This is a genomic window from Weissella viridescens, from assembly GCF_001437355.1.
In the GTDB taxonomy this organism is placed as follows: domain Bacteria; phylum Bacillota; class Bacilli; order Lactobacillales; family Lactobacillaceae; genus Weissella; species Weissella viridescens.
The window spans coordinates 5,901-50,461 of the sequence record NZ_JQBM01000006.1 but is presented as its reverse complement, the minus strand read 5'-3'; the positions used below and the strand labels follow the sequence as shown (position 1 = coordinate 50,461).

Sequence of the window (44,561 nt, the reverse complement as noted above, 5' to 3'; positions counted from 1 at the left end):
GTTGGAGGATCTCTTCCTGCGAGGATAGGACGTCGCAATGCAAACGAAAGTCGCCAGTAATGGCGGCTTTTTTGTTTATTTAGGAAACGAAATTTGATATTTTTTCATCATAGCCTTAAATTTATTGATATAATGAAGATTAGGCTTTATAAGATACTTACAATCTAAAAATAGAATAAAGGCAGCATACTCATTCGTATGCTGAAAGGTAAAGGATCAATGACAGAACCAAATACATTTTACATTACGACACCAATTTACTATCCATCTGGTAAGTTACATATTGGAAACACCTATACAACAGTGCTAGCCGATGCTGCAGCACGCTACCATCGTTTACTGGGTGATGATGTCTATTTCCTTACAGGGACCGATGAACACGGTTTGAAGATTGAACAAAAAGCAGAAAAGTTAAACATGACACCACAACAATATGTTGATGGTATGGCTGAAGATATTCAAAAGCTTTGGAAAGAATTAGACATCAGTAATGATGGCTTTATTCGCACAACCGATGAACAACATGAAAAGGCCATTCAAAAGATTTTCCAACAATTCCTTGATCAAGGGGATATTTATAAGGGAAATTATGAAGGTTGGTATTCAGTCGATGATGAAGAATACTTCACCGAGTCACAATTGGAAGAAGTTTATCGTGATGATGACGGCAAGGTGATTGGTGGAAAAGCACCATCTGGTCATGAAGTTGAACTCGTTAAGGAAGAATCTTACTTCTTCCGTATGAGCAAGTATTCAGACTGGTTGATGAACTACTATAAGGAGCACCCTGATTTTGTTGAGCCAAATTCTCGGATGAATGAGATGGTTAAAAACTTTATCGAACCAGGGTTGGAAGACCTTGCGGTAACACGTACTGCCTTTTCTTGGGGTGTTCCTATACCATCAGATCCAAAACACGTTGTTTATGTTTGGATTGATGCACTTTCAAACTATATTACGGCATTGGGCTACGGTAGTGACAACACAGAGTTGTTTGATAAGTTCTGGCCTGCAAACGTACAACTAGTTGGTAAGGAAATCGTGCGTTTCCACACAATTTACTGGCCAATTATGTTACATGCCTTAGGATTACCTGAACCAAAGAAAATTTTTGCACATGGCTGGTTAACAATGCGTGATGGAAAGATGTCAAAGTCTAAGGGAAATGTTGTGTATCCTGATACTTTGGCCGAGCGTTACGGCGTAGATGCTGTACGTTACTACCTATTACGTGCAATGCCATATGGAAACGATGGACTCTTCACTCCAGAAGACTTCGTTTCTAAGTTAAATTATGATTTGGCCAATGACCTTGGAAATCTTTTGAACCGTACGGTTGCCATGATTAACAAGTATGATGACGGAATCATTCCATCACTTGAAATTGGTTCAACTGCATTTGATGCTGACTTAGAAGAAACTGCTGCATCAGTTATTGAGAACTACAATAAGTACATGGGTGAACTTCACACATCTGATGCGCTTGCTGAAGTATGGAAGTTGATTTCACGCGCTAACAAGTACATTGATGAAACAACACCATGGACAATGGCTAAGGATCCAGAGCAAGCTAATAACTTGAGTGCAGTAATGGCACACTTGGCTGCGTCATTGCGTGTCGTTGCTATCTTGTTGCAACCTGTTTTGACAAATACGCCTAAGGCTATTTTTGAGCAACTTGGTTTGTCAGAATCTAACCTACAAATCGCAGACTTGAGTTTTGATGCCTTACCAACAGGTGGACGTGTTGTTGAAAAGGGTCAACCAATCTTCCCACGTGTTGATGTTGATGCTGAAGTAGCATACATTCGTGATGAAATGACTGGTGGTGCACCAAAGGCTGAAGCCGATGATCGCCCAGAAAAACTTGAAACAAAGCCAGAAATTGAATTTGATGATTTTGAAAAGGTCGATATTCGTGTTGGTAAGATTGAGGCGGTATCTGCAGTTGAAAAGTCAAACAAATTGTTGCGCTTCAAGCTAGATGACGGGTCAAAGAACGGACGCACCATCTTATCTGGTATGAAGAAGTTCTACCCTGAATTTGAGCAGTTAGTGGGTAAGAATGTCGCCTTTGTGGCCAACCTTAAGCCACGTAAGATGATGGGTGAACTTTCTGAAGGAATGATTCTATCTGCTGAGAAGGATGACGAAGTTACGCTAACATTCTTGCCAGATTCAATTAAGCCTGGAGCTGACTTAGGTTAATCTAATTAAATAGTTAACTAGCAGGGACTCAGACTTGAGTCCCTGTTCTACATAGAGCGTAACCCCCTTAGGAGGATCTTATGGATTTTCTATTTGTTATTTTGGTAATTATGGCTGCAATCATCATTGCCAATTTTCTCTCCCAATTAATGCCGAAAATCCCCCAAGCTTTTTGGCAAATATTGGCTGGAATTATATTAGCGCTAATTCCAGGAACACTACATCAGATTCATCTCGAACCGGATCTGTTCTTGATGTTAGTGATTGCGCCGTTGTTGTTTTATGAAGGGCAGCACACAAATGCTAGTGTGATTTCAAAAAATTTCTCAGCGATTATTCGTTTAGCAGGAATTTTAGCGATTGTCACTGTGGTTGTACTTGGCTTTACAGAACAGGCCATTATGCATTGGGTATTACCGCTGGCAGTTGCCTTGGCTGCGATTGTAACACCAACCGATGCCACAGCTTTGGATTCAGTTACCTCGACGGTCAAAATGCCGTCAGGAATTAAACGAGCGCTAAATTTGGAATCACTCTTCAATGATGCCAGTGGGCTAGTTGTTTTGGAATTGGCGTTATTGTGGTTAAATACGGGCCACTTTTCCTTCCTTGAAGGATTTAGAGAGTTTTTGATTTCAGCCTTCGGTGGTGCCGTTATTGGATTTATTTTAGGGATGTTGATTGTTTGGATGCGCCAAAATCTTTTGCGTTTTCAACTAGACGACAGCACTGCTCAAATCTTAATTCAAATTATTAGCCCGGTAGCCATTTATATTATTGCAGAACATTTCCATGTCTCAGGAATTATTGCTGTGGTTATTGCAGGTGCTGTTCATAATGAAGAACGTGCGCATATGCAGTTTATGTCTGCGCAGTTAAGTAACTTGAGTAATCAAGTCTGGGAAATGATGTCCCAGGTGTTAAATGGCATTGTGTTCGTCCTTTTGGGACTTGAACTTGTCCGTGTTGTTGAGACTTTTGTTAATACAACTGGCTATGGATGGGTACCAATGGTCGGAATGGGAATTTTGATTTATGTCATCATGGTTGTTGTCCGATTCTTATCGATGAGCTTTTCGCAAAAAGAAGATGTGGAGCGCTTTATCGATCATGGTCAACAAAAGAAAGATGCTTTTGTCTTCGCCATTGGTGGGGTCCATGGAGCCATGACTATGGCCATGGCCCTATCATTGCCATATGTCCTTAAGAATGGACAACCTTTCCCATATCGAGATAATATTTTATTGATTGCCTCAGTTGTGATTATTATTAGCTTGGTGATGCCTTTGATTGTATTGCCAAGGGTGTTGCCTGAAGTTGAGCCTGAATTTAAGACAGCTGATTTTGACAAGGCTCATCTGGAAATGGTGAGTCGCGGTATTGAAAATGTCGATCGCTCAGATGCTGATCCAAAAACAAAGCAAAATGTGACGCGTCAACTCCAAGGCCAGCTTGGTTATGGCGATGAGCAATTAGATCGCGACATCTGGCTACAAGCATCGAATCGCATTAATCGTGTAACCAATCAGGCGATTGAAGATGCGATGGATGCTGATCAATTGTCAGGTGATGCGGCTTTGTTCTACCAACGTTTATCACATAACTCACGAAACTCGGGTTGGCATGGTATTCAACATCGTGGTCGTGTTTTGTGGCACAGTATTGAACAAAGTTGGATGCACTTCGTTGACCGTCATGTTAATTCAAGTAAGCGTCAAGAACGACAAAAGCAACGAATTGAAAAGTACATCAAACGTGAGCAACGACATTTGAAGGATTTGCCGGATGATCAACGTAAATTGATGGAACAACGTATCGCAGATCAACGTAAAGTGTTGGATATGAACACGCCTGATAAACGCCAGAGTTTGCATAAGTTAAAGCAGAAACAACGTGATCGTTGGGCAGCTGCAACTAAGGAAATTCAAAATGTAACGGAACCAGCAGTCGAAGCTGATATTCGTTCACTGGAACAATCAGGTAAAAATCCCCGCTTAGCATTAGCCATGCGGAATGTGCAAGTACGTCAACAAAACGTGATGCAGAGTTCAGTTGATTCGACGGATGATGACCAAGAGGTCATGATGAATGCTCTGCAAGCTGAATTGCAGTACATCCATCAAGGTCGTGCCAAGAACACCTTAAGTTCTGGATTGGCAAAAGCGCTTTACGATGAAGTAAATGCGGCTCAAGCCCTAGTTTTGGCGATTGAAGAAGACGAATAACTTTGAAATTCAGTCGAATGTGTCATTCGGCTGTTTTTTATACATAGCATGATGACTGTTTTACGGTCAAAGCTTAAGCATGCCATCTTTTTTTGGTATGATAGTACTATTAAGATACGAGACAAAAATAAAATGAGGTAAATTATGGCGATTTATGATCCATCAAAGCGGCCAGAAGCTGCTTATGATTCACACACACATTTAAATGAAACAGAATTTAGTGAAGATGTTCCAGCCTATTGGGCGCGCGCGCGCGAATACCGCATTATGGAAATGAACGTGGTTGGTTACAATCACGTGGGAAATGCGCAAGCAATTGAAATTGCCCATGAATTGGAAGGGGTCCACGCAATTGTTGGATTCCAACCTGAAGATGTTAATGAAGTAAACGAAGCTGAGATGGCGATTTTACGTGACCAATTAAACGACGATACAGTTGTTGGGTTGGGCGAAATGGGATTGGATTACCACTGGGAAGATAACCCTGCGCCAGAAGTCCAAAAAGCAGCTTTTGCGGCACAATTGGACTTGGCCCGTGAAACACATCTGCCAGTAACTGTGCACGCGCGTGACGCATTTGATGACGTCTACGATATGTTGAAGGCGCACCACGTTGAAGAATTCGGCGGTGTCATGCATTCCTTTACTGGGGATGCCAAAGAAGTTCAACGTTTCTTAGACCTTGGGATGTACATTGGTTTCTCTGGGATGGTGACATTCAAAAAGTCCGAAGATATCAAAGCGGCCTTGCAGGTTGTGCCATTAGACCGCATTTTGGTTGAAACTGATGCGCCATTCTTAGCGCCAACACCAATGCGTGGTAAGATGAACGAACCAATGTTTACGCACTACACGCTTGAAAATATGGCTGAGCAATTGGGTATGACATATAATGAAATTGCTAAAATCACGACCGACAATGCGCATCGTTTGTGGTTGGATAAGTAATGACCAAGATTCAAGAAGTCATCGTAGTCGAAGGAAAAGCAGATACACAAGTTATCCAACAAGCAGTTGATGCTGATACTTTAGAAACAAATGGCTCAGCGCTCAATCCTGCGACATTAAAGGCAATTCAAGAAGCTGCGGAGCGACGAGGCATCATTGTCTTTACTGATCCTGATTTCAATGGAGAGCGCTTAAGGCAGCTCATTACGGATGCCGTGCCAACGGCCAAGCATGCGTTTTTAACGAAGGATGAAGCTGGTCGTCAGATTAAACATCATAGCTTGGGCATTGAGTATGCGGATGCAGTAACAATCCGGCACGCCTTAGACCAAGTTGTGACGGTGATGGAAACAGACCAACCACAGTCTGATGTCACACGCCAGGATTTGGTTCGTTTAAATTTACTGGCTGGACCACAGGCTGCCCAATTGCGCCAACAGGTCGCTGAAAAGCGCCAGTTAGGTTATGTGAACGGGAAACAATTTTTAAAGCGCTTGGGGATGTTTGGCATCACCAAGGCTGATTTAGAAGCAACGCTTCGAGAGATAAAAGAGGAAAATGCATGAATGATGTACCAGATATTGCTACGCCCGTCCGGACGCAGGCAATAATGAATCAATATGGTATTAATACCAAAAAGTCGTTGGGACAAAACTTCCTAACCGATATTAATATCTTAAAAAATATCGTCTCTGCCGGTGAAGTTAAGCCAACTGATAACGTGATTGAAATCGGGCCAGGAATTGGGGCATTGACGGAACAATTAGCACGTAATGCCAAGCAAGTGGTAGCATTTGAAATTGATGATCGCTTGATTCCAGTATTAGACCATACCATGGCCCCATACGATAATGTAAAAATTATCAATCAAGATATTCTAAGCGTTGATCTTGAAAAGACGATTCAAGAAGAATTTGATGATCCAAGTGCGCCATTGAAGTTGGTTGCAAACTTGCCATACTACATTACGACACCAATTTTGATGCAAGTTTTGCAATCAAACGTACAATTTGATGCGATTGTGGTCATGATGCAAAAGGAAGTGGCAGATCGTTTGTCAGCTGAACCAGGAACTAAGGATTATGGTTCATTAACCTTGGCTGTGACATATCGTATGAATGCAGCGCTTGCCTTCAATGTGTCAAGAACAGCATTCGTGCCAAACCCAAATGTGGATTCAGCGATTATTGTTTTGACACCTCGCGAACCGTTGACCACCGATCCAAAAGATGAAAAGAAACTCTTCCAATTGTTCAAAGTTGGATTTGCGATGCGCCGTAAGACGCTTTGGAATAATCTAATTACTGCTTTTGGTAAGACTGATGAGATGAAGGAACGTTTGACGGTAGCTTTGGATGCTGCTGACATTAGTCCGAAGATTCGAGCTGAGAAATTGACGCTTGATGACTTTATCCGTTTGCACAACGCGCTATTTGACGCCGGCGTCTATAACGGATAGAATGATAGATATATCGCTAAAATTTAGCTGATATAAATATATTGTCTATGTATGTAATTTAAATTTAAAATTCGAAAGAAGGTAGCACATGGATTCCGGTCCGTCTATAATTATTAATCTAGTTGTCATTATCGTGATTTTGGCACTTGCAGTATTGTTTACTTTAACTGAGTATTCTTTGGTTAAGGTTCGTCCCAGCGCTTTGAAGGCCTTGAAAGAGGAACAAAAAAAGCCATCAACAAAGATCGATCATGCGATTTACATGGTTGATCATTTGACTGAATATCTTTCAACGGCGCAAGTTGGGATTACATTGACTTCGCTAATTTTGGGTTGGTTAGGTGAAGGATTCATCGCCGGCTTGATTATTAGTAGTGGTCTCTTACCAGCTGAAATTGCGCATAGTTTTGCGTCAATTGCTGCCATCTTGATTTTCACCTTTATTCACGCGGTGTTTACAGATTTGGTGCCTAAAAATATTGCGATTGATGATCCAACAGGGGTTTTGCTTAAAATCGTGCGTCCAGTTATGTTCTTCCACGTGTTGTTCTACCCAATGATTTGGTTGTTCGACCGTACTGCAGCATGGGTGACAAAGATTTTGGGATATAATGCGCATCCTGATGAAGATATTTATTCACAAGCTGAAATTGTGTCACTTTCACGTGATGCTGCACAAGCTGGTGAAATTGATGAAGACGACTTGCGTTATATGCAACGTGCTTTTGAAATGAATGACAAGGTTGCTGCTGATATCATGATTGATCGGACGCAACTTGCAGTGATTGATGTAAACGCGACGATTCATGAAGCCTTAAATATGTACCTCGAGACGAAGTATTCACGAATTCCTGTTGTTGCAAACAACGACAAGGATAAGATTCTTGGTTATGTCTATTCATATGACTTGGTTCGTCAAGGACGTATTGATATGGAAGCACCAGTAAGTACCGTTTTGCGTAACTTACCAAATATTTCAGAAGATCAACCCATTACTGATATTTTGCAAGAAATGATTGATCACCGTGTCCCAATGGTCGTGGTTAAGGATGAATATGGTGGAACGTCTGGAATTGTTACCGATAAGGATATTTACGAAGAACTCTTTGGTACAGTTCGTGATGAAGTTGATGATACTATTGATAATTTAATTACCAAGTTGCGCTCCGATGATGATGGAAACATGCATTATCAAGTTTCAGGTAAGTTGAATCTAAATGACTTTGAACGTTACTTCCATGAAGATATTGGATCATTTGAGGATTCAGATAAGGTGACCTTGACTGGGTACATGTTGGATCGTTTCCCTGATCTTAGTGTAAATGAACCTAACCAAGTGGCTAATTTCGACATTACTGCTTTGGACTTCAAGGATGCTTACATTAACTATTTCGAAGTAGTGGTTTTGCCACTTACGGATGAAAATAGCTCTGATGTTCGCATTGAAGAAGAATAGTCACTTGCTACAAATGACCAATAAAGAAAGAAGGGATTTCTATTGAGTACTGCACAACTGTGGATTTCATTGATTATCATTATCATTGTGTTAATTTTTGCAGCAATCTTTGTTGCCGCTGAATTCGCCTTAGTTAAAGTTCGTCGAAGTACATTAGAAGAAATGCAAAACGAGCGTGAAAAGCCATCACGGAAAATCACGCGTACCATTAACATGGTTGATAACCTAAATGAATATCTGTCAACAACCCAAGTTGGAATTACTTTGGCTGGTTTGTTGTTAGGGTTCATGGGTGAATCAACCGTGGCCCACTTGCTTTTGAAGATGGGTATTATTCAAGAAATGACAGGCCCAAGCGCTGGTGTTATTGCCTCTGTTATCGCTTTGGTCTTGTTGACATATGTTGAAGTGGTCTTCACTGAACTTGTGCCAAAGAACGTGTCAATCGAGTTTCCGGTTAAGGTGGGACTAGCTGTATCAGGTCCTTTGAAATTCTTCCACGTGGTCTTCTACCCATTTGTCTGGTTACTCAACGTGTCAGCAAACGGGGTGACGCATTTGTTTGGTATGAAGACAGCGTCAGAAGATAGTGAAGTCTATTCTGAGGCTGAAATTTTGAGCTTGTCACGTAATGCGGCTCGTCAAGGACAGTTACAAGACGAAGATTATCTGTTGATGCAACGTGCGTTTGAAATGAACGACAAAAACGTTGTGGATATCATGATTGATCGTACTGAGATGGAAGTTGTTGATATTAACACAACCATTAAGGAAGCAGTTCAAGTGTACTTCAAGACGAAGTTCTCACGTTTGCCGGTTGTGGCCGACAACGATAAGGACAAGGTATTAGGCTACATCTTCAACTATGACTTGATGCGCCAAGCATATGCTGATGATACTGTCACAGTTCGTAAGATTCTGCGCCAAATGCCAACAGTTCCTGAAAGTATGCCTATTCAAGATGCCCTCCAAGTAATGATTTCTAAGCGTACACCAATGGTCGTTGTTAAGGATGAGTACGGTGGGACATCTGGAATTGTTACCGACAAAGATATCTACGAAGAGTTGTTTGGTACAGTTCGTGATGAAGTAGATGATGTCGCCGATGATCTTGTTGAAAAGCTTGGTTCAGACCAAGATGGAGTTATGCATTACCGTGTTTCTGGTAAGATGACTTTGTACGATTTTGAACGTTACTTTAAGACGAATTTGCGTGAGTTTGATCGTTCTGACATGGTAACGCTAACAGGTTACATGTTGGACGAAAATCCAAACGCTAGTGCTGGTAGTGAGATGCAAGTTGGTCCATTCCACTTCAAGGCCTTGCACTACAAGGATGCTTATATTAGCGACTTCGAAGTTACGAAGGAGCCTGAAGCTAAGGTTGAACCTGACGTTAAAAAATAAACAAAAAACGATACACACGACAAGCGTGTGCATCGTTTTTTTTTAGCTAATCTAGTGGTACATCGACTGCCCAGCCAGCTGGCCCAGGTTGATCTCCGAACTGAATCGCCATTAAGCGATCATAGAGCGCTTGTGTCTTTGGTCCTACTTCTGTTTCTGAATAGAAAACATGCTTCTTATCATTGTGTGTGATCGAACCAACAGGGGAGATAACGGCAGCAGTTCCCATGGCACCAGCCTCTTCAAATTGATCCAAATCGTAAATACTAATGGTTGTTTCTTCAGTTACCATACCCGCTTCTTCTGCCAACTCGAGCAGTGAATACTTGGTAATAGATGGCAAAATTGAAGGTGATTTAGGCGTGAGGAAGCGATTGTCTTTAGTGATGCCAAAGAAATTGGCTGAACCAAGTTCCTCAATATTTTCATGAAGGCGCGAATCCAAATAAACAACATCTGAATATCCTGCAGCATGCGCATTTTGTCCAGGGAGCATGGAAGCAGCATAGTTACCACCCACCTTAGCACGTCCCGTTCCGCCATGCGCGGCACGGTCGTAAGGGCTTGTCACATAGGCAGTAGGGGTTAAGCCACCTTTATAGTACGCACCAACAGGGGTTACATAAATGCTAAAGACATACTCGTCCGCTGGCTTAACGCCTACAACTGCACCTGTACCAACTAGGAAAGGGCGAATGTATAAAGTGGCGCCTGAACCATATGGTGGTACGAAATCTTGATTTGCTTTGACGACGACCTTGACTGCGTCCACAAAATCGTCTTCAGGGTATCCAGGCATGACTAAGCGTTCTGCTGATTGACGCATGCGTGCCGCATTACGGTCAGGACGGAAAATATTTACGCCGCCATCAGCACGACGATAGGCCTTCATACCTTCGAAGACTTGTTGACCGTAGTGCAGAGCTGCTGCCGCTTCGCTCATTTGAATTTGACTATCTTCAGTGATTTCACCAGGTTCCCATTGGCCGTTGCGGTAAACGGCGCGGAAACGATAGGGCAAGTCATGATAGGCGAAACCTAAATCAGACCAATCAAAATCAGCAGGAGTTGCTTTTGTCATGTGGAATACCAACTTTCTTATTTTAGATTGTTTAATTATTAGAATAAAATGATAAATTTGTCAAGAAAGGCCGCTTAATTCATAAGGCTAGATGAAAAAATCGTATTAATAAATGAGGATGCAAAAATAATTAACACAAAAAAGAACGCAAAAAAACCAGAACCAAATTTAAATTGGTTCTGGTTTTTAGTATAATAAAACAAAAGCAAATTGCTGGTGCTTAATTAAAATTAATTTCAATGTTTTCAGTTAAGACGTCAGTATAACTAAATGATGCACGATCAAATTCGTGGCCGTCTTGCTTTAAATCTAAAACAAAAACAGCAGGGAAAGTTTCACGTACAATTGCTTGATGTTCAATTGTACGATGACGACTTTCGTGGGTAATCAACGTTACCGTTTCACCAAGATGGTTATCAAGATTTTGTTTAATTTCTACTAATGATGCAGGCATAGAAACACTTCCTTTCGCGAGACAATCTCGCCTTCTCTCGACAAATGAGATCGAGACTACTTTAAGCCTGAATTTTATGTACGACAAGGCCTTTTTTTATTTTACCATAATTATGGTAAATATGAAAGGTGCTTTTTATTAAATGAATTTATTAATCTTTTTAATACAGCCTGACGCTGATTGACGGAAAAAGGTATTATTTAGAAATTTTTAGGAGCTATAAATTTGAAGACTAAAAAATCATGGTTGGGGTGTATGGAACGATTTTAATCTGGTCATGAATGCGGTATGATGGGAGTTAGAAATAAATTGAGGTGGAAAAAATGACTGAAAAGCGAATTGCCTGGCCAACCTATTTTATGTTGCAAGCAGTGATGTTAGCGTCACGTGGTACCTGTACCCGTTTACAAGTAGGAGCAGTTATTGTCAAAGACGGACGTATTATTGCCAGTGGGTATAATGGTTCAGTTTCAGGAACGCCACATTGTGATGAGGTCGGCGATTTAATGGTTGATGGTCATTGTATTCGTGCCGTTCATGCCGAACAAAATGCCTTGATGCAAATGGCTAAAATGGGGATTTCATCAGATGATGCCGAAATTTATGTCACAGATTTCCCGTGTGTATATTGTACAAAGCTACTATTACAAGCAGGGATAAAGAAAATTAATTACTTACGTAACTACCGCAACGATGATTTTGCGATGACGTTGATTGATGAAAAGCATGTTGCCTTAGAACAAGTGACGATTACAGCTGATGATATTGAAAAGTTACACTTTGAGAAATATATTGATTCAACACAAGGAGATACGGAATGAGCCAGAATGAACAAGCTTACTTGGATACCCTCCAAGATATTTTAGAAAATGGGGCTGTTAAGACAGATCGTACCGGCACTGGGACGCGTTCTGTTTTAGGGCGTCAAATGCGGTTTGATATGGCAGAAGGCTTTCCGCTTCTCACTACTAAGCGGGTACCATTTAAACTAATTAAGAGTGAGTTGTTGTGGTTCCTACAAGGAAATACCAATATTAAATTCTTGTTGGAAAATAATAATCATATTTGGGACGAATGGGCTTTTAAAAATTGGGTTGAGTCAGATAGTTATACTGGACCTGACATGTCTGATTTTGGACGTCGCTCTTTAGTCGATGAAGATTTTGCTGCCGAATATGATAAGCAACACGAGATTTTTGTCGATAAGATTTTATCGGATGATGCATTTGCGGCAGAATTTGGTGAACTTGGGGATGTGTATGGCGCACAATGGCGCCACTGGAAGAAAGTCCAGGGTGGTTTTATTGATCAAATGGCGGATGTCACCGAACAAATTAAGACGCACCCAGACTCACGTCGTCTGATTGTGACGGCATGGAATCCTGAAGCAGTGCCAACCCAAGCTTTGCCACCATGTCATGCGCTGTTCCAATTCTATGTAGCAGATGGAAAGATTAGTTTGCAATTGTACCAGCGATCAGCTGATATGTTTCTAGGGGTCCCATTTAACATTGCTTCATATTCATTGTTGTTACACATGGTAGCAGCTCAAACGGGTTATGAAGCGGGTGAATTTGTGCATACATTAGGGGATGCGCATATTTACAATAATCACGTGGACCAAGTAGAAGAACAATTAGCGCGACCAATGGCTGATTTACCTGAACTTTGGTTAAACCCAGATGTTAAATCAATTTTCGACTATACAATGGATGACATTAAAATCAAAAATTATCATCCAAGTAAGTCAATTAAGGCCCCTGTGGCTGTTTAAGATAGTAATGGAGCGAGGGGGGGCACCATGCATGTCAGATAGAAAAAAGCGACGTGTTGTCCGTGGACCACGGTACATCAAGTCAGCGTATCGTGAACGCAACATTGTGTTAGCGATAACGCTGCTCATTATGGCAATTGGGATTGGCTTTGGGGTGCATACTTTAGTCAATGCGAATCGCGCGATGAATCAAGCCTATCAGCCGGCGCATGTAAAGAAAGAGCGCAATGGTAGCAAATTATTAAAGCAACGTAAACCGTTTTCTATTTTATTAATGGGGACCGATACTGGGGAATTCGGACGTAATTATAAGGGACGAACAGATTCGTTAATGTTGGCAGTTGTGAATCCACAAAAGAAGACAACGACACTTGTGTCACTACCACGAGATAGTATTGTGGCGCCAGTAGGTTATGAGAGCGAATTTCCAGCGAAGTTAAATTCGGCCTATGAATATGGGTCAGCTAAAACGTCGATTCAGACGGTACAGCAGTGGTTAAACGTCCCGATTGACTACTACGCCATTGTGAATATGCGTGGGTTGGAACAGGTTGTGAATGAGTTGGGTGGCATTCAAGTTGCTTCGCCATTAACCTTCGAGTTTAATCCTGAAACGGCCCATAGTGATCCAGGTAATTTGTATAAATTCACCAAAGGGTCGACCCACTTTACGCACACGGGTAAGGATGATGTCACCCATTCATATGATCGGATGGATGGAAAAGCGGCGTTAGCTTTTTCACGAATGCGTTATCAAGATCCGCAGGGGGACTATGGACGTCAAGCACGGCAACGTTTAGTCATTCAAGGAATTTCAAAGAAAGCCTTGTCTAACCCGCTTCGGTTAGCTGATGCTGACTTTATTTCGGCCGTGAGCCAGTCAGTAAAGACTGATTTGTCATCACATGATATTGAACAAATTAGTGGTAATTACTTGTTAGCAGGTAAGACCATTAAAACGGGTCATTTGACTGGACAAACATACGATACAAAACGGGGATCCTCAGAATTTATTAGTAGTGAAGTAAAGCAATCGGTAACGAATCAGCTGCGTAAAGCCCTTGATTTGAAACCAGCAGAAACGGGACCTCTTTACGGTGGTGAGGTTTCTGAGACCGATCTTGCACAAAGCGGCTTACCAACACCATAAAAAAACACTGCTGAGCATAAAGCTCGGCAGTGTTTTAGTTTAATTAGATTTCGTCATCTTTGTTAGGCGTCACATCTTCACGTTCATATTGTGAGAAGTTAGGCATATCGGGCATAATCATTGCAGCGATAATATAGAAAATCACACAGGGTACAAAACCAGTGATGAACGCAATGATAACGAATAGAATACGAATGACAGTTGGATCAATGTTTAGGTAGTTGGCAACGCCACCAAGAACTCCAGCAAGGACACGGTTATCTGACTTATATAATTTCTTCTTCATAATATTTTCTCCTATTTCAATTACGATTAGTTTATACATAAAATTATACTGTACAGCGTATAACATTGCAAGGGATATTATACGCTAATTTAAAAAGAATTAAAAAAAGTGCATAAAGGTTTTGCTAGCTGTAAATTTTTGGTATGGTAATGTTAAGTAAATATAGGAGATAACTTATGATTGAACTTTTAAAGTCCTTTATTATTGGAATTGTCGAAGGAATTACTGAATTCCTACCAATTTCATCAACGGGGCATATTATTATCGCCGACTCACTAATGGGAATTCCCGGTGGTGCGGTTTGGACCAAAGCCTTCACTCACATGTATGAATATGTGATTCAACTGGGGGCGATTATGGCCGTGCTACAGCTTTATTTCAATAAGCTGAACCCATTTGCCCCCTCTAAGACGCAAGTTGAGAAGAATCAAACTTGGCGTTTGTGGTCGAAGGTTATCGTCGGAGTGTTGCCTTCAGCGATTATCGGGTTAGCCTTGAATGATTACATGGGCGACAACGTTTGGGTTGTTGCTACAATGTTGATCCTTTATGGTTTCTTGTTTATCATTATTGAAAATTACTTGTCTGACAAGCAACCATGGTTGACGGATTTGAATGCTATGAGTTACAAGATGGCATTATTCATTGGATTCTTCCAAGTGCTAGCCATCATCCCAGGAACATCACGTTCAGGGGCAACTATCTTAGGGGCTTTGCTCTTAGGTGCCTCACGTTTCGTGGCAACAGAATTCTCATTCTTCATGAGTATTCCAATGATGTTCGGTATCGCAATCTTGAAGCTTGGTAGTTACTTCCTCAAGGGTGGTAGCTTTACCATGATTCAATCTGGGGTACTGTTTGTTGGATTCATGGTTTCATGGGTTGTTGCATATATCGCCATTAAGTTCTTGCTTGATTATGTTAAGAAGAACGACTTTAAGGCCTTTGGATACTACCGAATTGCGGTTGGTATTTTAGTTATCGCCTTGATCTTAGTTGGTGTTATTAAAGCTTAATTAAACGAAAACCCCTACCACTGGCAGGGGTTTTTCTTTTCGCAAAATAGTGCAAAAAAAACACCAGGTGGATTCCTGGTGTTTTTTATAGGAGTAGGTTTATGAAAAAAGTATGGGTTGCTTTTCTCTTAATTAGGTATGAATATAATATAACGCCGTTAGCTTAAACATTTGATAAGCAGGGCTGAAACGGAACTTAAATTTTGTTACTTCACGCGGGCTTGGAATGGTGAACGCCGTCGTAATGAGGTTCCGGGCCAAAAATCATTTAAAATAGCTGTAATAATCGTACAGATATTACTAATCAAGGCCATGAAATTTAACCAGAGCATGGCGACAATCACCGAACCAATGGCCTGATAAAAAGAATAAGCTTTTGCGATGATTGAAACATAAGCACTGAAAGCTTGAGTTAAGAGCATGAACGCTGATACTTCGAGGAATGTTCCCAACAGCGCCCAAGGTAGCCAGGGCTTTTTGGCAGGCAACAACCAATTGAAAAGACTAACACCAATGAAAAGTCCAATTGCAACGATGTACGGTCGCGTTGCGTTAATGTGGTTAATCGTTGATTGTCTGATTGGTAGAGCATCAAGAATATTTGAACCGAAGGCGGCAAACATTAACAAGGCAGCGATAATTCCAAGAATTAAAATAAGCCAGAAGAAAGAAACAAACTGGTCAATAATGGCGATATGTTTTGGTTTGACCCCATAAATAGTATTTTGCGAAATGCGAATGGATGCAACCATGCGGGACATTGTCCAGAGCATAACGACTAAGGAAATTGAAAAACCGCCTAACCCGTGTTGCGTTAGAATTGATTTAATAATAGGACGGACAATCGTTAAAGCGGATGGTGGCAGTGAGTGATTGAGAAAATGCATCACGTTATTTAAACTTAAATTGAGGATTGATAGTAAATTACCAGCGACAATTAGCGTTGGTAGGATGGCGAGGAGGGCATAGTAGGTAATTGCGGCACTCGAATAACCCAAGTAGATGCGTGTGCAATAATCGACGATTGTTTGCATGGCTGAGCTATTCATGAATTTTTTCATATATTTCCGCATACTCGTTATCCCTCCCGCGCACTGTTATCATACTATTCTATACGAAAATAGAGCGTAAATAAATACAGGATACCTGAATCAAATAAGGCGTCCCAAATAAGGGACGCCGTTTATTTAAATTACGACCAAGCAGTTAGGCTTACTTTACCGACCATATGGCCAGATTCAACATCAGCATGCGCTTTCCGCATATTCTGAGCGTTAATAGGATGATAATACACAGTATCTATTGGTTGGAGCGCTTTGTCGTTATATAACTGGGCAATATGATCCAAAATATCATGTTGTGTAATCATGTTCTCAGTTTGGTAATATGACTTGCTATACATCCATTCCCAAGCAAACGTTGCACGTTTCTTGGTTAAAGCTTGTAAGTCAATTAAACGATGATTTTCAGTTGTTGCCGCAATCATCCCGTCGGGGCGAATTAATTCAGCAATTTCTTGCCAATGAGCATCCAAATTATTTAGATTCAAAATATAATCAACATTTTTAAAACCTAGGGCGCGTACTTGCTTAACTAAATCTTGATGGTGGTCAACCACGTAATCTGTACCAAGTTGGTTAACCCAATCGATTGAAGCGGGTTTAGAGGCTGTTGCAATGACAGTCAAACCAGCTAACTTAGCGAGTTGCACAGCCATTGAGCCGACACCACCAGATCCATTGATGATTAAGATACTTTCACCTTGGTGTGAGGTGAAGTCTAAATGCATTTTTTCAAATAAAGCTTCATAAGCTGTTAAACCCACCAGCGGAATGGCAGCAGCTTGTTGATCGGTTAATTTTTGGGGAGCATGACCAACAATGCGTTCATCGATGGTTTGAAATTCTTCATCACTACCAGCTTTTGTAAATTCGCCAGCATACCAAACGCGATCGCCTGGAGTAAACAAAGTAACCTCAGGACCAACGGCTGTGACCGTGCCGACTGAATCCCAACCAATAATTTTAGGGTGTGCTAATTTGTTTTTACGGCCCCCCTTACGAACGCCTGTATCCACGGGGTTAACAGAAACACCTTGTACTTGGACAAGTAAGTCATGGGCCCCTGGTGTGAGGATGGGGATTGTTACGTCTTCAAAACTAGCAGGGTCTGTAATAGGTAAATGTTGGTAGAAACCAACAGCTTTCATTGAATTATTCATATCATACCTCCTGACAACTCATATACTACACCTATTTAAATGAATGGGAAGAGGTGAATTATTGTGCACCCCGTTTAAAATGGTATGATAGAGTAGCGGAGGTAATATGATGCGTAAATTATATGATTGCGATGTGGGTTGTCCAGTACAAAACACTTTACAGTTTATTGCCGGTAAATGGAAAAGTGTGATTTTGTATCATTTATTTGAGAATACGGTGTTACGCTTTTCTGAATTACAGGAAAAATTACCATATGTTTCCAAACGCATGTTAGCCAAACAATTGGCAGAACTAGAGGATGATGGGGTCATTCATAAAACAGTCTATCCGGTTGTACCGGTTAAGACGGAGTATCGGGTGACCAACTTTGGCGCAACCCTTAAGCCAGTTATTCAGGCAATGGCCGTTTGGGGCGAGAATTATGCCGATAAGGTACATTCCCGAACCAATGATGGTGCAGATGAATCATAAATAAATTAGGAATTATGGAGTTGGGAAATGAAAAAGAAACAGGTTTGGTTAGTTATTTTAGGGCTAGTTGTTTTATTGGGAGGGTCAATTTTTGCAGGTGCTGCCTTTGCAAAGCATCACGTGCAAAAAGTTGAAATGTCAGCTTCAAGCTCAAGTTTGGCTGCCAAAGAACGTTCAATGTCAGAATCATCACGGCAGGCAAAGAAAGCATCATCGGAATCTGAGGCGCAAGCATCCGCGGATTCATCAACAATGTCGAGTGAGAGCCATACCAATAAGTCATCCGTGAATTTAACAGCGGCGCAAGCTGAAAAAATCAATCAAGCTTTCAATAACTGGGCTGGTGAACGGGCCAAGATAGGTCACATGGCTGTAACTGATTGGTATTTTGATCATGGTGCTGCTGGTCGTGGTGATTGGTATGCAGATTCTCCTGATGGTGAAATTCAAGTGCAAAATCAAGACAATCCAGGAAAAGCTGGGTTTAAAATCCATTCACTTGGTGGCTGTGTCTTTTATAAGTCAAAATCAGGCAAGATTGGTCAACAAGATCTTTCAGCCGAAAGTTCAATGGCTGGCAACTACTCTGTGGATATGAATTTTGATAAGCCAATCTCTAAGTATCTCCTTGGTGATAATGGTGTCGTCTATGAACTGAAGTTAGGTAATGGTAGTCCAGCTTCAACCAATATTGGATTTGGTGAATATGATGATGATGGTGAATATATTTCAGAATATGCCCCAGACGAGACGTTCCAAGTTTCTGAAGATGCAGCAGCCCAGGCTGAGTTGAAGGCTTTAATTGCCCAATACCAGTAAACATAAATTGAGCGACAGGAGTATGAAAAAATGAATGAACGAGAAGTAATTGCAGCATTTGAAAAATTGTATGGTCGTCAGCCAACGGCGGGTGAACTTGCTGAATTAATGCAAAACCAACAACAAAATGTCGATGAACTAGCGAGTGATGAAACACCTGCTACACGCGTGGCTAAGTATGATCAAACGCATAATGTTGTAGAAACGCCTGAAACTAAAGTGGCGCCGGAAGTGGCAGATAATCAACCAGAAGTCATTGTTGAACAGCCAATCACGCAACCTCGTGGTCGTCGTTCACGAACAAGTGTGATTGGCTTCATCATTGGGTTTGTGGATTTATTAGCACTATTTACCTTGCCATTTTTGCAAATCGATTTACCAAATACGGATGAACGAACGATTCGTCTGTATGATTTTTTGAATAATTCGAGTGCATATTTAACAACAATTGGCATTGATGCGCATAAGATTACACTCTTGATGTATATTTTGATGATTTGCCCAATTCTTTATATGTTGTTGCAATTAATTCGTAGCTATATTGCTAAGGCAGTTGCCATGTTAATTGCCATTGTTGATTTTGGGGTTATTGTTTATGCGATTGTTATGGTATATCAAGAACTGCAAAACTCAATTGTGGGGAGTTTAAATATTGATTATTCACAATTCCTCGCGGTTGGTTTCTGGGTTGTTTTGGTTATGCCAATTATTATGTTCATTTGGAGTTTAATCACCTTGCCTGGAAAGAAAATTCGTTAAATCAGGGTTGAAATGAAAAAAGGATCATCACAAAAGTGATGATCCTTTTTTTAGCTGGTGATACTTTATGAAGTAAGGGGTTAGTGGCGCCGCTTTCGAGTGCGTCGTTTTAGTTGTTTTTCAATCCAAGCAATGCTGAAGCCTTCGCTAATCCAACGCATAATCAATCGGTAGAATCTCATACCATATTTTCGAGCTAATCGTAAAGCAATTCCCATATATAATTCCTCCTCAAATGTGTTTTGTCATTACCAGCTATGTTTTAAGTTTAGGAAAAGGAATGACGTAAAAATATGCTTGAAATTTAAAAAAGTTGTTCATGCTTGGCGGTTCAACGAATTTAAAAATAAGGTATCGATTAAAATATGAATATACTTAAATTTTATTTATAACCAGAGTGAAAATAATTTCTTTTCATTTGACAAAAAAGTCCGGTTTTTATAAAGTTGAGTTGGATTTAGGATAAGAGAGGGAGTGATATGAGATGGAAAGGTGGATTAGGTATTTAAGTGAGCAGGAGTTGCAACTGATAAGAGAATTTATTGAAGTGGATTTTAAAATTAACCATTATCAAAAAAAGAGCGGGGAGTCTTACTTTGTGGCAAAAAAGAAACTTAACTTGATACGGCAAAAAATCGCCACATCACAAAATAAGGCTGAGTTTAAAGAGTATTTAGATTTCTTGGTATACGAAAAGGTAATTCGACCATCAATTGCTGAAGTTATCTATAAAAAACATTTAGCAGAAATTGGGGAATTATGAAGTAAGGGGGAAATATGGAAACGCAACAGGAGTGGCAGTCAACACGTAAGTACTGGTTTTATACCATGGGGGCGATATTGAGCGTAGACGGTTGCCTATTAGCCGGGCTTCTTTTAGGACGACACTTGTTACAATTGAATTCAAATTGAGATAAGTGGATATGGGGAATATTTTTCGTTGGACTGTTTTTTGAGTATCTTCATCAACGTAATTATTACATGACAGCACGCTTACATATGGATCATGAAAGGCAGCATTTTAAGTTAGAGCGTGGTCGCGTGGTTAAATGTAAAACATGGATACCGTACGCTCGTGTATATGGGATCACGCAACAAACGCATATGATTAAGCAATATTTACATATTTGTGATGTAGAAATTCAAACCGCCGCTCGTTGTTTTGCCTTACACGGGATATCAGAGCGTGAGGCATGCCACTTGATTGCCTACTTCAATGCAGAGGTTAAAAACATGGAGTTAGAAAATGAATAAGCAAGCAAAAGCATTTTTCCTCATCAAGGGTGAACAAGTGCTGTTGGATGTCTTGTTTTTGATACCAATGTGCCAAGTGTTCATTCACGCCCTGCATCGTCCAGATTTGGCTGTTCCAATATGGTGCATCTTTGTCCTGTATCAAGTTATTGCCATTGGCTTAACGTATCAACACACCACTTATCAAATAAAAACATCAAGTATCCGCATTTGTTATGGCTGCTTTGAACACAGGTCATTTGAACTGAACCAAAAACAAGCTCTAGTGAATTATCGCATCGAGCAAAACTGGTTACAGCAGTTATTAAACGTTTCAGGGCTGACGCTATATTTTAAAAATGGTGGTGATGAAACACAGGTCACTTTCTGTGCTTTGAAAAAGACAGAAGTCGAGCAACTTGAGCTAGTGTTAAACCATCTTCAAACGCAAGTAGTCACTGATGCAGCAACAGGCGTACAGATGGCGTCAGGCGTTACACCAAAAAGATTAATTGTAACTGGCTTATTGTCTGCAAACTATTTACTGATGGTACCAGTTTTGATGGATCTAGCACAAATGCGGGACTGGGTTGCGATGCATGCCGGCATCAATATACCACTAAATGGTTGGATGATTGCGCTGCTACTAATATTAATGCCCGGATGGTCAATCGGCATGCAGTATTTCAAGTATGCAAAATTCAAATTAATGGTGCATGCGGACCATTTTGCTATTAGTAATGGGTGGCTCGAGCGTGATTGTAATGTACTGAGTCGAGATGATGTTATGGGGATTAAAATTGAGCAGTCTTTAGGCTTGCGTCTGTTACGTCTTTATCAAGTGTCAGCGATTTTAAATGACCCTGCAGCTGATACGCAAACAAAGTGCTTGTTAATACCACTAGCATCACAACATCAGGTGCGGACATGGGTCGATGATCAGTTTGGAATTGCCTTCGACCAACCCAATATCTTTTCAAATCCACCGAAGCGAGACCAACTTATCTGGGCGGTTGGCGTCGGTAGTTGCCTACTGGCCTGCATCGCAGGATTATATCAGCTTATCCAGTTTAGTTGGATTTGGTTATTGGTATTAGGTATCGCGCCGCTGTTGCGTCCATTTTTGACACAAATTGAGAAATCTAACCTAGAGTTCCTTAGAGTTCAAGTGGGGTATATTAATCGCAGTTGTTATTGTTTACCACCACAAATTATGGGGTCAGAAACGCAATTCAAGTTGGCAAACTATGCACAACTTAATATTTGTCGAACGGATCAAAATCCAGCATTACGGTTTATTGCCGTTGAAGCCTTAGGATAATCAGGTAAACTGTAAGCATAGGACGTTTTATCGTATTTCTTGGGAGGAATCAGGGTATGTTTAAAAAAGCATTTAAGGGTAAAAAGCGACGCCTTATTTTAGCGGTAATTGTGTTGGTAGTGGTGGTGATGGGGATTATCATGGCATTATCAAAGCCGCAGAAAGCTAAGGACGAATCAAAGGAAGCCACCGTTCATCCAATACAGGTTCAACCAATTAGTGAATCTGGCGTTGTAAAGGCACGCCATCAGCAGGAAATTTCAGTGCCTGAGGGAGCAAAGGTCAATCTGTATGTTAATGACGGAGCCAATGTAAGTGCTGGCGATGTTTTGGGAATCGCAACAAATCAGCAGGATTTGGCGGAGGCAACGAATCAAGTTAGCCAATTACAGACGCAAATTGCGAACGCACAACAAAAGGGTAACGATACTGGAGATTTACAATCTGAATTGACGGATGCACAACGTAAGATAAATCGTGCCACAAAAAATATTGTGGCACCTTATGATGGCATGCTTTCGATTGATGATACGGATACCAACAACGTCAAAATAGTCATTGACTCAGTTGATAAATATATTGCATCAAGTGTGACGGATTTTGACTACGATAATTTGGCAACCGGGGCTGTCGCCCAAGTTGCGACAAATTCTGGAGCAACAACGTCAACTGAAAAAATCACCTTTATCTCACAAATTGCTAAGACGAGCGGTAAGGTGACGACTTACGATTTCAAAACAACGGCTGCTGCCGAGTACCGTGTTGGACAACAGGTGACGCTTAAGATTAAGCAAGATAAAGTAGCCTTACCAGCTTCCGCAGTTAAAAAAGAAAACGGGCAAACATATGTCTATTTAGTTCAAGGTGGCCGAGCCCATAAACATCAACTGCCAGTGCAGAAATCTGGGGCCAGCTATATTGTGGACGACACGGATTTAAGTTCGACCGCAACAATTGTTAAGGCGCCTGGAACGCGTAACCTTGATGGCAAAAAGATTTAGGGGGCGCACCAGATGTTAGAGTTAAAGCAAATCAATAAATTTTTTATGCATGGTAAGGAAAAACAACATGTTCTCAAAGATATTAGTATCACGATTAATGATGGTGAGTTTGTTGCGATTATGGGACACTCTGGGTCAGGGAAGTCGACTTTATTGAACATTATTGGTTTGTTGGATCGTGATTTTTCAGGGAGCTACTTGCTCAATGGTCGAGATACGCGAGCCTTGAGCAAGAAACAATACACGCGCTTTCGAAATGAAAATGTTGGTTGGGTTTTTCAAAATTTTAAGCTGATTGACAATATGACGGTGGCGGATAATGTCGGTTTACCATTGCAATATCAAGGAAAGCCGCACAAAGAAATTCGGCGGATTGTGGAAGATGTTCTGGCACAGGTTGGCATTTTAGATAAGGCGGATACTTATCCTAAATTATTGTCCGGTGGGCAACAACAGCGCGTGGCGATTGCACGTGCGATTGTGACGAATCCAAATATCGTGATTGCTGATGAACCAACGGGGGCGTTAGATAGTGCGACGACTATAGAAATTATGGATGTTTTTAGGCGCTTAAATGCTGCTGGGACGACATTGATTATTGTGACGCACGACGCTTCGGTGGGTGAACAAGCGGAACGGTTAATCAAAATCTTGGACGGGCAAGTGATGGGAGCTGATTATGAGATTTAGAGAGACAATTATCACGGCTTTTCAATCTCTTAAAATGAACCCGAAACGTTCCTTTATGACCATCATTGGGATTGTCATTGGAATTGCCTCTGTCATCACGATTATGGCAATTGGAAATGGGGTTAATCAAATGGCTAAGTCGCAATTTAAAACGTCGAAAAGTGGGGAGTTGAAGGCTCAAATAGACTTTACAAGTGATACTGATGCAGGTGTTAATGGCTTTACCCAAGCGGACGTAAGTTTCCTGCGGAGTAGTGAAATTGATCCGGATATTACCGATGCTAAAATTTCGACTTTATCCGGCGACTATGGGAGTGATTTTGGTAGTCTTAATGGGGATGAGAGCGAATTAGACTTTACCGTAGCTCGCAAACGCAGCGGCGGTCCCGACCTTGATAGTGGACACTACTTTAGTCAGTCGGATTTAGACGTGGGGCAGAACAACATGTTGATTAGTAAGGGACTAGCGAAACGATATTTTGGATCTCCAGAAAATGCGCTCGGCAAATCGGTAACATTGGGGAATTACGCCTACACCGTGATTGGGACATTTACAACGGATGATACGTATCAAAGTGACACGATCATTCCGTACAACGCTTACTTGAAAGAAAACAATACGACTGGGTCAATTATGACGCTCAATGTCAAAAAGGGAGCAAACCCACAGAAAATTGGCCGTAAGGCAGAAAAGTTACTCAAAAAGAACGGGGCGAACCGCCAAAATGGGACCTATGAGTACGAGGACAATAATAAGTGGATTGGACAAATTAGTAAGGTGTTGAACGGGATTACTTTCTTTGTGACAGCCGTGGCGGGAATTTCACTATTTATTGCTGGAATTGGTGTTATGAATATGATGTACATTTCTGTCTCAGAACGTACCCAGGAAATCGGGATTCGTTTAGCTGTTGGAGCGACAGAAGCGAATATTCGTAACCAATTTTTGATTGAAGCCATCATTTTGACGGTGACCGGTGGATTGATTGGATTGGTGTCAGGTTATCTGATTGCTTCAGGAGCTGTGAAGGTGATTCCAGGGAATATGCATATCAAAGCAGTGATTACCTTGCGGGATGTGGTGTTCGCAATTGGTGTGTCAACGATTGTTGGTGTTATTTTTGGTTGGTTACCGGCCAAGCAAGCGGCCAATAAAAATTTAATTGATATCCTTAGATAAAACCGACCAGTCAGTTAGCTGACTGGTTTTTTTGTGGTTTAACTAGATATGCTGTACCTTAAAATTAAAGTGGTATAATAATACTGTAAAGAGATTTTAATTGGAGGGTTTGTGAATATGAGTGTTGTAGAAGAGCTTACGGAAATTGTTGGAAAGCATAATGTGATTACATCCAAGGAACGTTCACGTCCCTATCGCGAAGGATATCGTTCAGGAAAAGGGGATGCACTTGCAGTTGTTAAGCCAGCCGACTTAATGGAATTGTGGCATGTGCTGGAAGTTTTGCACAAGAATAATATTATTATCTTGATGCAAGCAGCAAATACCGGTCTGACAGAAGGTTCCATTCCAGCTTCAGGTTATGACCGTGATATCGTTGTCGTTAACGGTATGCGAATTAAAGGTTTGCAATTGATTAACAATAACGAACAAGTGTTAGCCTTCCCTGGTACGACATTGCATAAGCTTGAGGAAACGTTGGATGACGTTGACCGTGAGCCACACTCTGTCATTGGCTCTTCAAATATTGGTGCTACCGTTGTTGGTGGAGTTAACAATAATTCAGGTGGAGCTTTGATCCAACGTGGACCAGCCTATACTGAACTTGCCTTGTATGCACAAATTGATGAAAATGATGAATTACATTTGGTGAACCATTTGGGAATTGATTTAGGGGATACCCCTGAAGAAATTATTACGAATTTGGAAAACCGTAATTTCGATATTAATAATGTAGAACGTGATGATAATCATGTTGCGCATATGCGTGATTATGAAGCGCGTGTTCGTGATGTGGATGTGTCTGAACCAACACGGTACAATGCCAACCCTAAGGAACTTTATGAAGTTTCTGGTGCAGCTGGAAAACTTGCCACTTTTGCGGTTCGTATGGATACGTATCCTAAGGCTGATGCCTCACAAGTGTTCTATATTGGAACCAATGATCCGGACGTACTTGAGAAGATGCGTCGTCACATCATGACTGAATTCAAGCACTTACCTGTTTCAGGGGAATACATGCACCGTGAAGCTTATGACCTTGCCAAGAAGTATGGTAAAGATTCATTGGTTGTGATTGATACATTGGGAACCGACGCACTACCTTATTTGTTTAATATGCGTGCAACAGCTGAACGTATTTTGGACCACATTCCAACGTTTAAGCCATACTTCCCAGACCGTATGTTGCAGACCATGAGCCATGCGATTCCAAACCAATTGCCAAAGCGAATGGAACAATATCGTGATCGTTATCAACACTACCTTCAATTGAAGATGGAAGGTGATGGGATTGATGAAGCGCGCGCCTATTTGAAGGAATTCTTCAAGACAGAAGAGGGTGATTACTTCGAGTGTACGCCACATGAAGCCAAGGTTGCCGCAACACACCGTTATGTAACAGCTAGTGTTGCAATCCGTTTGGAAGAAGTTTTCCAAGATGATAATCTTGAAATTTTGCCAATCGATGTGGCTTTGCCACGTAATGAATTTAATTGGTTCGAGCACCTTCCAAAGGAGCTTGAGGACAAGATTCAATATAAGCTATATTATGGACACTTCCTTGATCACGTTATGCACCAAGACTATGTGTTGAAGAAGGGTGTTGATGCACATGAAGTGAAGGAAGAGATGCTCAAGATCTTTGATGAACGTGGTGCCATTTATCCTGCTGAACACAACGTGGGACACATGTATAAGGCTGCACCAGCTTTGGTTGAGCATTATCACAAGAATGATCCAACCAACAGTTTCAACCCTGGTATTGGAAAGACGTCAACTTTGAAGTACTACGGAAATTACTAAAATCATAAATGAACAGGGACTGCGACTTGCGTGGTCTCTTTTTTTGTTTAGCACCAAGAGGTTAAACGATAAACAAAAAAAGCACACCCAAGCGGGTATGCTTTTTTTAGTTATGATGCACTTTTTCAATGTTTTCAAGGGCGAATCCTTTACGTACCAGTGTACGTGAAATTTTACCAATTGTTGCTTCATTAACTTCAGCTGGAATTGTTGCAACAATCCGAGCTGTACTCAAGTCATTGTCGGGGTTCAATGTCAAAAGTGAAAGTACGGTCGTATACCGCGCGATAATTCTTGAAACGCGTTCTAAACTACCACGTTCACCACTTGTCGCAATCGTTAGCACGGTGCTAGCAGTCGTGGGGCACCAAGAATCTTCGAGCAGGTGCATATATCGATTATGCGTGATGATACCTGCAAAATGATTTTCATGGTCTAAAACGGAAATGAATGGGAGGTCGCGTAGCGCAAAAGTGAGGTCATAAAAGGAATCATCAAGATTGATGAATTTAGTAGTGTTACGCATCACTGACGTGACGGGTTGTTGCATGTCCCCATTATTAGCTTTGTGTTTATACAAGTGCAATTTGTAGATAACACCCCGGAAGAGTTGTCCGCTTTGATCTAAAATAGGGAGCGCGCGATAATTGAAATCTTCGATTATCATGAGTGCTTCACTTAAAGTGGTGTCTTCAGTGACCACGGTCAATGATTCTTTTGATTTCACCAAATTTTCAAGCATCTGGCGCTGGCCTCCTTGTTTTTCTAATTAATTCCTCTATCATAACACGTTTTTTAAGCTAATAGGGCGTTTATGTGAGAATAAAATGAGATTTGACAAGAGTATATGAAGTTTATGAGTAAGTCATTGGGTATATAAGTTAATCAAATACTAATAAGTCACGTGGCGCTAGTAAGCGACTTTGCATTAAAATTTCGGCCAGTTCATCAGGGCTTTCAGGGTCGGGACTATTTAACCAATGACGCACAATGTTTAGGAGGTTGGTGATGGATAGTTCCATTGAATAGGAAATTGGTAGTTTATCTGAAAAGTGACCATTTAGCTCAGTTAATTTATTTGTAAAGAGCTGGTCAATGATTTGTTTAATCTTATCGAAGAAATAGGGATCGCCATTGGGAGAGAGCAAGACGCGAATGGTTTCACGTTCTTGATTTATATACTCCAAATAATAGTTAAAGATGCGGTAGGTTGAACTGGCTATGTCTTCATCGGTGCGGGCCAATAATGGTTCCTCCAATCGTTCCACAACCACATGGCTTTGTAACTTTTCAAAGATTTCTTGCTCAGTTTTTTCTAATAAATCATATTTATCGACGTAGTGGACGTAAAAAGTACCACGACTAACGTGGGCATGTTTGGCAATATCGGTGATAGTCACTTTATTAAAGCCCTTTAGTTCAACAACATGGATAAAAGCGGCTTTAATTTGTTTTTCGGTCTCAGCATTTTGTTCAGAATGGCGCATGCAACTCTCCTTTTGAATTTATTGAACACATTGTTCAATATTGGATATTGAACTTATTATAGCAGGATTTAAGATAGAAGATATGCAATATTTCAGAATTAATAAGGGGGGAACAATGTTAAAAGCAGAATGGCAATATTTAAAAAAGCACCGGTTTATGATGTTGGTGGTCAGCGTGTTATGTTTTTTGCCAGCATTATATGCCGTACCATTTTTGGGTTCATTGTGGAATACCTATGGGAATGTCGATGAATTACCTGTCGCAGTTGTGAATCATGATCAACCCGTCAAGTATCATAAGCAGACAGTTGATGTGGGGAATCAGCTGGTTCATGAGTTAAAGCAGTCGAAAGATCTCGATTTTAATTTCACTAACTCAAAACAGGCACAAAGAGGCCTAAAAGATGGCAAGTATTATATGGTTATGACGATACCAGAGAATTTTTCAAAGGATGCGACCACTTTATTGGATAAGCATCCACGGAAAATGCAGTTAGACTATGCCACAAGTTCAGGGCACAGTTTTATTGGTGGAAAACTATCAGAGTCGGCTGCAAATAAGATACAACAACGTGTTTCGGAATCAGTGACCGAAGCCTATACTAAAGCCATGTTTTCTGAAATTAAGGAAGCTGGGGATGGTCTTGGTAAAGCAGCTGACGGAAGTCAAAAATTGGCGGATGGATCAGGTAAAATAAAAAATGGTCAACAGCAGTTAGCCGATGGACTAAGTACGTTAGCGCAAAGTAGTTTAACTTTTGGTGCGGGGGCCCAGAAGTTAGATGTCGGATTAAAGCAGTATGTTGATGGTGTGGGTCAGGCTGGTCAAGGTAACCAAGCAGTGGGGCAAGGCCTACAGCAAATGCAGGGTCAACTGCCTGCCTTTAATCAAGGAGTCAGTGCATTGTCAGCTGGACAAAGTCAACTCAGCGATGGGCTGGGTGCTAGTTTGAACGGCCAACGTCAATTAACAGATGGCTTGTCACAAGCCCAAGCAGGGCAAACAAAACTACATAACGGCGTACAAGACTACACGGACGCTGTTTCACAGGTAACCGCGGGGAGTGAGCAAGTTACAAAGGGACTCGTAGCATTACAAGATGCGACACAAAAAGGGCAATTGGACCCTAAAAAAATTAACCAAGTGAAGTCAGATCTGACTGACTTAGAACGAATCATAAATGAAGCTAAGGCTAAACAAGGTGCTGCTCCAGATGCGCGAACAGTCACACAGAAGATTGATAGTAGTCTAACTGCCTTAGCTGAGATGCAAAAGATTTCAGCTGGACGCGACGCTCACGTTAATGCGGCTATTGATCAAACAGCAAAAGAACAAAAGCTGACGCCAGAACAAACACAGGCGCTCAAGCAGAGTGTTCAAGCCAGTCAGGCATCAGATCAAGCACAGATGGATGCGCAAGTAGAAGTGTTACAAAAGAATACGACTGATTTGCAAGAAGCTATTGCACCAATGGTGAAAAGCTTGGCAGAAAACCAAGATACGTTAACGCGAATTGCGCAACATGCACAGGGATTGCCAGCTGAAATGCCTGCTATTGAACAACAAGTAACACAACTACAAGCTTTGCCAAGTGCGGTAAATAAATTAACAGATGGTTCAAAGCAAGTAACCGGTGGGTTGCAACAACTTAGTCAAAAGTCGGGTGAACTAAACCAAGGGAGTTCGCAATTATTGTCAGCCCAAAATAGTTTACTTGCAGGTAGTCAGCAATTAACTGACGGCAATGCCAAGACCTTGTCAGGTAGTCAACAACTTAATGCAGGTGTTAATCAGATGGCTAACCAAATGGCACCACTTCAAAATGGTGTCGCGCAGCTAGTAGCTGGCAATGGTAAAGTTCAAACTGGATTGAGTACGCTACAAAATAAGGGTGGCGAATTAACGCAAGGATCAAGTCAGCTAGCTAATGGATCAACACAGTTGCAGGATGGTTCACAACGTCTTAATCAAGGGGCTCAACAGATGGGGCCAGCATTGAATCAGGTGCAGCAAGGAAATCAAAAGTTATCTGATCAATTGGATCAGGCGACAAAACGCGTCAACGATTTGCCAGCAAACAAGCGGACATATGCCCAAATGGCGCAACCAGCTAAAACAAAGCACCAAGAACGTGACCAGGTCCCAAATAACGGAACTGGAATGGCACCATACATGTTCTCTGTAGGTCTGTTTGTTGGAATGCTAGGGATTAATTTGATGATTGATTTAGTACAACCACGGACAACGATTTACGCGCTATGGCGTTGGGTTGGTTCTAAGCTAGTTATCTTATTGGGGATTGCTACGATGATGGCCATTGTGCTCTTCTTCTTGAGCAAGTGGTTACTTGGCATGACTTACGTAGATGGTCCAGCAACATTAGGGTTGTTGATTCTAATTGCCTGGATGGATGCCTTACTCGTTACGGCAATTAATCTATGGTTTGGTCGTGCGGGTTCATTCGTGTCAGTCGTTTTGTTAGTGGCACAATTGAGCTTGTCAGCCGGGACCTATCCGATTCAACTATCGCCAGAAATTTATCAGAAATTGCATGCTTGGGTACCAATGACATACACCGTTAGTGGTTTGCGACAAACGATGATGATTGGGCAGGCACCAACGCAGGCGGTTTATGTCATGCTGGGGATTATGTTCGTTTCATTGGTCGCAATGATTCTGTTCTACATCCGTCGACATCGACACGGTTTTAATTTAATTTCAGAATAAAGCAAAAAGTCCGCACAAAGATGCGGACTTTTTTTGTAAAAATTATTTTGATGAGCGTCTTTATTATTGCGGGTTAGTCATGGCACTGTTGGTGTAAAATGCGTATAATGGTAAAAAGTTAGTAAATTCAATTAAATGGAATGGGTAGGATCCTCGCGATTCTGCCCCTTTCGTGCATTAAATAGAAGAGAAGGTATTCAAAATGAAAATGATTGTTGGATTGGGAAACATTGGTCGTGAATACGATCGCACGCGACATAATGTCGGATTTATTGTGCTAGATGCTTTGGCCGATAAATATGATTTAACCTTTAAACAAGATAGTGAGCATCATGCTTTTGTCGCCAACTGGTTCTTCGATGGTGAAAAGGTTTTGTTGGTAAAGCCAACGACTTTTATGAATGACTCAGGTCGTGCAGTTCGTCCGTTGATGGATTACTACAAGATTGAACTGGAAGATATTTTAATTGTGCATGATGACATGGATATGGATTTGGGTAAGATTCGTCTGCGAGCCAAGGGGTCTGCAGGTGGACACAATGGGATTAAAAGTATTGCTAACCACTTGAATACGCAAAACTTTAATCGATTGAAGTTTGGTATTTCACATCCAAAGCATACGCATCAAGCGGTGATTGACTTTGTGTTAGGAAAGTTTGGTGAGGACGAGCAGGTTGAGCTTGCTGCTGGAGTCGGCAAGTCTTTGGATATTTTTGAAGACTTTGCAGCGGGGGATGACATCCAAACCCTAATGAATCACTATAATTAAGGGATTATTGAAGAGGAGAGAGCCATGCAACTGGTTGATTTAATTGCCGAAAATCCGGATTTAAAAAATTTAACAAGCCAACTAAAAAAGGGGGGCCGGCACATTGTGACTGGTCTTTCTGGAGCGGCGCGAACTGCTTATTTGGCTGCGGTTGAACAAAAAGTCCAACAACCAATGTTGGTTGTGGCAGATAGCCAGTTTCATGCGGATCAAATCGCAGAGGACATGGCTGGTTTGCTATCAGATCGACATGTTCATATTTTCCCAGCTGAAGAAACGCTAGCCAACGAGATTGCCGTAACGTCATTAGATGTACCGATCGCACGTGTGCAAGCTTTAGAGGCGCTACGCACCGATCCAAAGGCTGTTGTTGTCACAAGTGTGGCGGGAGCACAACGTTATTTAGCGCCTGTCGCTGATTTTGTGGCAGCGCAACTAGAAGTTGATTTCAAACATGAATACGATTTAGCAGAACTGTCGGCAAAGTTGCATACCATGGGTTATCAACGCAATGAGGTCGTCGGTCAACCGGGTGATTTCGCTGTACGTGGGTCAATTGTGGACGTCTATCCGATGGACGCTGAATATCCTGTTCGCATGGATTTCTTTGATACGGAGCTGGATTCTTTACGTACTTTTGATGTGGCTACGCAACGAAGTTTGGGTAACTTAAACGAGGTGACGATTCGACCAGCTAATGAATTGGTCGCAACGGATGCACAACTTGAAGCAGCAAAAACACGTTTTGAATTGGCCTTTACTGAAAATCGTGATCGATTGGAGGGTGCCGATAAGCGCCATCTGACCGAAGCGATGACACCGATTATTGATGGCCTAAATCAGGGTCAAATCTTGGCGCCGTTCCGTCAGTATTTACGCTACTTGTATCCAGAACCAGCTAGTTTGTTTGACTATCTACCAGCAGCTGGACTAGTCGTTTTCGATGACTATCCTCGTGCGATGGATAATGCAAAGCAAATGGCTGAGGAAAATACACAATGGTGGGAACAAAAAGCTGAAGAACAGCTAGCACTTGATCAAATTGATTTGGGCTTTGAGATCGAGCAACAAGCTCGTGACCTGAAGCAAACAACCTTGATGATTTCTCCATTGCAACGCGGTGTTGGAAATCTAAAACAAGATAGTTTGACAAATGTCACAGTTCGCCCAAGTCAACAATTCTTTGGGCAAATGCCAATGTTGAAGAGTGAAGTGGAGCGCTGGCAAAAACAAGGAAATACCGTCCTCTTTTTGACGAACACTGACGAACGTGCTGATAAATTAGCACAGACTTTGGCTGACTTTGATGTCAAAGTTAATCAGACAGCGACAGATGGTTTGCAAATGGGGCGCACCCAACTTGCAGTGCAACCGTTAAGCGCAGGATTTGATTGGCCAGCGCAAAATATGATTGTGTTAACGGAACATGAATTGTTTCAACAGGCCAAAAAGAAGGCGCCACGCCGACAAACATTAACCAACGCAGAACGTATCAAAAGTTATAACGAGCTTGAAGTCGGCGATTACGTGGTCCATGTCAATCATGGTATTGGTGTTTATGAAGGCATGGAGACCATCGAACGGGATGGGATGAAGCAAGATTACATCACTATCGGTTATCAAAAAGACGACAAAATCTTTATTCCGGTTTCGCAACTTGATTTGGTGCAGAAGTATGTTGGCGCGGCTGAAAAAGCCCCCAAGCTAAATAAGCTGGGTGGGACTGAGTGGCAAAAAGCTAAGGCGAAAGTTGCTAAGAAGGTTGAAGATATTGCCGATGAGCTTCTTGACCTTTATGCTGAACGTGCTTTAAAAAAAGGCTTCGCCTTTCCTGCCGATGATGATGCACAACGCCAATTTGAAGACGCCTTTCCTTATCCGGAAACCGCTGATCAACTCCGTTCCGCGGAAGAAATTAAGCGAGACATGGAAAAGGTGCAACCAATGGATCGACTCTTAGTTGGGGATGTTGGTTTTGGAAAAACAGAAGTGGCAATGCGAGCTGCGTTCAAGGCAGCTCATGCTGGTAAGCAAGTTGCCATGTTGGTACCAACGACAATTTTGGCACAACAACACTACGATAGTTTCCAAAGTCGATTTGAAGGCACTGGTCTCAAAATTGGTGTTCTCTCACGTTTTCAAAGCACGAAGGAAACCAAGGCCACGCTGGCTGCGGCAGCTAATCATGAAATTGATATTTTGATTGGTACACATCGTATCTTATCTAAAGATGTTGCGTTTGCTGACCTAGGATTACTTGTGATTGATGAAGAACAACGTTTCGGGGTTAAGCACAAGGAGCGTCTTAAGGAAATGCAGAACAATGTAGATGTTTTGACCTTAACGGCCACACCAATACCACGAACCTTGAATATGTCAATGGTTGGGGTGCGGGATCTTTCAGTAATTGAAACGCCACCAGCAAATCGTTATCCAATCCAAACGTATGTGATGGAACAAAATGGTCGTACTTTGGCGACGGCCATCGAACGTGAAATGGCGCGTGGTGGTCAAACGTTCTACCTCCACAATCGTGTGGAAGATATTGAACGGGTCGTCGCAATGATCGAGTCTTTGGTGCCTGAAGCACGGGTTGCCTTTGTTCACGGAAAGATGACAGAAACACAATTGGAAGGGATTCTAGTTGATTTCATCAATGGTGAGTACGACGTATTGGTTACGACAACAATTATTGAAACTGGTGTGGATATTCCAAATGCGAATACACTCTTTGTAGAAAATGCCGATCACATGGGCTTGTCACAACTGTACCAACTACGTGGTCGTGTTGGTCGATCAAATAACCTTGCCTATGCTTACTTCACGTATCCTGGTACGCGAACGTTGAATGAAGAAAGTGAAAAGCGTTTGGAAGCTATCCGTGACTTCACGGAATTGGGTTCAGGCTTTAAAATTGCTATGCGTGATTTGTCGATTCGTGGTGCCGGTGATTTGCTGGGACAGAGTCAACATGGATTCATTAATAGTGTGGGGTACGATTTGTACATGCAGATGTTGAATGAGGCGGTGGCCGAAAAGCAAGGTAAGGGTAAGAAAAAGCAATCAGACGCTGAGCTTGATTTGCAAGTTGAAGCCTATCTACCAAATGACTATGTACCAGATGGTCCTCAAAAGATTGAAATCTATCAGCGTATTCGTAAGTCAGATAAGCCAGAACAATTCGACGAGATTACCGATGATTTGGTGGATCGTTTTGGTGAACTCCCACTGGCAGCTGAGCAGTTGATTATGGTTGGTCGTCTTAAGGCTGCTGCGGATCGAGCTGGTGTCGCTTCAATTAAGCGAATGCCACGCCAACCACAGATGCTGGAAACAAAGTTTACGGATGAAAGTCCGGTTACACTTGAAGGACTACAAACACAACTTAAGGCGCATAAACTGGCTGGACAAATTAAGAACCAAGGCGATATCGCTCGTTTGCAAATTGCTCTGCAACCGAACCAAAAGCCAATGGTCTGGTTAAAGCAACTCACTGATTTCTTTACCAGTCTTGTCTAAGTAGGTGACCATATGGCAAAACAACAAAAATTATTCGCTGGCGCTGGTATTTTGGCGCTAGCGGGTCTTATTGCGAAAGTTTTAAGTGCCGTTTATCGGGTTCCGTTCCAGAATATTGTTGGGAATCAAGGCTTCTATGTCTTTCAACAGGTATATCCAATTTATGGGATTGGCATGGTAATGACACTAAGCGGCTGGCCACTGTTTATCTCCAAAATGGTGGCTGAACAACCGGCTCAGGCTGAAAAGCGTTTGGTGGCACGAAGGTTATTCTGGCTCCTTGCTGGAATCAGTATTGCTATCTTTGCGTTAATCTATTTTGGCGCATCAGTGATTGCGATGGGGATGCAGGATATGCGGTTAGTTCCCGAAATCAAGGCCGTTGCATGGATGTTTCTTTTGATGCCATGCTTGGCCACTAGTCGAGGATATACCCAGGGGCAATTTGATATGGTTCCAACCGCATTGTCGCAAGTGATTGAGCAGGTTGTGCGGGTAGCTATCATTCTAGGTGTCGCGTGGTTTGGTATGCAACATGCGTGGGATGTTTATCGCATTGGCACCTGGGCCACGTTTGCAGCAACGATTGCTGGTGTCGCGACGACAATCTACTTATTCAAGTCGCTCAGGGACTTCAATCCTTTTCAACGAGGAAAAGCGGTCATGTCAGCGGACTTGCGCTATGGTCAGTTATGGCAACGTCTATGGCGTGAGGGCGGGTTGCTAGCGTTATTGGCAGCCTTGTTGGTTTTTTTGCAGTTAATTGATTCCTTCACAGTGAAAGGGGCGTTGGTGCAATGCGGTTTGTCGAATACTGTAGCTGAGCGTACTAAAGGTGTTTACGATCGCGGTCAGCCACTTGTGCAACTTGGTATGGTAGTGGCAACCGGATTGGGAACGTCATTGTTACCAACATTGCACACGCATTGGCAGAATCGAGCTGAGACGGCTTTGAAGCAAGCTTTCCAAATGACTGTGCGGATGTCGCTCGTCTTTTCAGCACTAACAACACTGGGGCTAATTGCTATCATGCCGGTGGTCAACATGTTTTTGTTTAGTTCTCGTGAAAGTGATGTCGCGTTGATGTGGTATGTTACAATTATTATCCCAGCTACACTCATCACGGTGCTAACGAGCGTATTGCAAAGCATGAACCGTACCCACGGTTTAGTTTGGTTTGTGGGAATTAGTTTAGGGGCGAAGTACTTAGGTAATTTGTTCTTGATTCCGACCTGGGATATTGCTGGTGCTGGGGTTGCTACTTTAGTAGCTTTGTTACCCTTGTTGGCCTTCGTTATCTGGCGCATTCCAGGTCAACTTTGGCCAGGCATGCTAACTTGGCAATGGTGGGGTCGCCTAGGACTGGTCTTAGGAACAATGGTCATCACTGCAGTTGTCGTGCGTCGGGGTGGCGATGCCTTATTCGGGCAAACCCGAGGTGCTAGCATTCTGACGTGTTGTTTTGCTGGATTAAGTGGCGCAACTGTAGCTATTTATGGCATTATTCACTTACACATCTTTAATCAAACTGAGCTACTTGTCCTACCGAAGGGTGAGTATTTAGCTCAACTATCGAAAGGAAATTAATATGCGTTTAGATAAATTTTTAAAAGTCTCTCGTCTGATTAAGCGTCGTACAGTCGCTAAAGAAATTGCGGATCAAGGTCGTATTGACATTAACGGTAAGACGGCTAAGTCATCTAGTGATGTTACTGAGGGGGATGAGTTAACAATTCGTTTCGGGAATAAGACGTCTGTTTTGCGTATCGATAAAATCGTGGAAACAACCAAGAAGAACGAATCCGAAGAGATGTATACAATTGTTGACGAAAAGTACACAACGGATGGAGAGTCAGACTAACGCTCTGTGACACTTTTATATAAAAAGGTTAAGCTTTTATTTTAAGGCTTAAAAAATCTGGATTTTTAAGATACAGTTACTCTTGTGTAAAGACTAACGAAGTTAAAAAATGAAGGAGGCCGGCAGATGGCTAAATATTACTCTAATCCGAATATTCAGCCATTGAATGATGCTGGTCAACGTGCGTTAGAAATTCAGCGCAGAACGATTGAACATCAACGTAAGATTCACCGTAAGCGTCGGATTGTCTGCGCAACTATGATTCTTTTATTAACTATCATCTTTACTTGGCAGTATCAAACACGTTATCAACGCTACGTGGCTGCTGAACAAACGACGGCTAAAACGCAAGCCAGCCTTGATAAGGCTAAGGAAACGAATCAGTCGCTGAAACAGACAAAAAAAGAAATTAAAAGCAGTGACTACTTGAGTAAGTTGGCTCGCCAACGTTATCTTTATTCTAAGGACGGAGAGGTTGTCTTTAATCTCCCTGATGATAAATAAAATAAAAAAGGTCGAGCTATGGCTCGACCTTTTTATATAGCAAGAAAAATGAGGCTAACGAAATGCAAGATCATAAATTAAATCGTCAGTTAATCGAAACAGTGCGTTCAAAACAATTGTTCAAAGCCTCAGACCATATTGTGGTCGCCTTTTCAGGCGGACATGATTCCCTAACCTTGCTGCAGTGGCTGACACAACAGAATTTACCACAAGAACTTCAACCACAAGTGAGTGCGTTATATGTGAATCACCACTTACGCTCAGATGCACCGGCAGAGGCACGCTTTGTAAGTGAAGTTTTTAATGCGACACCACAATTGGTGGCAACCCGCATGGTAGATTTAGATTGGGTGGAAACGCCAACGAGTGCGATTGAGGAACAGGCTCGTGAGCGGCGCTATGCAGCGCTAGTAGATTTTGCTAAAGATATTGGTGCTAATAAAATTGTGACCGCGCACCACGCGACTGATCAAGCGGAAACGGTCCTATATAAATTAGTTCGCGGTGGTCATATTCAACAATTACAGGGGATGCAGTTTAAAGGACCGCTTACTGAAAAAATTGAGTTAGTTCGACCATTTTTAGGGATAGCTAAAGGCTCGCTTGATACGCTATTGGACAAACCTTTACAGCATTGGATTACAGATAGTTCGAATCAAGACAATCAATTCGCTCGTAATCGGATTCGTAATCGCGTGTTGCCAGAGCTGGAGTTGATTAATCAGCAAGCGGCAACGCATATTAATGAAAGTGCTGAACAACTAGCAGGGATGTCGTATTTATTACAAGCAACGCTACCGCAACAATTTGCAGCCCTGGAAATGGGAACATTTGATTGGACAATGCCGAATACGGCAATTATTTATGTACTGCAGGCTTGGTTGAATCAGCAAGGGTTGTATCAAGTGAAGAATCGACAACTCCAGCAGGCGATTCAATTAATGCGAAATGAGAGTGTGGCACAAGGAAAGATTACGCTTGGAAAAGGCTGGCAATTAGTGCGAGAGCAGGCGATGTTACGCTTAGAACGCCTTGGTTAAGAAAGTTAACAATGTTTTCGCAATTTTGCTAAACATTCTCAATTATTTGTGTTACTCTTAATGCTGTGTAACGATAGGTGAACCATATTTTTAGGAGAGCAAACTACATGAGCCAATGGGACATGAATAACGATATTGAACGTGTTTTATATAGTGAAGATGATATTGCAGAAGCAGCGAAACGAGTTGGGACCGAATTGGCCGCCGACTATGAAGGTCGCACGCCTGTTATTATCTCAGTTTTAAAGGGTGCCGTCCTATGGACAGTAGATGTCATGCGTTATATGCAGTATGCAGAAGTAGAATTTATTGACGTCTCAAGCTACCACGGTGGTATTGCCTCATCTGGTGAAGTGGATTTAATTGTTGATTTACAAACAGATATTGCTGGACGTGATGTCATTATCATGGAAGACATTGTTGATACAGGCCGATCATTAAAATTTATGATGGCTCTTTTGGAGCAACGTGGTGCAAAATCAATTAAAGTTGCCAGTCTTCTAGATAAAAAAGAAGGCCGTGTTGTCGATGCTAATGTTGATTATGTTGGGTTTGATGTACCGAAAGCTTTCGTGGTTGGTTACGGATTAGATTACAAGCAACTCTACCGTAATTTGCCATATGTGGGTGTGTTGAAACAAGCAGTCTATGATCCAGAACATGCTGACTTGGTGGATACAACAGACATTACACCAGAGCATTAAATTAAGCATTAAATTAAGCATTAAATTAAAATTTAAATGATAGAGTAAACAGGTATATTTTTGAGATATACCCCTAGGAGGAATAGATGCGAAATCCCAAGAACAATGGTAATTTTGTTCGTAACAGTCTGTTCTACGTTATCCTTGCTTTAGGTTTTTTGGGGTTGTTTTACTGGGTTGCAGGACCTACACAAACAACGACAACTAAAACAACGACGACGTCACAGTTCGTGACTGATTTAAAAGACGACAAAATCAAGAAGATTACAGTCCAGCCAGGTGCTGGAGTGTATGAAATTACGGGTGAATACCGTAAGGCACAATCTGATTCTGATTCAAAGAAGGATCAAAAGAGTACTGCTGGTGCGTTTAACAACCTTTTGTCTGGTAAGCAAAATACCAAGACTAAGAATTTCCAAACGCAAGTTGTCAGCAATGGTACAGTCATCTCAGATATTCAAAATGCAGCCGATAAGTCAAAGACAGCTGTTACAACTAAGCCACAAGCCTCAAACTTCTGGGGTACAATGTTGGTAACGTTGTTGCCTGTCCTATTGATGGTTGGATTGTTCTATATGATGATGAGCGGTATGCAAGGTGGTGGCCAAGGCGGACGCGGTGGTGGAAACATCATGGGCGTTGGTAAGTCAAAGGCAAAGCCTGAAGATCCAAGCGAAAACAAAGTTCGCTTTAAGGATGTTGCCGGTGAAGAAGAAGAAAAGCAAGAATTGGTTGAAGTTGTTGAATTCTTACGTGATCCAAAGAAGTTCTCTAAGTTAGGGGCTCGTATTCCAGCGGGTGTGCTACTTGAGGGACCTCCCGGAACGGGTAAGACTTTACTAGCCCGTGCCGTGGCTGGTGAATCAAAGGTGCCATTCTTCTCTATCTCTGGTTCTGATTTCGTTGAAATGTTCGTTGGTGTTGGAGCAAGTCGTGTTCGTGATTTGTTTGAAAATGCCAAGAAGGTTGCCCCATCAATCATCTTTATTGATGAAATTGATGCGGTTGGACGTCAACGTGGTTCTGGTACCGGTGGTGGAAATGATGAACGTGAACAAACATTGAACCAAATTCTAGTTGAAATGGATGGGTTCTCTGGTAGTGAAGGCGTTATCGTTATGGCTGCTACTAACCGTTCAGATGTTTTGGATCCAGCTTTGCTACGTCCTGGTCGTTTTGATCGTAAGATTTTGGTTGGACAACCCGACGTTAAGGGTCGTGAAGATATTTTGAAGGTTCACGCCCGTAACAAGCCATTAGATTCTTCAGTTGATTTGAAAGAAGTTGCCAAGCAAACTCCAGGTTTTGTTGGGGCGGATTTGGAAAACTTGTTGAATGAAGCTGCGCTTTTGGCTGCTCGTCAAAACCACAACACAATCAATGCCAAGGATGTTGATGAAGCTGAAGATCGTGTTATCGCTGGACCGGTCAAGAAGGACCGTGTTGTTTCACAAAAGGAACGTAAGACCGTTGCTTATCACGAAGCTGGACACGCTATTGTTGGGTTGGTCTTGAATGATGCCCGTGTTGTGCACAAGGTAACGATTGTGCCACGTGGACGTGCTGGCGGATACGCCATTATGTTGCCACGTGAGGATCAAATGTTGATGTCAAAGCAAGATGCTACTGATCAAATCGCTGGTTTGATGGGTGGGCGTGCCGCTGAAATGTTCAAATTTGATCAACAATCTTCTGGTGCTTCAAATGACTTCCAACAAGCAACTCAAATTGCGCGCTCAATGGTAACGCAATATGGAATGTCTGATAAGTTGGGAATGGTTGAATTGGAAAACCAAAACACACCTTCAATGGGACGTAATGGTTTGACTTATTCAGAAGCAACAGCTAATGAAATTGATCAAGAAGTTCGTCGTTTGACAACTGAAGGATACAATACTGCAATGTCAATCATTGCTGAATACCAAGATAAGCATGAAGCTATTGCGCAAGCGCTTCTGGAATACGAGACATTGGATGAAAAGCAAATCTTGAGTTTGTTTGAAACAGGTCACATGCCAGATGAAAAGCCTACTTCTAACAATGACTCAGATGAGCCAATGTCATATGAGGAAGCACGTGATGCTGCTAATCGCAAGTTAACGGAAGATGAAGATAAGGCCGTTTCTGACGAGCCAAAGGAAATTTCACCTGATAACGATAATGAAATCTAAATAGATAAAAAGGAGCTAATCAGTGATTAGTTCCTTTTTTGTATTTAATGATTAAAGTATGCCGTGAGATAGCGTATAATAGCACATAACAAAATGTGAACAGAAGGAGAATTAATATGACTGATGAATTAGTGCGTGCCATAACGAAAAATAATGCTTTCCGTGCTATTGCGGTTGACGCAACAGACATGGTTCAAAAGATTACAGAAAATCAAAAGGCTTCAAACCTAGGTAAGACAATTTTAGGGCGTGCCTTAATTGGTGGATTACTACTTTCAAATGCTTTATTAAAAGATGATGATCGTCTTGTTTTAACAATTGATGGGAATGGACCAGCTGGTAAGATTGTTGTTGAAACATCTGCGGAGGGGCAAGTTCGAGGTTATGTTTCAAATCCTGAAGTAACGTTGCCGTTGAATGAAGATGGTTCAGAAAATGTTGGTGCTGCGGTTGGTGTTGATGGTTATTTGACAGTGACCAAGGATATGGGCGAAGACATGGAACCATTTACGGGTAAGGTTCAACTTGCAACTGGTGAAATTGGTGATGACTTAACCTACTACATGGCTAAGTCAGAACAAATTCCTTCAGCTGTTGCTGTGTCAGTTGAAGTCGATAGTGATGGAAACGTCATTTCTGCCGGAGGGTTCATCGTGTCTGCGCTACCTGATGCAACAGATGCGGATTTGGATACATTGGAAGAAAAGCTCCAACATTATCCATCAATTGCTTCAATTTTGGAAACTAACCATGTGCCAATGGAACTGTTGGATCAATTATTTGGTGCCAAGGATTTGGAACAGGTCGATGCAACACCAGTTACTTCTTATCCAGAAACTTCAAAAGCACGTTATGCACAAATGCTTGAAACATTGCCTGTAGCAGATTTGCAAGAAATGTTAGACCAAGATCATGGTGTTAAGATTACGGATCGTTTTACAGGTAAAGAAATCGATTTTAATGCTGAGGAATTGCAAGCATTAATTAGTGAAGCCGAAGACAAATAATGTTGGTTTAGGGCTTGCAAAAATTCGCTAAGCTTGGCAAACTTAAGAAGGCTATTTTTACGAAAACCGAATTAATTTAAAACATATAAAGGGGTACACAATGGCAGATCAACAAGAGTCATTAAATGATCAAATGATTTCACGCCGTCAAAAAGCTGACGAAATGCGTGAAGCGGGAATTGATCCTTTTGGTCATCGTTATGACCGGACACATACAGCAGAACAACTACATGAGTTATACGACGATGTTTCTACTGAGGAACTTGAAGCTGGACACCATGAAGTTAAAATTGCAGGACGTATGATGACCAAGCGTCGTTCAGGTAAGATTACTTTTGCTGATATTAAAGATCGTACAGGTCGTATCCAAGTGTTTGTCCAAAAGCCCGTTGTGGGTGAGGATGTTTACGAATGGTTCAAGAAGTCTGACTTGGGTGATATTTTAGGCTTCAAGGGAACTGTAATGAAGACACGTGCGGGTGAACTTTCAATTAATGTTGAAGAAATCACACACTTGTCAAAGGCGCTACGTCCATTGCCAGATAAGTATCACGGTTTAACAGACGTTGAGACAAAGTACCGTCAACGTTACCTTGATTTGATTGCAAATGATGACACGTACGATCGCTTTTATAAGCGTTCACAAATCATCACGGCAATTCGTGATTACATGAACCAAGATGGTTTCATTGAAGTTGAGACACCAATGCTTCAAAATTCAGCCGGGGGAGCTTCAGCCCGTCCGTTCATTACACATCACAATGCTTTAGATATCGATATGTATCTACGAATCGCGCTTGAATTGCATTTGAAGCGTCTGATTGTGGGTGGTATGGAACGTGTCTATGAAATTGGACGTGTGTTCCGTAACGAAGGAATGGATCAAAAGCACAATCCTGAATTTACTGTTATGGAGACATATGCAGCTTACTGGGATTTTGATGATGTTATGACGGAAACAGAAAACATCTTTAAAGCCGCAACAAAGGTTGTGTCTGATGATTTGAAGATTACTTACCAAGGAACTGAGGTTGATTTAGGTAAGCCATTTGCTCGTAAGCACATGGTCGACTTGATTAAAGAAAAGACTGGTGTCGACTTCTGGCAACCAATGACAGTTGAAGAGGCACGTCAAGTTGCCGATGAACATCATGTTAAGTATGAAGATTACTGGACTGTAGGGCACATCATCAATGAATTCTTTGAAGAATTTGTTGAGAAGTCATTGATTCAACCAACTTTCGTATATGGACACCCAGTCGAAGTATCACCTCTGGCAAAGAAGAATGCTGAAGATGATCGTTTTACTGACCGTTTTGAATTGTTCATTGTTGGTGCTGAATATGGAAATGCCTTTACTGAATTGAATGATCCAATCGACCAACGTGAGCGTTTTGAGGCGCAAGCTGCGGAGCGTGCTGCCGGAAACGATGAAGCCGAAGGTATTGATGAAGACTTCGTTGAATCTCTTGAATACGGTATGCCACCTACTGGTGGATTGGGTATCGGTATCGATCGTTTGGTTATGCTATTAACTGATGCAGAATCAATTCGTGACGTTTTGTTATTCCCAACGATGCGTTAATAAACTTTAAATAACTCGCCGAATTTCGGTGGGTTATTTTTTTGTACAATTAATCTAAATAAGTGATTGACATTAATGGTTAAAATCTGTATTATCTTAAGAGTTGTCACGAGCTGTGACGACGTAACATTATAAATAAAACGTTTGAATTAATCGAAAATAAACATTGACGATTAACCAGATAGTTGCTATAATATAAAAGTTGCGTCAGGGAGTTATCCCG

Annotated in this window: 40 protein-coding genes; 32 read left to right on the top strand and 8 right to left on the bottom strand. The window is 41.7% G+C overall.

Features of this window, described 5'->3' with window-relative positions; all coding sequences use genetic code 11:
* Nucleotides 1-219 precede the first annotated feature (219 nt).
* The 7 genes from metG (at nucleotide 220) to IV50_RS07445 (ending at nucleotide 9,703) form a co-directional block, all read left to right on the top strand.
* Nucleotides 220-2,208, top strand: coding sequence for a methionine--tRNA ligase (metG, locus tag IV50_RS07475; protein ID WP_057747163.1), 1,989 nt, complete (start codon nucleotides 220-222; stop codon nucleotides 2,206-2,208).
* Between the two features lie 80 nt (nucleotides 2,209-2,288).
* The gene (locus IV50_RS07470; RefSeq protein WP_057747161.1) at nucleotides 2,289-4,433 is read left to right on the top strand and encodes a cation:proton antiporter; all 2,145 of its coding nucleotides are present in this window, start codon (nucleotides 2,289-2,291) and stop codon (nucleotides 4,431-4,433) included.
* Nucleotides 4,434-4,577: 144 nt separating this feature from the next.
* Nucleotides 4,578-5,381 (top strand): TatD family hydrolase, encoded by an 804-nt coding sequence (locus IV50_RS07465; RefSeq protein ID WP_057747159.1) that lies wholly within the window; start codon nucleotides 4,578-4,580, stop codon nucleotides 5,379-5,381.
* Nucleotides 5,381-5,947, top strand: coding sequence for a ribonuclease M5 (gene rnmV, locus IV50_RS07460; protein ID WP_057747157.1), 567 nt, complete (start codon nucleotides 5,381-5,383; stop codon nucleotides 5,945-5,947). Before IV50_RS07465 ends, rnmV begins: the two co-directional genes overlap by 1 nt.
* On the top strand, nucleotides 5,944-6,840 hold the full coding sequence (rsmA, locus tag IV50_RS07455) for a 16S rRNA (adenine(1518)-N(6)/adenine(1519)-N(6))-dimethyltransferase RsmA (protein ID WP_057747155.1): 897 nt from the start codon (nucleotides 5,944-5,946) through the stop codon (nucleotides 6,838-6,840). Before rnmV ends, rsmA begins: the two co-directional genes overlap by 4 nt.
* An 88-nt stretch (nucleotides 6,841-6,928) precedes the next feature.
* On the top strand, nucleotides 6,929-8,296 hold the full coding sequence (locus IV50_RS07450; RefSeq protein ID WP_057747153.1) for a hemolysin family protein: 1,368 nt from the start codon (nucleotides 6,929-6,931) through the stop codon (nucleotides 8,294-8,296).
* A 42-nt stretch (nucleotides 8,297-8,338) separates the two neighbouring features.
* On the top strand, nucleotides 8,339-9,703 hold the full coding sequence (locus IV50_RS07445; protein ID WP_057747151.1) for a hemolysin family protein: 1,365 nt from the start codon (nucleotides 8,339-8,341) through the stop codon (nucleotides 9,701-9,703).
* Nucleotides 9,704-9,749: 46 nt separating this feature from the next.
* Here IV50_RS07445 and IV50_RS07440 read toward each other — a convergent pair whose 3' ends face one another.
* Both IV50_RS07440 and IV50_RS07435 read right to left on the bottom strand, forming a co-directional pair.
* Entirely contained in the window at nucleotides 9,750-10,784 is a 1,035-nt protein-coding gene (locus IV50_RS07440; protein WP_057747149.1) for a branched-chain amino acid aminotransferase, read from the bottom strand.
* 220 nt (nucleotides 10,785-11,004) lie between these two features.
* Entirely contained in the window at nucleotides 11,005-11,238 is a 234-nt protein-coding gene (locus IV50_RS07435) for a Veg family protein (protein WP_057747147.1), read from the bottom strand.
* A 323-nt stretch (nucleotides 11,239-11,561) separates the two neighbouring features.
* On the opposite strand from IV50_RS07435, the gene IV50_RS07430 reads away from it, so the two are divergent.
* Genes IV50_RS07430 through IV50_RS07420 form a run of 3 tightly spaced genes read left to right on the top strand, consistent with a single transcriptional unit; the run spans nucleotide 11,562 to nucleotide 14,162 of the window.
* Nucleotides 11,562-12,059 (top strand): deaminase, encoded by a 498-nt coding sequence (locus IV50_RS07430; protein WP_057747145.1) that lies wholly within the window; start codon nucleotides 11,562-11,564, stop codon nucleotides 12,057-12,059.
* Nucleotides 12,056-13,012, top strand: a complete 957-nt coding sequence (locus IV50_RS07425; RefSeq protein WP_057747143.1) for a thymidylate synthase — start codon at nucleotides 12,056-12,058, stop codon at nucleotides 13,010-13,012. Before IV50_RS07430 ends, IV50_RS07425 begins: the two co-directional genes overlap by 4 nt.
* 31 nt (nucleotides 13,013-13,043) lie before the next feature.
* Entirely contained in the window at nucleotides 13,044-14,162 is a 1,119-nt protein-coding gene (locus tag IV50_RS07420; RefSeq protein ID WP_057747141.1) for an LCP family protein, read from the top strand.
* Between the two features lie 43 nt (nucleotides 14,163-14,205).
* Here the strand turns inward: IV50_RS07420 and IV50_RS07415 are convergent, their stop codons facing one another.
* Nucleotides 14,206-14,448 carry a PspC domain-containing protein gene (locus IV50_RS07415; protein WP_057747139.1) on the bottom strand — a complete coding sequence of 81 codons (243 nt, stop codon included), beginning with the start codon at nucleotides 14,446-14,448 and terminating at the stop codon, nucleotides 14,206-14,208.
* 176 nt (nucleotides 14,449-14,624) lie between these two features.
* On the opposite strand from IV50_RS07415, the gene IV50_RS07410 reads away from it, so the two are divergent.
* A complete protein-coding gene (locus tag IV50_RS07410) occupies nucleotides 14,625-15,464 on the top strand; it encodes an undecaprenyl-diphosphate phosphatase (protein ID WP_057747137.1) in 840 nt (279 codons plus the stop codon).
* 206 nt (nucleotides 15,465-15,670) lie between these two features.
* On the opposite strand, the gene IV50_RS07405 is transcribed toward IV50_RS07410, so the two are convergent.
* On the bottom strand, nucleotides 15,671-16,537 hold the full coding sequence (locus IV50_RS07405; protein ID WP_057747136.1) for a YihY/virulence factor BrkB family protein: 867 nt from the start codon (nucleotides 16,535-16,537) through the stop codon (nucleotides 15,671-15,673).
* 119 nt (nucleotides 16,538-16,656) lie between these two features.
* A complete protein-coding gene (locus IV50_RS07400; protein ID WP_057747168.1) occupies nucleotides 16,657-17,673 on the bottom strand; it encodes a zinc-binding alcohol dehydrogenase family protein in 1,017 nt (338 codons plus the stop codon).
* 121 nt (nucleotides 17,674-17,794) lie between these two features.
* Here IV50_RS07400 and IV50_RS07395 point away from each other — a divergent pair, with 121 nt between their 5' ends.
* Genes IV50_RS07395 through IV50_RS07385 form a run of 3 tightly spaced genes read left to right on the top strand, consistent with a single transcriptional unit; the run spans nucleotide 17,795 to nucleotide 19,735 of the window.
* Nucleotides 17,795-18,157, top strand: coding sequence for a winged helix-turn-helix transcriptional regulator (locus IV50_RS07395; protein WP_057747134.1), 363 nt, complete (start codon nucleotides 17,795-17,797; stop codon nucleotides 18,155-18,157).
* A gap of 27 nt (nucleotides 18,158-18,184) precedes the next feature.
* Nucleotides 18,185-18,976, top strand: a complete 792-nt coding sequence (locus IV50_RS07390; RefSeq protein ID WP_069201688.1) for a hypothetical protein — start codon at nucleotides 18,185-18,187, stop codon at nucleotides 18,974-18,976.
* A 30-nt stretch (nucleotides 18,977-19,006) separates the two neighbouring features.
* Nucleotides 19,007-19,735, top strand: a complete 729-nt coding sequence (locus IV50_RS07385) for a hypothetical protein (protein ID WP_057747132.1) — start codon at nucleotides 19,007-19,009, stop codon at nucleotides 19,733-19,735.
* An 80-nt stretch (nucleotides 19,736-19,815) separates the two neighbouring features.
* On the opposite strand, the gene IV50_RS07915 is transcribed toward IV50_RS07385, so the two are convergent.
* Nucleotides 19,816-19,953, bottom strand: coding sequence for a hypothetical protein (locus tag IV50_RS07915; RefSeq protein WP_162259507.1), 138 nt, complete (start codon nucleotides 19,951-19,953; stop codon nucleotides 19,816-19,818).
* 266 nt (nucleotides 19,954-20,219) lie between these two features.
* On the opposite strand from IV50_RS07915, the gene IV50_RS07380 reads away from it, so the two are divergent.
* The 7 genes from IV50_RS07380 (at nucleotide 20,220) to dld (ending at nucleotide 26,963) form a co-directional block, all read left to right on the top strand.
* Nucleotides 20,220-20,498, top strand: coding sequence for a hypothetical protein (locus tag IV50_RS07380; protein ID WP_057747130.1), 279 nt, complete (start codon nucleotides 20,220-20,222; stop codon nucleotides 20,496-20,498).
* Nucleotides 20,499-20,716: 218 nt separating this feature from the next.
* Nucleotides 20,717-20,989: a hypothetical protein gene (locus IV50_RS07375; protein ID WP_141324985.1), complete on the top strand. Its 273-nt coding sequence runs from the start codon at nucleotides 20,717-20,719 to the stop codon at nucleotides 20,987-20,989.
* Complete coding sequence (locus IV50_RS07370; RefSeq protein ID WP_057747126.1) at nucleotides 20,982-22,289, top strand: YdbT family protein; 1,308 nt, start codon at nucleotides 20,982-20,984, stop codon at nucleotides 22,287-22,289. Before IV50_RS07375 ends, IV50_RS07370 begins: the two co-directional genes overlap by 8 nt.
* Nucleotides 22,290-22,345: 56 nt before the next feature.
* Nucleotides 22,346-23,290 (top strand): efflux RND transporter periplasmic adaptor subunit, encoded by a 945-nt coding sequence (locus IV50_RS07365; RefSeq protein WP_057747124.1) that lies wholly within the window; start codon nucleotides 22,346-22,348, stop codon nucleotides 23,288-23,290.
* Between the two features lie 12 nt (nucleotides 23,291-23,302).
* Entirely contained in the window at nucleotides 23,303-23,980 is a 678-nt protein-coding gene (locus IV50_RS07360; protein WP_057747122.1) for an ABC transporter ATP-binding protein, read from the top strand.
* Nucleotides 23,970-25,160 (top strand): ABC transporter permease, encoded by a 1,191-nt coding sequence (locus IV50_RS07355; RefSeq protein ID WP_057747120.1) that lies wholly within the window; start codon nucleotides 23,970-23,972, stop codon nucleotides 25,158-25,160. The genes IV50_RS07360 and IV50_RS07355 overlap by 11 nt, the downstream gene beginning before the upstream one ends.
* A 117-nt stretch (nucleotides 25,161-25,277) precedes the next feature.
* Nucleotides 25,278-26,963 (top strand): D-lactate dehydrogenase, encoded by a 1,686-nt coding sequence (dld, locus tag IV50_RS07350; RefSeq protein ID WP_057747118.1) that lies wholly within the window; start codon nucleotides 25,278-25,280, stop codon nucleotides 26,961-26,963.
* A 106-nt stretch (nucleotides 26,964-27,069) separates the two neighbouring features.
* On the opposite strand, the gene cbpA is transcribed toward dld, so the two are convergent.
* Nucleotides 27,070-27,705: a cyclic di-AMP binding protein CbpA gene (gene cbpA / locus IV50_RS07345; protein WP_057747116.1), complete on the bottom strand. Its 636-nt coding sequence runs from the start codon at nucleotides 27,703-27,705 to the stop codon at nucleotides 27,070-27,072.
* Nucleotides 27,706-27,844: 139 nt separating this feature from the next.
* Nucleotides 27,845-28,450, bottom strand: coding sequence for a TetR/AcrR family transcriptional regulator (locus IV50_RS07340; protein ID WP_057747114.1), 606 nt, complete (start codon nucleotides 28,448-28,450; stop codon nucleotides 27,845-27,847).
* A 115-nt stretch (nucleotides 28,451-28,565) separates the two neighbouring features.
* On the opposite strand from IV50_RS07340, the gene IV50_RS07335 reads away from it, so the two are divergent.
* From IV50_RS07335 to lysS, 11 genes are all read left to right on the top strand, one after another.
* Nucleotides 28,566-31,178: a YhgE/Pip domain-containing protein gene (locus IV50_RS07335; protein WP_057747113.1), complete on the top strand. Its 2,613-nt coding sequence runs from the start codon at nucleotides 28,566-28,568 to the stop codon at nucleotides 31,176-31,178.
* Nucleotides 31,179-31,380: 202 nt separating this feature from the next.
* Nucleotides 31,381-31,947, top strand: coding sequence for an aminoacyl-tRNA hydrolase (gene pth / locus IV50_RS07330; RefSeq protein ID WP_057747111.1), 567 nt, complete (start codon nucleotides 31,381-31,383; stop codon nucleotides 31,945-31,947).
* 24 nt (nucleotides 31,948-31,971) lie between these two features.
* On the top strand, nucleotides 31,972-35,466 hold the full coding sequence (gene mfd / locus IV50_RS07325; protein WP_057747109.1) for a transcription-repair coupling factor: 3,495 nt from the start codon (nucleotides 31,972-31,974) through the stop codon (nucleotides 35,464-35,466).
* 12 nt (nucleotides 35,467-35,478) lie between these two features.
* Nucleotides 35,479-37,053, top strand: coding sequence for a polysaccharide biosynthesis protein (locus tag IV50_RS07320; protein WP_057747107.1), 1,575 nt, complete (start codon nucleotides 35,479-35,481; stop codon nucleotides 37,051-37,053).
* Between the two features lies 1 nt (nucleotide 37,054).
* Nucleotides 37,055-37,327, top strand: coding sequence for an RNA-binding S4 domain-containing protein (locus tag IV50_RS07315; protein ID WP_057747106.1), 273 nt, complete (start codon nucleotides 37,055-37,057; stop codon nucleotides 37,325-37,327).
* A 126-nt stretch (nucleotides 37,328-37,453) separates the two neighbouring features.
* Nucleotides 37,454-37,831, top strand: a complete 378-nt coding sequence (locus tag IV50_RS07310) for an FtsB family cell division protein (protein ID WP_057747104.1) — start codon at nucleotides 37,454-37,456, stop codon at nucleotides 37,829-37,831.
* Nucleotides 37,832-37,893: 62 nt separating this feature from the next.
* Nucleotides 37,894-38,871: a tRNA lysidine(34) synthetase TilS gene (gene tilS, locus IV50_RS07305; protein WP_057747102.1), complete on the top strand. Its 978-nt coding sequence runs from the start codon at nucleotides 37,894-37,896 to the stop codon at nucleotides 38,869-38,871.
* A 107-nt stretch (nucleotides 38,872-38,978) separates the two neighbouring features.
* A complete protein-coding gene (gene hpt, locus IV50_RS07300) occupies nucleotides 38,979-39,575 on the top strand; it encodes a hypoxanthine phosphoribosyltransferase (RefSeq protein ID WP_082625997.1) in 597 nt (198 codons plus the stop codon).
* A gap of 86 nt (nucleotides 39,576-39,661) precedes the next feature.
* The gene (ftsH, locus tag IV50_RS07295; protein ID WP_057747100.1) at nucleotides 39,662-41,746 is read left to right on the top strand and encodes an ATP-dependent zinc metalloprotease FtsH; all 2,085 of its coding nucleotides are present in this window, start codon (nucleotides 39,662-39,664) and stop codon (nucleotides 41,744-41,746) included.
* Nucleotides 41,747-41,862: 116 nt separating this feature from the next.
* Complete coding sequence (hslO, locus tag IV50_RS07290; RefSeq protein WP_057747098.1) at nucleotides 41,863-42,753, top strand: Hsp33 family molecular chaperone HslO; 891 nt, start codon at nucleotides 41,863-41,865, stop codon at nucleotides 42,751-42,753.
* 100 nt (nucleotides 42,754-42,853) lie between these two features.
* Nucleotides 42,854-44,338 carry a lysine--tRNA ligase gene (gene lysS, locus IV50_RS07285; protein ID WP_057747097.1) on the top strand — a complete coding sequence of 495 codons (1,485 nt, stop codon included), beginning with the start codon at nucleotides 42,854-42,856 and terminating at the stop codon, nucleotides 44,336-44,338.
* Nucleotides 44,339-44,561 lie beyond the last annotated feature (223 nt).

Excerpts from the sequence above, each read along its gene's own strand:
- metG (WP_057747163.1), top strand. The coding sequence starts at position 220 with ATGACAGAACCAAATACATTTTACATTACGACACCAATTTACTATCCA.
- IV50_RS07470 (WP_057747161.1), top strand. The coding sequence starts at position 2,289 with ATGGATTTTCTATTTGTTATTTTGGTAATTATGGCTGCAATCATCATT.
- IV50_RS07465 (WP_057747159.1), top strand. The coding sequence starts at position 4,578 with ATGGCGATTTATGATCCATCAAAGCGGCCAGAAGCTGCTTATGATTCA.
- rnmV (WP_057747157.1), top strand. The coding sequence starts at position 5,381 with ATGACCAAGATTCAAGAAGTCATCGTAGTCGAAGGAAAAGCAGATACA.
- rsmA (WP_057747155.1), top strand. The coding sequence starts at position 5,944 with ATGAATGATGTACCAGATATTGCTACGCCCGTCCGGACGCAGGCAATA.
- IV50_RS07450 (WP_057747153.1), top strand. The coding sequence starts at position 6,929 with ATGGATTCCGGTCCGTCTATAATTATTAATCTAGTTGTCATTATCGTG.
- IV50_RS07440 (WP_057747149.1), bottom strand. The coding sequence starts at position 10,784 with ATGACAAAAGCAACTCCTGCTGATTTTGATTGGTCTGATTTAGGTTTC.
- IV50_RS07435 (WP_057747147.1), bottom strand. The coding sequence starts at position 11,238 with ATGCCTGCATCATTAGTAGAAATTAAACAAAATCTTGATAACCATCTT.
- IV50_RS07430 (WP_057747145.1), top strand. The coding sequence starts at position 11,562 with ATGACTGAAAAGCGAATTGCCTGGCCAACCTATTTTATGTTGCAAGCA.
- IV50_RS07425 (WP_057747143.1), top strand. The coding sequence starts at position 12,056 with ATGAGCCAGAATGAACAAGCTTACTTGGATACCCTCCAAGATATTTTA.
- IV50_RS07420 (WP_057747141.1), top strand. The coding sequence starts at position 13,044 with ATGTCAGATAGAAAAAAGCGACGTGTTGTCCGTGGACCACGGTACATC.
- IV50_RS07415 (WP_057747139.1), bottom strand. The coding sequence starts at position 14,448 with ATGAAGAAGAAATTATATAAGTCAGATAACCGTGTCCTTGCTGGAGTT.
- IV50_RS07410 (WP_057747137.1), top strand. The coding sequence starts at position 14,625 with ATGATTGAACTTTTAAAGTCCTTTATTATTGGAATTGTCGAAGGAATT.
- IV50_RS07405 (WP_057747136.1), bottom strand. The coding sequence starts at position 16,537 with ATGCGGAAATATATGAAAAAATTCATGAATAGCTCAGCCATGCAAACA.
- IV50_RS07400 (WP_057747168.1), bottom strand. The coding sequence starts at position 17,673 with ATGAAAGCTGTTGGTTTCTACCAACATTTACCTATTACAGACCCTGCT.
- IV50_RS07395 (WP_057747134.1), top strand. The coding sequence starts at position 17,795 with ATGCGTAAATTATATGATTGCGATGTGGGTTGTCCAGTACAAAACACT.
- IV50_RS07390 (WP_069201688.1), top strand. The coding sequence starts at position 18,185 with ATGAAAAAGAAACAGGTTTGGTTAGTTATTTTAGGGCTAGTTGTTTTA.
- IV50_RS07385 (WP_057747132.1), top strand. The coding sequence starts at position 19,007 with ATGAATGAACGAGAAGTAATTGCAGCATTTGAAAAATTGTATGGTCGT.
- IV50_RS07915 (WP_162259507.1), bottom strand. The coding sequence starts at position 19,953 with ATGGGAATTGCTTTACGATTAGCTCGAAAATATGGTATGAGATTCTAC.
- IV50_RS07380 (WP_057747130.1), top strand. The coding sequence starts at position 20,220 with ATGGAAAGGTGGATTAGGTATTTAAGTGAGCAGGAGTTGCAACTGATA.
- IV50_RS07375 (WP_141324985.1), top strand. The coding sequence starts at position 20,717 with ATGACAGCACGCTTACATATGGATCATGAAAGGCAGCATTTTAAGTTA.
- IV50_RS07370 (WP_057747126.1), top strand. The coding sequence starts at position 20,982 with ATGAATAAGCAAGCAAAAGCATTTTTCCTCATCAAGGGTGAACAAGTG.
- IV50_RS07365 (WP_057747124.1), top strand. The coding sequence starts at position 22,346 with ATGTTTAAAAAAGCATTTAAGGGTAAAAAGCGACGCCTTATTTTAGCG.
- IV50_RS07360 (WP_057747122.1), top strand. The coding sequence starts at position 23,303 with ATGTTAGAGTTAAAGCAAATCAATAAATTTTTTATGCATGGTAAGGAA.
- IV50_RS07355 (WP_057747120.1), top strand. The coding sequence starts at position 23,970 with ATGAGATTTAGAGAGACAATTATCACGGCTTTTCAATCTCTTAAAATG.
- dld (WP_057747118.1), top strand. The coding sequence starts at position 25,278 with ATGAGTGTTGTAGAAGAGCTTACGGAAATTGTTGGAAAGCATAATGTG.
- cbpA (WP_057747116.1), bottom strand. The coding sequence starts at position 27,705 with ATGCTTGAAAATTTGGTGAAATCAAAAGAATCATTGACCGTGGTCACT.
- IV50_RS07340 (WP_057747114.1), bottom strand. The coding sequence starts at position 28,450 with ATGCGCCATTCTGAACAAAATGCTGAGACCGAAAAACAAATTAAAGCC.
- IV50_RS07335 (WP_057747113.1), top strand. The coding sequence starts at position 28,566 with ATGTTAAAAGCAGAATGGCAATATTTAAAAAAGCACCGGTTTATGATG.
- pth (WP_057747111.1), top strand. The coding sequence starts at position 31,381 with ATGAAAATGATTGTTGGATTGGGAAACATTGGTCGTGAATACGATCGC.
- mfd (WP_057747109.1), top strand. The coding sequence starts at position 31,972 with ATGCAACTGGTTGATTTAATTGCCGAAAATCCGGATTTAAAAAATTTA.
- IV50_RS07320 (WP_057747107.1), top strand. The coding sequence starts at position 35,479 with ATGGCAAAACAACAAAAATTATTCGCTGGCGCTGGTATTTTGGCGCTA.
- IV50_RS07315 (WP_057747106.1), top strand. The coding sequence starts at position 37,055 with ATGCGTTTAGATAAATTTTTAAAAGTCTCTCGTCTGATTAAGCGTCGT.
- IV50_RS07310 (WP_057747104.1), top strand. The coding sequence starts at position 37,454 with ATGGCTAAATATTACTCTAATCCGAATATTCAGCCATTGAATGATGCT.
- tilS (WP_057747102.1), top strand. The coding sequence starts at position 37,894 with ATGCAAGATCATAAATTAAATCGTCAGTTAATCGAAACAGTGCGTTCA.
- hpt (WP_082625997.1), top strand. The coding sequence starts at position 38,979 with ATGAGCCAATGGGACATGAATAACGATATTGAACGTGTTTTATATAGT.
- ftsH (WP_057747100.1), top strand. The coding sequence starts at position 39,662 with ATGCGAAATCCCAAGAACAATGGTAATTTTGTTCGTAACAGTCTGTTC.
- hslO (WP_057747098.1), top strand. The coding sequence starts at position 41,863 with ATGACTGATGAATTAGTGCGTGCCATAACGAAAAATAATGCTTTCCGT.
- lysS (WP_057747097.1), top strand. The coding sequence starts at position 42,854 with ATGGCAGATCAACAAGAGTCATTAAATGATCAAATGATTTCACGCCGT.